This is a genomic window from Ornithinibacillus halotolerans, from assembly GCF_014637405.1.
GTDB classification, from domain to species: Bacteria; Bacillota; Bacilli; order Bacillales; family Amphibacillaceae; genus Ornithinibacillus; species Ornithinibacillus halotolerans.
Genome location: NZ_BMEY01000011.1, coordinates 57,672 through 115,342 on the forward strand (window position 1 = coordinate 57,672; position 57,671 = coordinate 115,342).

50 protein-coding genes (2 of these 50 cut by a window edge) are annotated in these 57,671 nt (G+C 37.7%); 4 read left to right on the plus strand and 46 right to left on the minus strand.

Going from position 1 to position 57,671, the window contains the following annotated elements; translation table 11 throughout:
* The 18 genes from IEV35_RS11835 to IEV35_RS11920 form a co-directional block, all read right to left on the minus strand.
* Positions 1-323, minus strand: the 5' end (the start) of a protein-coding gene (locus tag IEV35_RS11835; protein WP_188384863.1) for a MurR/RpiR family transcriptional regulator. Its footprint begins 508 nt before the window's first position; 323 of the gene's 831 nt are visible here — the first part of the coding sequence; its start codon is at positions 321-323; the stop codon falls past the left edge of the window.
* A gap of 159 nt (positions 324-482) precedes the next feature.
* Positions 483-2,162, minus strand: a complete 1,680-nt coding sequence (locus tag IEV35_RS11840) for an alpha amylase family protein (RefSeq protein WP_188384864.1) — start codon at positions 2,160-2,162, stop codon at positions 483-485.
* Positions 2,163-2,673: 511 nt separating this feature from the next.
* Positions 2,674-3,384, minus strand: coding sequence for an N-acetylmannosamine-6-phosphate 2-epimerase (locus tag IEV35_RS11845; RefSeq protein ID WP_229740733.1), 711 nt, complete (start codon positions 3,382-3,384; stop codon positions 2,674-2,676).
* Between the two features lie 25 nt (positions 3,385-3,409).
* Positions 3,410-4,045 (minus strand): YesL family protein, encoded by a 636-nt coding sequence (locus IEV35_RS11850; RefSeq protein ID WP_188384865.1) that lies wholly within the window; start codon positions 4,043-4,045, stop codon positions 3,410-3,412.
* Between the two features lie 23 nt (positions 4,046-4,068).
* The gene (locus tag IEV35_RS11855; protein ID WP_188384866.1) at positions 4,069-4,938 is read right to left on the minus strand and encodes a carbohydrate ABC transporter permease; all 870 of its coding nucleotides are present in this window, start codon (positions 4,936-4,938) and stop codon (positions 4,069-4,071) included.
* 18 nt (positions 4,939-4,956) lie between these two features.
* Positions 4,957-5,808, minus strand: coding sequence for a carbohydrate ABC transporter permease (locus tag IEV35_RS11860; protein WP_188384867.1), 852 nt, complete (start codon positions 5,806-5,808; stop codon positions 4,957-4,959).
* Between the two features lie 126 nt (positions 5,809-5,934).
* Positions 5,935-7,239, minus strand: coding sequence for an ABC transporter substrate-binding protein (locus IEV35_RS11865; RefSeq protein WP_229740734.1), 1,305 nt, complete (start codon positions 7,237-7,239; stop codon positions 5,935-5,937).
* Between the two features lie 197 nt (positions 7,240-7,436).
* Positions 7,437-8,999, minus strand: a complete 1,563-nt coding sequence (locus IEV35_RS11870) for an FAD-dependent oxidoreductase (protein WP_188384868.1) — start codon at positions 8,997-8,999, stop codon at positions 7,437-7,439.
* Between the two features lie 3 nt (positions 9,000-9,002).
* Positions 9,003-10,502 (minus strand): DUF4127 family protein, encoded by a 1,500-nt coding sequence (locus IEV35_RS11875; protein ID WP_188384869.1) that lies wholly within the window; start codon positions 10,500-10,502, stop codon positions 9,003-9,005.
* Between the two features lie 9 nt (positions 10,503-10,511).
* On the minus strand, positions 10,512-11,702 hold the full coding sequence (locus tag IEV35_RS11880; RefSeq protein WP_188384870.1) for an alpha amylase family protein: 1,191 nt from the start codon (positions 11,700-11,702) through the stop codon (positions 10,512-10,514).
* A 15-nt stretch (positions 11,703-11,717) separates the two neighbouring features.
* The gene (locus IEV35_RS11885) at positions 11,718-12,623 is read right to left on the minus strand and encodes an ROK family protein (RefSeq protein ID WP_188384871.1); all 906 of its coding nucleotides are present in this window, start codon (positions 12,621-12,623) and stop codon (positions 11,718-11,720) included.
* A gap of 105 nt (positions 12,624-12,728) precedes the next feature.
* A complete protein-coding gene (locus IEV35_RS11890) occupies positions 12,729-13,421 on the minus strand; it encodes an alpha/beta hydrolase (protein ID WP_188384872.1) in 693 nt (230 codons plus the stop codon).
* Positions 13,418-14,170 (minus strand): glycerophosphodiester phosphodiesterase, encoded by a 753-nt coding sequence (locus IEV35_RS11895; protein WP_188384873.1) that lies wholly within the window; start codon positions 14,168-14,170, stop codon positions 13,418-13,420. The genes IEV35_RS11890 and IEV35_RS11895 overlap by 4 nt, the downstream gene beginning before the upstream one ends.
* 34 nt (positions 14,171-14,204) lie before the next feature.
* Positions 14,205-15,185, minus strand: coding sequence for a Gfo/Idh/MocA family protein (locus IEV35_RS11900; protein WP_188384874.1), 981 nt, complete (start codon positions 15,183-15,185; stop codon positions 14,205-14,207).
* Positions 15,182-15,817 carry a hypothetical protein gene (locus tag IEV35_RS11905; protein WP_188384875.1) on the minus strand — a complete coding sequence of 212 codons (636 nt, stop codon included), beginning with the start codon at positions 15,815-15,817 and terminating at the stop codon, positions 15,182-15,184. The genes IEV35_RS11900 and IEV35_RS11905 overlap by 4 nt, the downstream gene beginning before the upstream one ends.
* A gap of 10 nt (positions 15,818-15,827) precedes the next feature.
* Positions 15,828-16,661 (minus strand): sugar phosphate isomerase/epimerase family protein, encoded by an 834-nt coding sequence (locus IEV35_RS11910; RefSeq protein WP_188384876.1) that lies wholly within the window; start codon positions 16,659-16,661, stop codon positions 15,828-15,830.
* 11 nt (positions 16,662-16,672) lie between these two features.
* Positions 16,673-17,725, minus strand: coding sequence for a Gfo/Idh/MocA family protein (locus IEV35_RS11915; RefSeq protein ID WP_188384877.1), 1,053 nt, complete (start codon positions 17,723-17,725; stop codon positions 16,673-16,675).
* Positions 17,726-17,749: 24 nt separating this feature from the next.
* Positions 17,750-18,814: a Gfo/Idh/MocA family protein gene (locus tag IEV35_RS11920; protein ID WP_188384878.1), complete on the minus strand. Its 1,065-nt coding sequence runs from the start codon at positions 18,812-18,814 to the stop codon at positions 17,750-17,752.
* Positions 18,815-19,137: 323 nt separating this feature from the next.
* On the opposite strand from IEV35_RS11920, the gene IEV35_RS11925 reads away from it, so the two are divergent.
* From IEV35_RS11925 to IEV35_RS11935, 3 genes are all read left to right on the plus strand, one after another.
* Positions 19,138-19,548: a ribosomal maturation YjgA family protein gene (locus IEV35_RS11925; protein WP_229740735.1), complete on the plus strand. Its 411-nt coding sequence runs from the start codon at positions 19,138-19,140 to the stop codon at positions 19,546-19,548.
* A gap of 112 nt (positions 19,549-19,660) precedes the next feature.
* Positions 19,661-20,491, plus strand: a complete 831-nt coding sequence (locus IEV35_RS11930; protein ID WP_188384880.1) for a polysaccharide deacetylase family protein — start codon at positions 19,661-19,663, stop codon at positions 20,489-20,491.
* 104 nt (positions 20,492-20,595) lie between these two features.
* A complete protein-coding gene (locus tag IEV35_RS11935) occupies positions 20,596-21,045 on the plus strand; it encodes a DUF421 domain-containing protein (protein WP_188384881.1) in 450 nt (149 codons plus the stop codon).
* A 68-nt stretch (positions 21,046-21,113) separates the two neighbouring features.
* On the opposite strand, the gene IEV35_RS11940 is transcribed toward IEV35_RS11935, so the two are convergent.
* The 28 genes from IEV35_RS11940 to IEV35_RS12075 form a co-directional block, all read right to left on the minus strand.
* Positions 21,114-21,428, minus strand: a complete 315-nt coding sequence (locus tag IEV35_RS11940) for a hypothetical protein (RefSeq protein ID WP_188384882.1) — start codon at positions 21,426-21,428, stop codon at positions 21,114-21,116.
* A 250-nt stretch (positions 21,429-21,678) separates the two neighbouring features.
* A complete protein-coding gene (locus IEV35_RS11945; protein ID WP_188384883.1) occupies positions 21,679-23,730 on the minus strand; it encodes a S9 family peptidase in 2,052 nt (683 codons plus the stop codon).
* Between the two features lie 275 nt (positions 23,731-24,005).
* Complete coding sequence (locus IEV35_RS11950) at positions 24,006-24,278, minus strand: DUF1292 domain-containing protein (RefSeq protein WP_188384884.1); 273 nt, start codon at positions 24,276-24,278, stop codon at positions 24,006-24,008.
* Between the two features lie 240 nt (positions 24,279-24,518).
* A complete protein-coding gene (mbcS, locus tag IEV35_RS11955) occupies positions 24,519-26,099 on the minus strand; it encodes an acyl-CoA synthetase MbcS (RefSeq protein ID WP_188384885.1) in 1,581 nt (526 codons plus the stop codon).
* Between the two features lie 241 nt (positions 26,100-26,340).
* Positions 26,341-26,598, minus strand: a complete 258-nt coding sequence (locus IEV35_RS11960; RefSeq protein WP_188384886.1) for a hypothetical protein — start codon at positions 26,596-26,598, stop codon at positions 26,341-26,343.
* A 13-nt stretch (positions 26,599-26,611) separates the two neighbouring features.
* Positions 26,612-33,952 carry an InlB B-repeat-containing protein gene (locus IEV35_RS11965; RefSeq protein WP_188384887.1) on the minus strand — a complete coding sequence of 2,447 codons (7,341 nt, stop codon included), beginning with the start codon at positions 33,950-33,952 and terminating at the stop codon, positions 26,612-26,614.
* Positions 33,953-33,979: 27 nt separating this feature from the next.
* Entirely contained in the window at positions 33,980-34,669 is a 690-nt protein-coding gene (locus IEV35_RS11970) for a hypothetical protein (protein ID WP_188384888.1), read from the minus strand.
* 12 nt (positions 34,670-34,681) lie between these two features.
* Complete coding sequence (locus tag IEV35_RS11975; RefSeq protein ID WP_229740736.1) at positions 34,682-36,403, minus strand: serine/threonine protein kinase; 1,722 nt, start codon at positions 36,401-36,403, stop codon at positions 34,682-34,684.
* Positions 36,387-37,154: a PP2C family protein-serine/threonine phosphatase gene (locus tag IEV35_RS11980; RefSeq protein WP_188384889.1), complete on the minus strand. Its 768-nt coding sequence runs from the start codon at positions 37,152-37,154 to the stop codon at positions 36,387-36,389. Before IEV35_RS11980 ends, IEV35_RS11975 begins: the two co-directional genes overlap by 17 nt.
* Before the next feature lie 43 nt (positions 37,155-37,197).
* Complete coding sequence (locus tag IEV35_RS11985) at positions 37,198-38,202, minus strand: FHA domain-containing protein (RefSeq protein WP_188384890.1); 1,005 nt, start codon at positions 38,200-38,202, stop codon at positions 37,198-37,200.
* 389 nt (positions 38,203-38,591) lie between these two features.
* Positions 38,592-38,882 carry a WXG100 family type VII secretion target gene (locus IEV35_RS11990; RefSeq protein ID WP_188384891.1) on the minus strand — a complete coding sequence of 97 codons (291 nt, stop codon included), beginning with the start codon at positions 38,880-38,882 and terminating at the stop codon, positions 38,592-38,594.
* Positions 38,883-38,948: 66 nt separating this feature from the next.
* A complete protein-coding gene (locus IEV35_RS11995; RefSeq protein WP_188384892.1) occupies positions 38,949-39,269 on the minus strand; it encodes a WXG100 family type VII secretion target in 321 nt (106 codons plus the stop codon).
* A gap of 1 nt (position 39,270) precedes the next feature.
* On the minus strand, positions 39,271-40,602 hold the full coding sequence (locus tag IEV35_RS12000; protein WP_188384893.1) for a tetratricopeptide repeat protein: 1,332 nt from the start codon (positions 40,600-40,602) through the stop codon (positions 39,271-39,273).
* Between the two features lie 38 nt (positions 40,603-40,640).
* Complete coding sequence (locus tag IEV35_RS12005; protein WP_188384894.1) at positions 40,641-41,231, minus strand: hypothetical protein; 591 nt, start codon at positions 41,229-41,231, stop codon at positions 40,641-40,643.
* A 41-nt stretch (positions 41,232-41,272) separates the two neighbouring features.
* Positions 41,273-41,854 carry a hypothetical protein gene (locus IEV35_RS12010; RefSeq protein ID WP_188384895.1) on the minus strand — a complete coding sequence of 194 codons (582 nt, stop codon included), beginning with the start codon at positions 41,852-41,854 and terminating at the stop codon, positions 41,273-41,275.
* 41 nt (positions 41,855-41,895) lie between these two features.
* Entirely contained in the window at positions 41,896-42,486 is a 591-nt protein-coding gene (locus IEV35_RS12015) for a hypothetical protein (protein ID WP_188384896.1), read from the minus strand.
* 135 nt (positions 42,487-42,621) lie between these two features.
* Positions 42,622-43,203, minus strand: a complete 582-nt coding sequence (locus IEV35_RS12020) for a hypothetical protein (protein ID WP_188384897.1) — start codon at positions 43,201-43,203, stop codon at positions 42,622-42,624.
* 46 nt (positions 43,204-43,249) lie between these two features.
* Positions 43,250-44,623: a hypothetical protein gene (locus tag IEV35_RS12025; protein WP_188384898.1), complete on the minus strand. Its 1,374-nt coding sequence runs from the start codon at positions 44,621-44,623 to the stop codon at positions 43,250-43,252.
* A 2-nt stretch (positions 44,624-44,625) separates the two neighbouring features.
* Entirely contained in the window at positions 44,626-45,042 is a 417-nt protein-coding gene (locus IEV35_RS12030; RefSeq protein WP_188384899.1) for a hypothetical protein, read from the minus strand.
* Between the two features lie 16 nt (positions 45,043-45,058).
* Positions 45,059-45,367: a WXG100 family type VII secretion target gene (locus IEV35_RS12035; protein ID WP_188384900.1), complete on the minus strand. Its 309-nt coding sequence runs from the start codon at positions 45,365-45,367 to the stop codon at positions 45,059-45,061.
* A gap of 14 nt (positions 45,368-45,381) precedes the next feature.
* Complete coding sequence (essC, locus tag IEV35_RS12040; RefSeq protein ID WP_188384901.1) at positions 45,382-49,902, minus strand: type VII secretion protein EssC; 4,521 nt, start codon at positions 49,900-49,902, stop codon at positions 45,382-45,384.
* Between the two features lie 13 nt (positions 49,903-49,915).
* On the minus strand, positions 49,916-50,167 hold the full coding sequence (locus tag IEV35_RS12045; protein ID WP_188384902.1) for an EsaB/YukD family protein: 252 nt from the start codon (positions 50,165-50,167) through the stop codon (positions 49,916-49,918).
* Between the two features lie 10 nt (positions 50,168-50,177).
* Positions 50,178-51,227, minus strand: a complete 1,050-nt coding sequence (locus IEV35_RS12050; RefSeq protein WP_188384903.1) for an AAA family ATPase — start codon at positions 51,225-51,227, stop codon at positions 50,178-50,180.
* A gap of 7 nt (positions 51,228-51,234) precedes the next feature.
* Positions 51,235-52,146, minus strand: a complete 912-nt coding sequence (locus IEV35_RS12055) for an FHA domain-containing protein (protein WP_188384904.1) — start codon at positions 52,144-52,146, stop codon at positions 51,235-51,237.
* Positions 52,147-53,252: 1,106 nt separating this feature from the next.
* Positions 53,253-54,485 (minus strand): hypothetical protein, encoded by a 1,233-nt coding sequence (locus IEV35_RS12060; protein ID WP_188384905.1) that lies wholly within the window; start codon positions 54,483-54,485, stop codon positions 53,253-53,255.
* 42 nt (positions 54,486-54,527) lie between these two features.
* Positions 54,528-54,899 (minus strand): zinc-ribbon domain-containing protein, encoded by a 372-nt coding sequence (locus IEV35_RS12065; protein WP_188384906.1) that lies wholly within the window; start codon positions 54,897-54,899, stop codon positions 54,528-54,530.
* Between the two features lie 245 nt (positions 54,900-55,144).
* Positions 55,145-56,299 (minus strand): glycerate kinase, encoded by a 1,155-nt coding sequence (locus IEV35_RS12070; protein ID WP_188384907.1) that lies wholly within the window; start codon positions 56,297-56,299, stop codon positions 55,145-55,147.
* 287 nt (positions 56,300-56,586) lie between these two features.
* On the minus strand, positions 56,587-57,126 hold the full coding sequence (locus IEV35_RS12075) for a helix-turn-helix domain-containing protein (protein ID WP_188384908.1): 540 nt from the start codon (positions 57,124-57,126) through the stop codon (positions 56,587-56,589).
* A 228-nt stretch (positions 57,127-57,354) separates the two neighbouring features.
* On the opposite strand from IEV35_RS12075, the gene IEV35_RS12080 reads away from it, so the two are divergent.
* Positions 57,355-57,671 carry the 5' end (the start) of an MFS transporter gene (locus IEV35_RS12080; protein ID WP_188384909.1) on the plus strand. 994 nt of this gene lie beyond the right edge of the window, so 317 of the gene's 1,311 nt are visible here — the first part of the coding sequence; it begins with the start codon at positions 57,355-57,357; the stop codon falls past the right edge of the window.

Below are 57,671 nucleotides of genomic sequence, written 5' to 3' on the forward strand. Positions count from 1 at the left end.
TTTGCCGTATTTTCAATTGCTTCCACTGAATTTAGCTGTACCGATTGAATAAGGTTATTTGATTCGGAACCATTTTGCTCTTTCTTTCCTTCAGAAAGGTTTTGAGCCAAAGTAAGTTTAAATTCTTGATACCCTTTCAAGCCAATTTTTCGGCAAAATCGTAAAACGGTCGTTTCTCCAACTCCCGCTTCATCCGCTAGATCGGTGACCGAATAGTAAATGACTTGATCAAGATTATTTAAAACAAAAGTTGCAACCTTTTGTTCTGAATTTGTTAATGATGGATAATAACTATTAATAATTTCCGTAATGGGCTTACTCATTCTTTATACCGCCTTTATTTCAATTCCAATTTCTACATATTAGTCTTACTGAATAGAAGGAAGGCGAACAAAGCGCCTTCCCAATGAGTAGTTAATCCGATTTCCTAAAGCTCTTGCAAATGAACTTTTTAAAGGATTAGGCAGATGCTGAACTTCTATTTACGAACGTAACTGTTTAATAAATCCTGGTACAGAATGTGGGCTCTTTGTTTTCTTCGTAAAGACTTCTTCAATTTCATCCCACCAGTCATACATTTCAATATAGACTAAATCAAATAGCATAACTCCGTGCATTTTCTCTTCAATAAGACGTAGTGCACGTTTAAAGTCCTCAGGACGATCCTGATACTGGATTAAATACAAACTTCCATAAACAAATGTATCATATTGGGTTGCTTCCATACTAATGTCAGCTGCACCTTCGACACTATACCAGTATGGTTTTTCACCATTTAAATCTTCTATCATAATGTCACCATAGTACAAACCTGTCATAAGGAAGTCGAGATGGTCTGCATATCCTGTTTCATTATAATTATCTGCCGCCCAATCATATTCTGGGTTGTATTTTTTACTACCCCAGTTAACACCTTCACTATAATACAATGGATGCCAAGATCCAACATATGTGTTAAATAAAATATCTTCATCTAGTTCACGAAGGAAAAGCTTAGTTGCTTCAAAATAATCATGGATATTTTGCGCACGCCACTTAATCCATTCTTGGTAATAAGGACCTGGATTAATGACTTTTTCATTTCCTTCAAATGTTACCGTAAAAATATCTTCAGGCCAATTTGTAATCTGTTCGCCGATACTTTCCTCAAATTTCTCTCGACTTAAATCACTAAAATCTGTGTACACATTATTATAACGTGCACGATCAAGTGTAATTCCATCGATGTCATAATTATTGACTAACTCTTCAATGACATTCCACGTATATGCTTGAACATCAGGATTGATTGGATTCATGAAAGCAGCCGGAGCAGCCGTTTCACCAATCGGCTTCAAATCTGCCTCAACACTAGCAATATCAACAGTTTCCCCAATCGATAAGTTATCTAATACCCATTGTCTTGCTTTTCCATGTCCAGATAAAACATAGCCATCCTCTGGGACAGGGACAACTTGTTTACCAACGGTTACTTGGTCAACGATATCGACAACGACATCTCTTTCAACGACAACATCAATACCCCATTGATTAGCTGGTGATTCAGCATTTTTTTCTGGTGTGTAAACGATTAGCTCATCAGTAAGGCGAACTTTATCAAAACCATGAATAGCATAGGTACTTCCTTTACTATCAGTTACAATTCGATTTACTTCGTATACAACCGTTTGCCAGTCTGGATTGTCAATAGAAGGTCCTTCTTGATAACTAACATCTCCAGCAGAAAAAGTGTTGATATTCAGATGTACTTCAATATCATATTTCTTTGCTTCCCTTAATACATTCTCAATTAAATCGTAGTCCTCTGGGTAAGAACTATATGTTGGGTTTTTCGACTCACTTAAATGAGGAGAAAATTCACTCGGATAAGGAACAAACCCACTGCGATTTTTTACATCTAATACAATCGCATTAATATTCGCTTCTGCTGTTTTCGCAACAATTTCCGCTACTTCTTCTGGTGTATCTAATCTATCTAAATTAGCACTCAAATCATACCAAAGGATTCGAGATTTCATATTTTTATTTTTAATGATGTTTTCTACCATCTTACTTGGATTTTCATTACCTTTTGCTTCTGTTTGAAATGGCATGGATGTAAGTAAAAGTGTCATGGTGATTACAACTACAGAAAACAATTTCATCAATTTCTTCTTCGACATAAAAACACCACTTCCTTAACTTTATTAATCAGCTCTCTTAGTTTCATAGTTTACTAACGAGAACCTATATATTTACTCCATGGTTCACTTACTAAGAGATTGGGATAATATATACGTGATAACACTACACAAGCCCCGGAAATATACGGAGACTCCTTGAAAAAGGAGAACGCTTTTTCTGCGTGCGATGTTTCGCTGACGAAGCGTTCCTTGTCCTGCAGGAGGAAAGGCATCGGTAAGACCCCGCAAGAGCGTTAGCTCTGAGGAGGCTTACCAGCCGCCTGCGGAAAGCGAAGTATATTTCCGGGGCGGGTTAGATGCAATTATTTTAATATAAATTTAACTATGTTAGAAAATTTCACCCAACCTCCATAAAGCAACTTTCTTAGTTGAACTCATACAGATAAAAAGTGTACATCCTTCTTACCTGTATAAGTTAAAATCCATGAGATGTTTATTGCTTGTTATGATGCCGTCCCTCCTTCCACCCCAAATTGGAGTATTTACTAAATTAATTATTTAGTTCATCCGCAAATAGTTTCGTTATATATTGCGGTCTAGTAATGATGGATCCGACAACAACAGAAAAAGCACCTTTATTGATTACTTCTTTTGCCTGTTGTGGTGTTTGGATTCTTCCTTCCGCTAACACCGGTACATCCGTTGCTTTTACTAATTGCTCCACTAAAGTAATATCCGGTCCATTACTATTACTGTTCGTATAGTTCGTATAACCAGACAATGTCGTGGAAATAAAATCTGCCCCTAAGCGTACTGCTTCTAATCCTTCATCTAATGTGGATACATCTGCTAGTACAAGTTGATTATTTTCTTTCATATACTTCATCAAATCGGCTAATGACTCATTGTTCGGTCTTGGTCGGTTTGTCATATCGATCGCAACAACATCGACATTCACCGTTAATAATTCATCAATTTCTTTTTTAGTCGGAGTAATATATACTTCACTATCGTCATAGACTCGTTTCACTAACCCAATAATTGGTAAGTTTGTTACCTTTTGAATAGCTGCAATATCCTCTTTACCATTTGCCCGTATAGCAACTGCTCCACCAGTTTCGGCAGCTATCGCCATTTTAGCCATCACATCTGATCCATGTAAAGGCTCATCTTCAAGTGCCTGGCATGAAACAATCAGTTTCCCTTTGATTTGATCTAGAAATTCCGTTTTGTCCATTTTTCTCACCACAGTTTTCGTCATACCGTTCACCACGATTTTTATAGTATTAGTTCATGATTTCTTTCATTTCAGCTATTTTCTGTTCTAATTTATTTCGAACAATTTGATTCATACATGCGATCCATAGAATGGCACTACTAAATGTTAAGAAAAATACTGTACCTGGAAAACGATAACCAATGAAAAGGATTGCTACAACCCCTATTAAGTTAATCGCTGTCCAATGTGGAAAGGCAATTGATGTGAAGAAGGAGCTTTTGATTAATTCCTTCAAACTACCTTTCATGGTATATATATTTGAAAATATATATAATGCTGTCATGACCAATGCTGCTACAAGGAATATTAAGACAATCATAGCTGGTACTTTGACAGCAGCAATTTCGAATTGATTAAAGAACTTAAAATCGATATAAAGAATAAAGGAAGCAGCACAGAATAGATAACCAACTACCATGGAGCGCGCATAGTTTTCCTTAAAATTCTCCCAAAAAACTTTTCTTATCGGTAGATCGGCTTCTCCCTTAATCCATGCTTTAGCAACTGCAAACGTTGCAACAATGGAAGGGAAGAAACTAAATATAAACAAACCACCAATACATCCTAACAGGAATACTATATTTAATCTTACTAAACGCATAAACCACTCAAATGCTCCAAAGATTCTTGTGGCAATATTCATGTACTTCATCTCCCTTTTTTCTCTTACCCTTTTACAGAACTAGAATACGCCGCTTCAATAAAGTAGCGTTGGAACATAACGAACACAATGATGACTGGTAATAAAGCTATTAAAGCTCCAGCAGCTATTAATCTCGTATTCGCTGAGAATGCTCCTTGTAATTGGTATAATCCTAACGTAATTGGATACATATTCGGATCATCTAAAATAAGTAATGGCCATAAGAAATTATTCCATGACGAGATAAAACATAGAATGGCTAGTACACCAAGCATTGGTTTAACCATTGGGAACATTAACTTCCAGAAAATTTGCCATACATTGGCCCCGTCAATAACGGCCGACTCTTCAATTTCTTTCGGTATCTCTTGGAATCCTTGTCTCATTAAGAAGATTCCTAGAGGGGTAATTGCACTAGTGATAATAATCCCTGTATACGTACCCATTAATCCAAGTTTATCAATAACAAGATATACCGGAATCATCGTTACTTCCCCAGGAATCATCATTGTTGCAATAATTAATAGGAAAATTATATTCATCCCTTTAAACTTCATCCGAGCTAATGGATAAGCTGCAAAGGAACATAAAATTAATGGTAATACAACACCAAAGAAAGTTAAAATCACGGTATTTAATAAGTACCTTGGAATCGGTAATGTATTCCAAACGGTAATAAAGTTATCTAATGTAAATGTGTTCGGAATGAATTGTGGAGGGATCGAAAAGATGACATCGTTTTGCCCCTTTAATGAAATCGATACCGTCCACAAAAATGGAACAATCGTGACACAAGTTAATAGAAGTAGAAAGAAATAAGAAATTAACTTATTAAAGACTTTTCTTCTTTTATTTCCATCCTTCGATGGATTAGCTGCAATGGAATGTGACAATGGTTTTCCCTCCCTTTCCTAATCACGCTTATCCAATAATCGCTGGTTAATTAATGTAATAATTAAGATAACGGCAAATAGTATAAAGGAAATCGCACTAGCGTATCCCATATCTAAGTTTTGGAATGCTTCCTGGAATACTAGTAGAACTACTGTTGTTGAAGCATTTAATGGTCCGCCATCTGTCATTGTTAACATTAATGTAAATTCTTTGAACGCTCCCATTGTTGAGATAACAGCAACAAAGAATATCATTGGTTTGATCATTGGAATCGTAATATGTAGATGTTTTTTCCAAAAGTTTGCACCATCTAGTTCTGCTGCTTCATATAAATCTTTCGGAACACCTTGGAGAGCTGCTAGGTAAAATAGCATATAATATCCAAAACCTTGCCAAATCGTTACAAAAGCTAATGCTGGCATAACGGTTGCCGTATCTAATAGCCAGCCAAATGGTTCTACACCGAAAAAGCTTAGGATATAGTTAACAATACCTTCTTTAGCAAACATCCATTTCCATAAAATTGCTGTAATAACGACAGACACTAGAACTGGGAAATAGTAAATTAAGCGAAATACTTTAATCCCTCTTAATTTTTGGTTTACCAAGATTGCTACAAAAATAGGAAGAACAACGAGTGCAGGAGTTACTAGAATCCAATAATAGAACGTGTTTACGATGGCCTTCTGAAAACTTTTATCTTGGAATGCTTTAATATAGTTTTCCAACCCTAAAAATTCGATTGGTGTAAATACGTTATAGTTTGTAAAGCTCAACACAAAAGCTGCAACAGCTGGAATGAATGTAAATAATGATAGTAGTATAAGTGGAATGGCGAGAAATCCCCATGCATGTCTAGCTTTATACATCTTTCTTACCTCCTTATCAAGAGAAGACCATATGAAAAAACAAATCTTATAAACTAAAAAGAAGGACCCATCCCCTCATACGGAGGTAGTAAAATTCTCCATTAGGGGATTGGCCCTAGAAATCAATTAATCTAATACACTATTAACTTGTTCCTCTGCCATATCAAGCGCATCCTGAACATCCATATCATTTAAGAGAACTTCTTGGAATGCTTCTTGGATTGCCTTAATAATTTGAGATACGTTTTCATGAGGAGGACTCATATTTACAGCATCTTCTAAAGCTTGTGCTGCAAAGTAACGTCCACGCTCAGCAGGATCATCCGAATCTAATCCTTGGTCAAAGAACTCATCATTTGCAGCTTCAACAACTGGAGGTAGTACGTTAGCCTCTTTACCAAATGCTAATTGGTTTTCAGCATTCGTTACGAATTTAGCAAATGCAATTGCAGCATCTAAAGAATCACTTTTCGCAGAAACTGCAATGTTCATTGGGTTCGCATGTTGTAATCCAGCTTTCCCTTCTAATTGAGCACCACCAACAGATTTTTCATAAACTTCTGGTGATAAGTCATTTACTTGACGGAATAACTGTGGTCCAGTTGCCCACCAAGCTACTTTTTCTGTTGCATATAATTCAGCCATTGAGACTTGATTTAACATAACATCTAGTTCATATAGACCTTCATCATAGTACTCTTTTAAGTTTGTCCAAAGTTCAACTGCTTCTGGTGTGTTGAAAGCTGCTGCAGTAGAATCTTCGTTCAAGATTTGGATACCGTTTTTAGGGAATAGTAAGTGCATATCCCCTTGTACAATTTCCCCATAAGCGCCCGTTTTCTCTTTAATTACTTTTGACATTTCCCAAGCTTCTTCAAAAGTAGTTGGTGGTTCGCTAAAACCAGCTGCTTCTAGAATTTCAGGGTTGTAAATTAAACCACTTGTAGTTGTATACCAAGGTAATGCATATACACCGTCATTTACTTTTGCAGTATTCCATAAACCTTCAAAGAATGTATCTTTGACATCAGCTGCTTCTTTTTCCATGTCAACTAGTGCACCTAAAGCACCAATTTTCTTAACAAATTCTGTATTCAAGTTCATTACATCTGGTAAATCTCCACTTGATGCAGATGTTAAGATAATTTGTTCTACTTGATCATAAGGAACATCATTGATGGTAACGGTTACATTTGGATGCTGACTTTCGAACTCTTCCTTAAGATTATTCAAGTATTCTTCAAACGTTGGTAATAAAGAAATTGTCATGAATTCAACTTCACCTGATAACTCCCCATTGTCGTTAGAGTTACCGTCATTATTTTTACCACTATTCGCATTTTCGTTAGCATTATCATCGCCTGAACATGCTGCAAGTAGTAATACCATTAGACCTAAGAGTGCTACATATAATAACTTGCTCTTTTTCACTCTTCTTCCCCTCCATAATATGTAATTTTATTTTTGGTGGAAATTGTCTTCCTTTTTTATATTCTCTCAGGAGGAAATCTCCACCATTATTATAATCTTTGAAGAATTGTTTTGTCAATTGAATTTTAGAAAAGAATGTAAAATAATAATAATTTTTAAACTTTTATAGAAATATAGTACTTAAGTCTGTATTTCTATTAAAAAGCATATACTTCTGGCCAATGAAGTTGTACACCAAGATCCTCTAACACATCTTGAAAGGCCTTCGTTAATGTTTGATCCTCATACACATCTACTGGTTTCACCCCATGCTTTAAACTAAATGCAGCAAGGGCACCTGCCGATTCCCCAATATTCCATTCTGCAGGATGTACACGGAAGCAACCATTCGTTAGCTGGGTTGTTCCTATATTTTTACAGGCTGGTAGTAAGTTTTTAACCTTGATTGGAATTAAACTTCCTAAAGGTATTTCAAACGGATAACTCTTTGCATAAAATAAGCGGTTATGTACGGTAGTTGGGTGTAAGTCAATTCGATAAGCACCAACCCCAACGGAATCTTCATGTGTACGTACCCCATTGTCACCACGTAAATCCGCATTAATATCGTGCTCGGTTACCGTATATCTTGCCTTAATACGACGGGACTCCCGAATATATGGATGCATGGCTAAGCCGTCTTTTGTCCCGACAACGTCTGGTCGCAAACGAAATCCAGGATAGCCCTTCCCACTCCCATCATCACGCGGAGCCTCGGTTTGTAACCAATATAGTAGCGAGAGACTTAATTGCCTTGCTTCCTCAAGACGTTTTTGTTTTTCTGCTTCACTGACATCAATAATGGAACCAAGCCAGTAATCATTCTGTGGCCAATTAATTAACGATACATCTCCTGCAAAAAAACCATCCTTGTACTGCTTCTTATCGATAATTCGTCGATATTCCCACATGCCAAGTGAGCCATTTTCACCGGAGAAGAATGGCATTTTTTTCGACTTTCCAGTATGGGCATCTGGAATAAATTCACTAAGTTGCATATGGTCTAAAAATGGTGCCTTATAGTTACGCCAAAAATCGTACATAGCTGGTTTATCAATTGTAAAGTCTTCCCCATCCACATATTCTAGTGCCATCACATGGGTAATCGACTGAACATCTAATGGATTGGGTTCTAATGGAGCATTCGGTTCACCAGTGTCCTCCCTAGACTCCGCCCCAACTACATAATCGACATTAGCTAAAGGCAATACGTCACCAAGTTCTGTCGCATCGAGGAAAACACTCGCTTCCAATACACGTTCTTGTCCCGCATCATCTACAACAACAACTTGTTGAACGACATCATCGATAACTTCAGCACGCACTGGCTTATGGTTGAGAAGTAATTCAATACGGCCGTTCGAAATATATGGTTGTAATAAATCGTATAATAGTGCTAAGGAAACCCGTGGCTCGTGCGCGATCCGGCTTACCCAGCCATTTCCAGGATTGAGCCTTTCGTTTTCTCGTGCTTCTTCTGTCACAGGGTACTTCCGTTTGTAATAGTCCCGTACGTCATTGCGAAAATTTCGGTAAGTTTTTGTACTACCAAATGTTTCGATCCATGGATGTTCATCTGGTGGAACAGCCTGACTCGTTAATTGTCCACCAATCCAAGCTGTCTCTTCCGTTAGAACAACATGTTGCCCTAACTTAGCTGCAGTATATGCTGCTAGAACACCACCAATACTTCCGCCAATAATTGCTATATCCTTTTTCATCCGTTATCCCTCCAACTCGACGCCTATTTCAAATGTTCGATTCCAAGGTAGATATACGTTTGTAATTTCCCCAGGGATACCTTGCTTCTTCATTGCCTCTTCCGCTTCTTTTAAGAATACTTTAGTCACTTCCGCTAACAGACCGTCATATTCTTCTTCATTACCAATTTCTTCACGGATCTTTTTCCTTACGATAGATTGATAGATATAATCATCCAAGTAGCGAATACCAAATTGACGAATTTTCTCTTTTTGAACATCTAAACCTTTTTTCTCGGCCAAAAATAGTAACGCTGCCTGGGCAACGACTGTTCCAAGCGTATTTCCAGCTGTATTCCATGCTGCAAAGCCATCCAGTTCTTGTAGATCAAATTCACCTAGTAAATGAGCAATCATGACCGGATCGGCGCCATTGGCATAGGCAACATCCGCAATGGCAATTCGTTTTTCTTTTTTATGATAGTAGCGTAATTTCCGTGTCCATTCTCCAATGTTACGGTCATTCGTATTTACACCATCAAGATATAGTTGTAGTGCCATATCTCCTTGCTTTTGTCCAGGTACATTGACTCCAAGGATGATATCCGCTTCCCCAGGAGTTTCTACGGTATGACTGCCAAACGCATAAATTTGTCCTTTTACAGACTCTTGTATCGTGCGGTCTTCATACATCGCCGTTGACAGCGCACCTTTTAACCCACTAAAGACTGGATAAAAGGTTGGTACTTCTTCAGCTTCCAAGGCAAAAATCATTCGGGCAACGAGCATACTACTTACTTCATCTGCCCCTGGATAGACATAAATCGAATCTAGTAATCCTCGCTCCGTCGTTTGAGCGACTAACTCTTCCTGTTCTTTAATATTCAATCCGTATTCACTCGTATCATCTTGTGGGAAAATTAATAAATCTACTAACCCCTGTTCCACTTCATTGATTAAGGATAGATTAATCGAAAAGTTCTTCTTCCGAGTTGCTAGATAATCTTCTAAAATGGCACTTGGAATAGCCTTTTTCATTTTCTCGATAATTGCTTGATCTGCTTGTTCACCATGTTTTTCAAAACGATGAGCATGATACGAATACTGCCAAATCTCTTTCCCGTACTGATCCCAGTAATCCTTCTCTTCTTGATTGACATAGCTATTCGATAGACGCATCGTTGAACTAAATGCCATAATCTTTACGTCTGGATATAGTTTTTTAACTTCCCGTAATTTTTCAAGACGAGCGTGAAGTATTTTTTCCTCATCGGTATTGACACGAGATGGGACCAATCCGCCATACAGCAACATATCAACCGATACAACGAATCCTTCTACCTCTGGTAAAACTTCGTCTATCCAACGATTTAATTTTTCAAGATCTGCTGGTTCCTTTAAAAATCCTAAATCTGCTTTTGGTGGTAGTAACACTTCCCAACCAGCAAATTTGGCAAGGTCTTTTGGCAAATCATATGTAACCGGTCTTGCGTCAACCGGAATCAGTGCAATTCTTTTTGTCATGTTTATCCCCTACTTATTTAGTTCTTCCTTTAATATGTTCCACCAACCATATTCCTCTACGTAAACCGTATCAAATAACATCACACCGGCTGATTTTTCTTTACACATTTGAATAGCCCGGCGGAATTGTTCTGGGTCATCTTTATACTGTTTCAAAAATAGACTCGCAACAAATGGCGTTGCCCCGTTGATTGCCTCTAAACTAATATCGGCTGCTCCTTCCACACTATACCAATAAGCTGGTTTGCCAGTTTCTTTTGCTTCGTCTCTTGTTACATCATAGTAATAACAACCAGTCATTAAGAAATCTAACTGCTCTGCCATTCCAGATACATGATACGTATCTCCAGTCCACTCTAAATCTGGATGATATGTTTCACTTCCCCAGTTTACGCCTTCACTGTAGTACAGTGGGTACCATGAACCAACATAATCAGCAAATAACGGGAAATGCTCCTTCACAATGGCACGCGCTTGTTTGACAAATGTTTTAATATTATTCGCTCTAAATTCAGCCCATTTCGGGAAAAGTTCGCCAAACTTAATCGATTTATCGTCATTAATCGTAAAAATATCTTCAGGGAAGTTTTCTACTTTTCTATCAATATAGGTTTCAAATGCTTGCCTGCTAAGCTCGCTAAAATCTCCATATATATTCGGATAACGACAACGGTCAATAACGACACCGTCTAACTCATATGTACACACTTCTTTTATAATATTTAACTCATGTTCTACGACTTCTGGATGGATTGGATTAACGAAAATCGTATCCGCATCCGTATACTCGGCAGCATTTGATTCGTTCGCAACTGCGTCATTATAGAACGTTACTTGCCAATCTTGTTTATCATACGCTAGACCATCTCTTGTTTCGGTTGTTCCTTCTGAAAAGACGTCTACATTTGCTAATACTTTTAGATCATAGTTTTTTGCTTTTGAGACAAGTTCTTGTAAAAAATCACGGTCTTTCCACATAGCAAAACGACCATCCGACCAACTGCTTACATGATAACCATATTTACTAGGGTATGTTGTTTGCCCAAATGGTACTTTTGCATCGATAACAAGATGGGTAATCCCGACTTGAACTGCATTCTCTAATAATTTCACCTGTTCCTGTTCATTTGCTAAACGTACGCCATTCGCTAAAAAATCTACCCATAAGATGTTAGCGTTTTCATCAAAAGTAAAACTCATTCGTATTTATCCTCCTTAGTTTGTATACCATGCTAGACTTGCTGCTCCGATAACACCGGCATGTTCTCCAAGATTAGAAACCATGATCTTTACAGGTTTAACAAGGGAATCCATCCCTTTCTGTGGAACGCTTTTCCGCACCTTTTCGGCTAGCCATTTTTGGCGCTGTAATAAGCCACCACCGAGGACAATTACCGTTGGGTTAAACGTATGAATAAGACTAATCATGCCATAGGTGAGTGCCTCAATGGCTTCATCGATCACTTCCATCGCCAACCCATTTCCTGCTTCATACAGAGCAAACACTTCTTTACTCGACATCTCTTTATTGCTTCTATCCTTCATTCGATTGGCAATACCAGTTCCAGAAGCATATACTTCCAGGCAACCTTTTGACCCACAGTTACAAGTAGGACCATGCATATTTACTGTAATATGCCCTAATTCACCGGCAGCCCCCCACTGGCCATGGAGTAACTTACCACCACTAACGACTCCACCACCAACACCGGTTCCTAGTGTTAGCCCAATCAAATCTTTCGTTCCTCTTGCCTCACCAAATATATATTCCGCAACAGCAAATGCATTGGCATCATTATCGAGCCAAATAGGAAGATCGGTTACTTTCTTTAATTCATCAACGATATGTATGTTGTTCCAATCCTTTAGATTATCGGTTGCAGAAAGTATTTGTCCTTTTTCATGTAGTACTTGTCCTGCAGAACCAATGCCTATTCCGACAACGGTATGTTCTACATCTGTAAACTGAGAGACTATTTGCTTTAAAACTAGTAAAATCGATTCACTAGATTCAGATGGTGTCGGGAACGTTTGATGTTCTAATAGTTTTCCATCTCTCGTAACAAGTCCTGCAGCAATTTTCGTCCCACCAATATCAATACCGAGACTAACTTCGGACATTTACACCCCTCCTCACATCGCGGATATATTTTTCAAATAGTAAAAATAAAGTGGAAATATCCTCCTTTTAAAAGTATAGTCTATTCAAAATAAACCGTCAACGAACTAATCAATGAGAGTTTTTAGTGCATTCGGAAGGATTCTTTTCCAGTAAACCCAAAGATGGGACTCCTCTTCTTCATCAAAACGTAAATGGACTCCCTTTTCTTGGAGTACTTGTTGTAATTGTATATTTCTTGTATAGATAAATAGTTGTTCCTTTGTAATTGGTGAAATAAATTCATCTTCATACATGCCAACCGTTTGATGAACATGCCAATTGACAGGTCCTTCCATTGCTGCTACTGCTGTAATATCTTCTTCTGAAATTGCGGCCGATTGTAATAGAAGATGATTCCACATAGCTGGTTTTTTACTAGCAATGTTTACACTAATATTAGCAGCAAGGGAATCCCCTAGTGCTGCCCGCTTCATAACGATGAGATTCTTTTCCACCTTCGGAATCAGTTCCTCATACATAAATGATATGTAATGATGAAAAGAATCCCCTCTATGATGGTAGGAATGCCAACGTTCTTCTGATGTTCCTGGGTGGATGAGGACAACCATCCAATTGTCTAATGATGAATGTTGATTTACTAGCGTTTCAAACGTCTCCTGAAATGCCCCTAATTCTAAATAGTCATTTCCATCTTGAACATATAACATGTTGACCGATTTACGGTTGGAAGCAGGAGGAATAATTCGATACGCTATCTCCCTGTTTAAGTACTTACTTGCTATAACTTCTTGTTTCATACGTAATTACTCCTCTCCTCTTCCCATCGACTTCGAATGGTAATCGCACGTTCTGGATAATCGGTAATGATCGCTTCACAGCCTAATTGGAAAAAGTATTCCATCAGTTTCTCATCATTAACTGTATAAGGACGAACTGGGATATGATGAGCCTCGGAATAACGGATCATCTCCTCTGTCATGCTGTACAAATGCGGATGTAGGCTTGTTGCTCCAACTGTCTCGGCATAATTCCAAGGCTCGATTAGTTTTGCCGAATACAGAATCGCAATATCAATTTCCGAATCGAGTGCTCGCATATGTCGCATACTTAGATGGTTGAAGGAAGAGATGATTGTTTGCTTTTTCAGATTGAATCTTTCCACTTCCTTCAGAACCATTTCTTCTAAGTGTGGATATTCTAGATAAAACACATTTTTCAGTTCTATGTTAATAAGAATATTTGCTTCTTTCACTAAAGCAAGCACTTCTTTTAGTTCAGGGATTTTCGCTCCTTTAAATTCTTCGGACAGATGATTTCCAGCGTCTAGCTTTTTCAATTCATCCATCGTAAAATCTTTCACATGCCCCCTACCATCCGTGACACGATCAACGGTCTCATCATGAAAAACAGCAATTTTACCATCCTTCGTTAAATGAACATCAATCTCTAAACCATCTGCCCCAACTCGTATCGCTTCTTGATATGCTTCCATCGTATTTTCTGGATGTGTCCCCGCACTCCCACGGTGACCAAAAATCTTTGTCATGAAGAAATCCCCCTGTTTTACTAATCCTGGGCAATTAGTTTTTTAATGAAACTGGTGCCTCGCGCTTGCTTGATTCGTATGCAGCGAGTGCAACTTCCATTGCTTTTAACCCATCATAACCGGTAATCGATGGTTCTCTCCCTTGTTCCACACATTGGACAAAATCCTGGATGAGCCCAAAATCCATGTTATTGCCAAAGAACTCATGTGTAATTGCATTTTCTTTATCCGAGTAAAGGCGGAGATGCTCTTGATTCGCATCTACTTTAACCGTTTGCTTTGTTCCAACGACTTCAATCGTTACATCCCCCCATGTTGGAGAAGTGGAAAAACGGGACCAACTTGCATCATGAGACGCGATGACACCATTTTCAAATTCTAATGTGAGAATTCCTGCATCGTCGATATCGATGTTATGAAAATACGAATCTACGATGGCATATACTTCGGATACTTCTTTACCTAAATACCAACGCATAATGTCTACCATATGAACCGTATGGTCTAACACGGCACCACCACCAGATTGGTCTGGATCAATAAACCATCCTCCTGGGTTTTGTCCTCGATTTGTTGTTCGGAATGCTACAATCTCTCCAAGTTCTCCGTTCGCAATGAATTCCTTTAAACGTTGAATTGGACGGCTAAAACGAACTGGAAACGCGATTTGTAAAATAACACCATTCTCTTCACACACTTTAATCATTTCTTCTGCATCTCGCACATTCGTTGCAATTGGTTTTTCACATAAAATATGTTTCTTCGCTTTTGCTGCGGCAAGAACCATTTCCTTATGACGATTATTTTCACTACAAATAATGACAGCATCCATCTCTGCTCGTAAAAATTCAGCCTGGTCTCTGTAATACGTCGTTCCATAAGTTGTTGCTGCTTCCTCTCCACGAGTAGCATCATCATCAAAAATACCAACGAGTTCCACATTGGATAATTGGCGTAAACAATCGGCATAACTATAGGCATGCATATGCGCAAAACTCATGATACCAATTTTCATGATCTACCACCTCCTGTTAGACGCTTATACAAAGCCTCCAGTTGTAAAAGAAGCTCTGGTTTAATTGGATGAGCATTTTTCATTAAAATTTCTGCATCGTAGACAAGTGGTGCATTAGTCAATTGTTTCGGATAGAAAGGATTCATATCATCGGTGTTAAATTCAATGATATGCCCATTTCCACTCCATTCGAGCTCTATATACTCTCGATCAGCAGTTGTATAATCGAGATGGGCCATACATCCATTTCCGAAATTGATCGTTACGATCAGATGACTCACATCTCCGTTAGCTTCTTTCACAAAAATATCCTTCGCTTCTCCAAGAAGTTTCGTTAATACAAAAACATCGGTCGTGACCGAATATTTCTCTACATTCTTTTGGAGTCTGCGCATACGGAAGACCCCTTTTGGCGTAGAGGCGGTTTGAATAATTTCTTTTACTTTTTCGAAAAAAGCATAGCTTTCTAAGTCAAAATAAACATAACAATCTTGCCGTTGTGCTCCGGCCGCTTCTAATGAGGAAATTGGAATGTATAGTTGCTGATTGCCTTCTACCATCGATGGTGTCAGCGCGTTTGCAATAGACATATTTCCTTCCACTTTCCTATCGTTTGTGACTACAATCATCATGGAATTCCTCCTATCTTAATAGTTCGCGTAATCGTCTAACCGATTCAATCGTTGCTGCTTTCGGTTCCTCAATTCCTTCATACTCCACCGATAACCAGCCATCATAGCCAACTTCTTTTAACCCATCAACAATAAACTTCAAGTCGACTTGGCCATCTCCAGGAATCGTACCAATTAATTCTTCCCCTTCTATGGAGCGAAAACCGATAACATCGTCTTCCTGTTGTTTCTTGCGGAAGTCTTTAAAATGAACATGGACAATTTCTTCTTTTAAAGTAGTAAATGAGTTCGTTGGCTCTTGATGGACAAGTAAGAAATTTCCCGTATCAAAGGTCGACTTTACATAAGGGCTATTCACTTTACTAATAATGTCTAATACTTGTTCACTGCGACCAGCAAGCAGGCCATGATTTTCGATAGCTAGATATACTTTTTCTTGTTCGGCTAATTTCGCTGCTTCCTGTAGTCCTTTCACAATCCATTGTTGTCCTTGCTCATACGTCAAATCTCCATGTAAATCCCCACAAAAGACACGGACAACATTTGTTCCTAAACGTTTGGCAGTATGAATGCCATCGGTTACTTTTTCTAATGCAGTTTTGCGTTCTTCTTCAGAGGACGATACGAAATTATTCGTGACATCATAGGCAGAAACTTTCATATCGTTTGCTGCAAGTGCTTCATTGATGGCGTTAATTTCAGCATCTTTATCCTTCCAATAAATATCAAGTAATTCAACACCATCTAACTGAATCTCATTCGCATATTGAATAAAATCCATGACACCCCAGTTTTCTTTATTCACTACTTTATGTAAACTGTACATACTCACACTAACTTTCATCACAGTTCCTCCTATAAATAGATTTCTTTCTTTAATTTGGCAGATTCATAGATTCCATTCAGCATTCTCATAACTGTCACCCCATCTTCAACCGGAGCGATATTCTCACTTCCATGCAGACAACAAGAAACGAAATGATTAATTTCATTCGTAAAGGCATTATTAAAGTCAAATCCAAGCGTATCAATTTGTGGTGTTACATTTAAAATCGTGTCATGTTTTTCAGAAACAATTGCTAATTCAGGCTCGATTTCAGCTCCACCTTTATCCCCATAAAGTTTCACAGATATTTCATCTTTCTTCGCTTGAAGGGTAAAACTAACATCCACCATAAGGGATGCACCATTTTCAAAGCGAATGAGGGCATTTGTTAAATCCTCGACATCGTTTAATGTTGGATCATAATCGGCCGCTTGATAGAAGGAAAGATTTTTAATATGACTGCGATTACCAAGTTTCTTATACGTGTTTCCAGAAACAGAGATTGGGCGAGGTTTCCCCATTAAATACCAACAAATATCAACCATATGTACTCCTAAATCAATAAGAGGGCCACCACCAGATTTCGTCATGTCACTAAACCAACCACCTGGATTACCAAGTCGTCGTAAGCATGATGCTTTGGCATAATAAAGTTCACCTAAGTCCCCATGATCGATAAATTGTTTCAGCAGTTGGGCATTGTCTCCATGTCTCCGAACAAATCCAACTTGCAACACGTTTCCAGTTCGTTTAGCAGCTTCTTCCACCGCTTCCGCTTCTTCTACTGTCATACTAAGAGGCTTTTCTACTAACACATGTTTTCCCGCCTCCAATGCTGCAATCGCAATTTCCGCGTGGGAATTATTCCATGTACAAATACTAACAGCATCAATGGAAGGATTAGATAATAATTCACGGTAATCCGTGTACAGATTAGTAACTCCGTATTTTTCACCTTTCTCAGTAAGACGCTTTTCATTTAAATCACAAAAAGCAACAAGCTCCACTTCTTCATTTTTCCTATATGGTTGGATGTGCATATCTGATATAGATCCAACACCGATAACGGCAACTTTTAACATTGTTTTCTCTCCTTTTTGGTAGATTTATAGTTCATCATTCATGACGATTTCTCTGTTCTTCTCAGAAGATTCATAGATTGCTTGTAGCATTGCAAGAACACCGTAACCATCATACCCTGTTACACTAGGTGTTTCGTTGTTCCGTATAGATTGAATAAAATGGTCCATTTCAACTGGGAACGGATCTTTCGCTTGGAAAGATGGAGTCATTTCTGTAAAGATTCCATCCTCTTCTTTATAAATGGTTAACGGATGTAACTTTGCTCCACCTTCCGTACCAAGAATATCAATTTGAATACCGTCATCCTGTTCACCATTTACTGCCCATGTTGTTTCAATCGAAAGTACGGCACCATTTTTGAATCGTATCCATGCAGAAGCGAAATCATCTACATCAAACACATTGTTCTTATTTATATGTTTGTTTTTCGATTCCCATGTCGACACGTGTTTTGTGTCATAGGCTCCCAGTGCAGTCTTCACCTTTCCTGTTACAGTCATTGGTTCTGGTTGCCCCATTAACCACCAAGCTAAGTCTAGGACGTGAACACCGATATCCATTAAAGCTCCACCACCAGATAAGGCTTTATTTGTAAACCAGCCCTTCGGTGTGCCCCGTCTCCGGAAAAGTTTCGCCTTCACATAGTAAATATCGCCAAATGTATTTTTAGTTGCATAGTTCTTTAATATCTCGGTGTCGGTACGGAATCGATGGGTCATGCCTACCATCGTTAGGACGTTATTTTCTTTTGCTATTTCTAAAAATTCTTCTACCTCTTGTAATGAAGTACCAATCGGTTTTTCTAAAAATACAGCTATTCCATTTGCTGCCGCAATTTTGGCAATCGGGATATGTGTCACATTCGGTGTACAAATAAGAACAGCATCAACATGAGTATTGGCGATTAATTCTTCGATCGTATTAAAGTAGGAGGGTATCCCATATTGTTTCGCAACTTCTTCCGCTCTTCCCGGCTGGACATCAATGACCGCTGTCACTTCTGCATCAGGATGTTCCAATAAAAATTTCAAATGTGTTGCTTCTGCTATTGCGCCAATACCGATGATCGCTATTTTCACACGTGTCATAAGCTCATCTCCCATTTCATTAAATGTATAAAGGAATTAATATTCAAAATAAAAACAAAAGAAGAATTATTTCTCCTATTGTAATCGGTTTCATTATAACACAAAATAATTTGATTAAGAGAATAAAATATATCTTTTGAATTTACATAGGAATGTAGTAATGAATATTGGATGAGAAGTAAAGGAGTTTTTGCCTATTTTGCTTGTCATGATATATGATAAAGCTATCAATCAATTGGTGGGTATTTCGAATGAATTGATTTTCGGTAAGAATTAGAACTTCTTATAATTAGGTAGAAAGAGAGATTCCGATGAACAACTCTATGATTCTAAAAAATTTACGATTTTCGTATCTTTTTGCCATTTTGGTAGCTATTTTTCTTGGCCTCGCCTCGCGAAAATGGGGGCATGTACTCCCTTCATTTCTAGCAGAAAATGCCGGTGATGCCTTGTGGGCAATGATGGTTTATTTTGGATTTCGTTTCTTAATGACAGGAAGAAGTCTGTTTCTGGCTATTTTTCTAGCATTCCTTACTAGTTTTAGTATTGAATTTAGTCAACTTTATCAGGCAGAATGGATCAATCATATTCGTCATACAACTTTGGGTGGATTAGTTCTCGGTAAAGGGTTTCTTTTTGTGGATCTTGTTCGTTATTCTATCGGAATTATAGTAGGCGGGTTACTAGACCGGTATGGGATAATGAGATTCCGGCAAACGGAAAAGGCGGAGTAACAGCGGGCTTTTCTATTAATCTACTGTTAATCGACAATGTTCGAGCTTTTTCGGGAGGTGTCAGGCACCTTCAAACGCACTTTTCATAATTATTTGTATAGGAGACTTATAGATGAGACGAGTGTATTTGTTTCTTGTTATTGTTTTATTAGTTGGTTGTCATGAGCCAGTTGCGATGGATGGTAGTACTGTTTCAGCTAAAGAGCAACGACTTTTGTTGAAGGACGTTCCTAAAGTACAATCGGTAGAAATTAACATGGAGATGTTTCGTGGGACACCGAAAGAATGGGGAGAAAATGTAACTGGGGTGAAGCAACGCTTTGTAACCGAGCGAGATGAGATTGCATTGACATTTGATGCTTGTGGTGGACCATATGGAAATGGGGTTGATGAAGATCTCATTACCTTTTTACGTGCCGAGCAAATTCCTGCGACCCTATTTGTGAATGAACGATGGATTCTTGAGAATGAAAAGATGTTTCTATCCCTTGCAAATGATCCACTCTTCCAAATTGAAAATCACGGTACCGCCCATTCCCCGTTATCGGTAAATGGTGGAGAGGCTTGGGGAATTCCAGCAACTACTTCCCCAGAAGAGGCATACGAGGAAATTATGCGTAATCACCGCACTGTCATGGATTTAACTGGTCACAGCATGACCTTATTCCGTTCTGGTACGGCATTTTACGATGAAATTGCTGTCCAACTCGCCAATTCACTCGGCTATGAAGTCGTTAATTTTGATGTGTTAGGCGATGCAGGGGCAACTTTTTCAGCATCTCAAGTGGAACAGGCATTATTATCGGCTCGTCCTGGATCGATTATACTTTTACATATGAATCAACCAACTAGTGGGACAGCTGACGGAGTGAAAGCTGCAATCCCACAATTACTTGCCGATGGATTTGAGTTTGTGTTGTTGGATGGGAAGGAATTGGAGTGACAGTGTTTCGTTAGATTTGATGTCACTCCCTCTTTTTTACATTCACAGTAGCCCAAAGAAAACAATATACTTTACTATCAAATACATCAAGCAGGTGGGTTCCTTTGGAATTTTATATCCTTACAACAGTAAAGTTAATTGTCGGTCTTGTTGTCGTGTTGCTTATCCTTCGGTTATTAGGAAGAAAAGAACTTGCTCAAATTACCCCAATGGATATGGTGTTTGTTGTCATGCTAGCTTCGATCTATGCAGGTATGGCAACGGATAATAGTGTACATGTCGGGAGACTGGTCATTACCCTACTAATTTGGGGTGTACTCATCTTAATATTAGAACGAATTAAAAGTAGAAAGAAAATACACAAGATATTAGAAGGAGAACCAAAAATCATAGTGAGTAATGGAAAAGTGAATCGGGATTTATTAGAACGGGAAAATATGACGGAAAAAGAATTGAAAATGCAACTACGATCAGAAGGGATCTTTCATATCGAAGAAGTAGAACTCGCGATATTGGAGATCAGTGGGTATATCAGTGTGAAAAGGAAAGAATAAACAGGTTGGATTAAGTTCGACATATTTCGAGCTTTTTCGGGAGGTGTCAGGCACCATATAATACTCCTTCACATGGTGGTTTTGTTTCGTTCGTTGACGATATTTCTTTCTAATTTTCTTTGTTCGGTATTGTAGTTCATTATGAGATTTTGCGCTTTTCCAACGTCCTTTTCTAGTACGGATATCGTAATCGTAATGGGACTGTTATGGAAAGTCATCGTTGATATCCAGTCAATCGGAGCGGAATATTTTGGGTTAAGATGATTGTTTTTTAACAACCAGAACATCTGTTGAGAAGTCGTAATATCCTCTTCGCCTGCTTCGTATACTACAACGTATTTATTTTGTTTCTGAACGTAGTAAATAATCATGCCTGTTACCATTAGGAAAAAATAATCATCCAATCACCAACCTATTGTTCTCTACATTCCTCACATTCTTAACCACTTTTGACTTTGATATACCTTACTAGCTTGAACAGATGATATAGATTTGTTGGCTTTCATTCGATTCTTGAAGCTTATACTAAAGAATAGGAAGATTCCATCCCTTTATAAAAAAGCTGCTTGCTTTAGACTTATCTAAAACAGGCAGCTTTTTTGTTCGACAATATTCGAGCTATTTCGGGAGGTGTCAGACACCTTTTGAATGACAAACGCTTAGCACAAATGCGTATAATTCGGCGACTTCTTTTAAATAATTAAAGCGACCGGATGCGCCAAAGTGTCCTGCGCCCATATTCGTTTTAAGCACTAGTAGATTGTTATCTGTTTTTAGAGCGCGCAGTCGTGCAACCCACTTGGCTGGTTCCCAGTATGCAACACGTGGGTCATTCAAGCCAGTAGTGATATACATATGTGGATATTCTTTTTCCTCTACTTGATCGTAAGGGCTATAGGATTTCATATAAAAATAGTCTTCGCGTTTTTCTGGGTTCCCCCACTCGTCATACTCCAATGTAGTTAGTGGGATAGAAGTATCAAGCATGGTTGTCACCACATCAACAAATGGAACTTGTGGAACGATTACTTGAAATAACTCTCCTGCCATATTGGCAACCGCTCCTACAAGTAGGCCACCAGCACTTGCTCCACGGGCAGCCATTTGGCTTGGTGTTGTGTACCCTTCGTGAATTAGATGTTTTGCTGCAGCAATAAAATCTGTAAATGTATTTCGTTTTTGCTGCATTTTCCCGTCTTCATACCAATGCCTTCCCATCTCAGAACCACCACGAACTTGTGCAGTGACAAATACAACACCTTTATCTAAGACTGGAAGACGATATGGATCGAATCGAGGATCACTATTTGCACCGTATGAACCATACCCATATAAAATTAGTGGAGCTGGCCCGTCATCCAGCGCACCTTCTCGATAGACCATATTTAACGGTACTTTTACTCCATCCTCGGCTACTGCCCATAGTTGTTTTTGACGATAATCTGATGCATTGTATCCTCCACTAACTGGTGTTACTTGTAGCTGTTCAAGTTTTTCAGTGTGGAGATTCAGTCCATACGTTGTTTTTGGTGTCAGTAATGATTCATATTGGATTAACACTTCATCAGCGTCATAGCTCTGATTGGATACAACGGAAACAGTGTACAGAGGCTCTTCCCATGTGATTTGATCCAATTGACCATTCTTTAATACCCCAAGCTGTGTTAACCCATTTTCTCTACCTACAAGTAGGACAGCATCTCGGAATGGATACATCCCTTGCAAATAGCGCGCCTCACTATGGGCAACGAGTTTTTCCCGTTTTGTAAAATCATCGAGCGGGCAACGGTGCAATTCAAAATTTAGTGCACCTTCATTCGTTAAAATAAGTAAATCATTTTCCCAATCCTCGACATCATATTCAATCCCTTCACGTCTTTCATCTACTAGCTGTAATTGGGATAATGGTGCATCGGCATCAAGTAAGCGAATCTCACTAGTTATTTTCGATCTGGAATGGACAAAAATGAATCTTCCACTTTGCGATTTTGTAATGTATAACGTAAATGTCGTATCTTTTTCTTCAAAAATTAGTTCATCACTCTCTACATTCGTACCTAAGCGATGTCGCCATAATTGATATGGACGCTGATGTTCATCAACTGTGATGTAAAAAAGATAATCCCCACATTTACTCCATTCCAAACTAGCGTATAAATAGACATTTGGAATCTCATCAGGCAGTCGTTCACCTGTTTTCATATCTTTTACATAGGCCGTATATCGATCGGAACCATCTCGATTTTCTAAGTAGGCAAGGCGAGTATGATCGGAACTCATGCGGCGAAGCGTCACACTTAAGTAGTCTTTATCTGCTGCTAATTCGTTTAAGTCGAGTACAACTTCCTCTTGTGCCTCTGTTAAGGCTGGGCGATTCGCAGCCTTCTTTCGTGCATGAATTGGATATTGCTTCGTTTTATCCATCCGTGAGTAATAGAAATATTCACCGTGTTGAACAGGAACATTCACTTCTGATTCTGGAACACGCTCTACCATAGATTGATAGATTTCCTCTGTCAGCTCATTCAAGGGCTGCATTACTTCGTCATAATATCGATTTTCTTCTTCTAAGTATTCGATAACTTCAGGATTATTGCGGTCCCTCAGCCAGTAATAATCATCCTCCCGCATATCTCCATGCAATGTATGAACATGTGGTATTCGTTTGGCAATAGGTGGTTTCATCTGAATCTCCCCTTTCGTTGTATATGTATATATTCGAGAAAGAGGCAGAAATATCCTTTTTTCGAGGGGGAGTTAATGGGAGAATGGTGTCTAGAATGGTGTCTGACACCACCCGAAGTTTGTCGAATGAGGTCGAATCGAGAATCTCATATCATTGTCAGTAAATGAAAAAAGCTATTTGTCATTGCGCTAACATAGCCGCAAAACAAATAGCTTTCTTTCGACAAAAAACACCATTTTTCGGGAGGTGTCAGACACCTAAAGAGAAGTGGTTTTTATTCTTCGTCGTCTTCCATGATTGCTTCGAATGCTTCGGATACTTTATCGAATTCTTCATCGGTTTCGATGGCTGATAGTTCACCATCTTCATCTATTTTCAAGAAAAATATGTCAATATCTTCTTCTGTTTCTTCCTGAAGCTCTTCGACAAAGCCTACTGCCACATAATCTGTTCCTTGTAATGTTACTTTAGCGATAACCTCAACTAAACTATCTTCATTATTCTCATCACTAATTGTAAACACTTCTCCTACTTCAATTGGATCCATTTATACTCCTCCTCATCATAACTATCCTTTGTTCCTAAGCTATGATTTCCAATGATATAGATAAATATACTAGACGTAAAGCCTGAGCTCGATAAAAAAGCTATTTGTTATACAATCCTATAATGGACGTTAACAAATAGCTTTTATGTTTCGACAATATTCGAGTTTTTTCGGGAGGTGTCAGACACCTACTATACACCTACTATTGAGTGGACACCTATAAAAGTAAAGACACCTTATTTATATAGTGTGTTGTTTTTCTCTTTGTCTTAGTTCGACGCGGCGAATTTTTCCGGATGTTGTTTTTGGAAGTTCGTCGATAAACTCTATCTTTCTCGGATATTTGTATGGAGCGGTCATTTGTTTCACATGGTCTTGCAGTTCTTTGATTAGCGCTTCTCCAGCGTCTACAACATGATCTTGTAAGACAACACATGCTTTTACGACACTTCCACGAATCTCATCCGGACTTGCAATTACTGCACATTCTTTTACCGCTGGATGTTTCACGAGGGCATCTTCTACTTCGAATGGCCCGATCGTGTATCCAGAACTAATAATAATATCGTCATTCCGACCTTCAAACCAGAAATAGCCTTCTTCATCCATTTTGGCTTGGTCCCCAGTAATATAAAATGTTCCGCGATGGGTTTTCCGTGTACGTTCCTCATCTTTGTAATACCCTTTAAATAATGCTGGTGTATCTAGTGGGATGGCTATATCACCTACGACACCAACTCCTACCGGGTCTCCATCTTCATCGATTAATTGAACATCATTACCTGGGATAGGTTTACCCATTGCGCCAGGTTTTACCTTCACACCCTTTAAAAATCCTAATAACAATGTATTTTCAGTCTGACCATAACCATCACGAACCGTAATATTAAAATACTTTTCAAACTGGTCAATAACTTCACGGTTTAATGGCTCTCCTGCCGAGACGGCACTATGAACTGCTGATAAATCATAGTCTTGTAGATTATCCAGTTTTGCCATGAGACGATATTCTGTCGGCGTACAGCAAAAGACATTGATTTTATTATCCTGGATTAAGGATAGATATTTCTTCGGCTCAAACTTCCCACTATAAACAAATCCAGTCGCACCTGTTCCTAGTACAGATAAAAATGGACTCCATACCCATTTCTGCCATCCTGGTGCTGCTGTTGCCCAAACGATATCTCCTTCTTTTATTCCTAGCCAATGGGTTGGCGCAGAACTCATGTGAGCAAAGCCCCATGCATGAGTATGCATCACCGCTTTCGGATTACTCGTTGTTCCAGAAGTATATGGTAACATTGCAATATCATCACGAGACGTAGCAAGGAATTCTAATTCGTCAGAAGATGAATCTTTTAAACTATCTAAATGATTCCATCCATCGACCGCTTCACCAACCGTAAACTTTGTCAGCTCGTCGTATTCTTTAACCCCAGTAAATTCTCCGATAAAATCAGAATAACTAACTACACCACTTATCTCACCATGTGTAATACGATATTGTAGATCCTTCGTGCGGAACATTTCCGAGCTAGGGATAATAATAATACCCGTTTTTAATGCTGCAATATAAACCTCATATGTCTCTATTAATCGGGGCATCATCACTAGAATTTTATCCCCTTTTTTAAGACCTTGTTCTAAAAAGATATTACCAATCTTATTCGCATTCTTTATTAAGTTTTCATAGGTAATTTCTCGTCGGTCACCTTGTTCATTTTCCCAAATAACAGCCAGTCGATTAGGATCCTCGGCATATTTTTCAAATTCCATCACAATATTATAATTCTCCGGTGCGATTAAATCTTCTCTTTTCACTAGAAACCACCTCACCTTTCATTTTTAGTACTAGATACTAATTTCTAATCATTATATCAGATAATAAATTAGATGCATATAGTACAAATGGACAAATTTATATTTCAAAAATTAGCAATGAATTATCCAAAATGGAAAAGTCCTTATTAAAATAAATAAAAAAGCTATCTGCTTTAGAACATGAAGTCCTAAAACAAATAGCTTTTATTGCTACTTGGGACAAAAATTGCCCCAAGTTTTTCTACGCCCCTCTTGCCGTCTTACAATTTGGGCATGCTTTACTAGTAGATTCATATTGTTGCCCACAATTTCGGCAGAACACGACGCCTACTTCTATACCTGATTTTTGTGTAAACGTAGTATTCACTTTCTCTGTAGGTACGCCTGTATTCTGGCTACCTGCTGACTTACCCTTACTAATCATTACGATGATTGTAATGTTTAAAATAATGCTAATGATAATGAGTATGTTTGTCAGAGATGTTAATTCTTCTAACATAGCTCCTTCCCCCTTAACCTACTTTATCTTCTAGAATATCTTCTTCTGTTACTTTATCTTTTCTTCTGTATACAAAGTAGGCAGCAGTGGCCAATGCAAGGACACCAATTCCACCAAGAGATCCGATAAATACAGGCTTATTATTGTACCAACGAACAAGTAGATTAGTAGTTACAAGAACTTCTTTCACATCCGTTGTCATTTCATTTCCTGCTGCATCTGTTGCTGTAATGGTAATGTCCTGAGTAGAGTTAGAGTTATTAATATCAAAGATATAATTATCTCCCTCTACTGTATATTCTACCTCTTCGTCATTGACTTGAATTTTAACGTCAGCTAGAACTAAGTTGTCTTTTACAGAAACGGTTGCTGTTTTTACATCAACTGCATACTGTTTTCCTTCTTCAATGTCAATTGGAACGATAACTGGGCTGGTTTTATCGATACCGAAGGAAATTTCTGCTTGTTTCGCTTCATCAATATTTTCATTAATATTTCCTGCTTTATCTTCGGAATAGATAGCAATCGTATATCTTCCATCCCCTGCAAATAGTTCCTTATGAATCGTATACGTATACTGACTCCAAGAGCCTTCACCACTTGTTTCGGTAACCGTATAGTCTTCTCCTTCGACTAAATCAGAAGGCGAACCGTTATGTGTCATCTTAATCGTAATTGATCCATCGATTAAACTGTCTACGTTTGTCTCAGTTATGATAATATCTCTTTCCTCTTGGATGAATTTATCGACAATCTCCTCTAACGATTCGTCAAACACATATACAGATCCAAATCGGTTAACAGAGAAACGAATTTCTTCGCTAATCTCATTTCCTGCTAAATCGACAACAGTAGCTGTTAATGTATAGAGATCATCGTATTCTTTTAATTTCTTGAAATTATCAAATGTAAATTCTTGCCCGTTCGTTATGTTAGAGAAACTTCCCTCTAACTCAACGGAACCTCGGTTAGCTGCTTCTAATTCAATCGTTACACCATTCGCATCAAAGTTCGTATCGGAATACGTAATAACTGGTGCTACTTTTCCATTATTCGCAGACATATCTTCCACACCTGTAATCGACAATTCTGGCTCGGTTAAATCAACATAGAACTCTTGAGCTTCGAAATCATCTGCTACATTACCAGCCATATCTGTATAGTCGATGTCAAAGCTATATAATGCATCCCTTTGATAGGATATGGTTGCAGTATGAACATCACCATTCGATGACCAGCCACTAATAGCTGGGAAATCTACTGCATTTCCACCATCTGTTGCGGAACCATCAATAACAATTCTACTTGGATCAAAATTATGCTCTGTCACTGAAATGGTTGCTGTTCTCGTTGTATTGAAGTAGTTTCCATTCACTGGATTGTTATTATCATAACTAACTTGGATGACTGGTTTTGTCTTATCAATCGTAAAGGAATCCTGGTCATATGGTGCAGCTTTATTCTGTGCCATATCTTTAAACGCAATATCAAATGTATAATCCCCATCAGCTGTATAACTGATTGTTGCAGTATGCGTAGATAAATCAGGATTGTTACGATTAATCTGAGACGTCCAACCATTTAGCGTTGGGATCGTACCATCTGTATTCGTAATTAAATGTTCTACATCTTTTGGATCGAAGTTTCTTTCCGTAATCGTAATCGTTGCTGTTCTGTCAGCGTTATAATAATCCGCGTTTTCTGGATCTGGCGAATTATTATCATAGACAACATTAATGGTCGGTGCTGTCTTATCAATACTAAAGGTAATTTCTTCTTCCGACGTATTACCAGAACGGTCCGTCATTTTCACTTTGACGACAATATCATTACTATCATTCGTCACGGTAATAGTTTTCTTCATTTCGGTAACTAAGTTTTTATCGGTTTTTGTCTGTTTCCACCCTTGTGTCTGACTACCTTCTGCATACGTACGATCATTGTTAAGCTTTAGACTGCCACGTTGATTATTATCTGTATCATATGGGGAAACGACAGACCATTCAATTTCACTAATGCCCGAGTACGTATCGGTTACCGTTAAATCAACATTAACATTACTAGGATACAGATCCATCCCATTATTATCTTTAAATGGTGCTTCTAATCGGTCAAATTCAATATGTGTTTCTTTCGCATGCTGTTGTGGACTTTCTACAATTGTTCCATCTGGTGTATAGAAATCACTTGTATTTTCCACAAAATCCGTTGCTTGTGCAAAAATTTGCCCTTTAAAGGAACGTGGAACAGTAAAGACGACATGATCTTTCGTTTCAATTGGTGTGATCGTACCAATATTAGATTTTTTAATCTCTTTAACTGATCCATCTTTTAGTACAGCATAATACTTACCATTTTCATAGTCTTGTAAATACACTGTAATAGACTTCAAGTCACTCTTAAATTGATTTACAACTTTTGGATCTTCCGCACTAACGCGGACTTGCATTCTTTCTTTAAAGTAATAACCATATTCCTTTAACTCTATGGAAGAACTTAATTTATCCGCTTCATCAACTGGTTTAAATCCTTTGCCGGATAGAGCGAATTCAAAGTTTGTAATTTCTGGTTCTGTTTCATCAATAAAGATTTCATGGGTGATTGTTTCTTTATTACCGGCGTTATCATACACTTCGACCGAAACATCGTATGAACCATCAGAGTTTATATCGACATCTTTCGTATTAATATTATAGACTTTATTCGTCGTCATTTCTGCTAGTTCCGTATAATCATAGTTATCTGTATGGTCATTTACTTCATTCTTAACTGTTGCAACACCTGATTGCATGTCTGTCGCATGAATTTCAAATGTCACATCGCCATTGTACCAATTTTTGTAAGATGACACATCATCATCATGTTTAACATTAATTTCTAGTTCTGGCTTCTCTTTCTCCACGACAATGTTATGATTTGTTTCCGAAACGATATTCGAGTTTTCATGAGTTACATCATACGTCGCCTCGTTGTGGGCTAAATCTTTCAGAGTAACTTGGAAGGAATCATCAAAGCTATCTACATCCAGTGTATATTCTGCACTTGCTGTTAAATTAGCCTCATCCACAGGAAACTCTACGCGTTCGTTAACTTCTCCTCCACTAGAGACAAATTCAATGGACTCAATCCCGGAAGTATCATCTTTCGCATCTACCGTAATTTCCACTTTTTTATTGAAGAACGTACCAAATGTAACACGGTTCATTAATTTCGCAAAAAACCCGTCATTTTTTTGTTCGAAAGTGATCGCATATTCATTATCATCATCGCCATCTTTTAAATATGCTGCTGTTTTGTCGATATAGAATTGTTGTAATTCAAAGGCACCATCTTCCAATTCGTTTCCAGCCTTATCCGACACTTCGATATCGTACTCATAATAATCATCTTCGGTAAAGGCAATCGTTGCTTGATGAATACCTGGTTCCACTTCGACCCACTCACTTAAAGCAGGGAAGTTTTTCTTAGCTGGTATCGTATCAATGATTCGGAAACGGTTCTCATCAAAGTTAATCTCGCGAACTTCGATGGTAGCTATTCGTACCTCTTTATAATAATAACCATTCGCTGCATCGTTATTATCATATTCGACAATTACTTCAGGTGCTGTTCCATCAATAATAAATTGATCTGGATCTACAGGTGGTGCTTCATTTCCTGCATTATCCGTGTAGCTGATCGAGAATGTATAATCCCCATCTTTTTCAAAATTGATAGTTGCGACATGGGTCGTTTCGTCCGGATTGACTCCTTCTTCCGGAAGGTTCGTTACCCATTCACTAACTGCAGGAACTTCTCCACCATATGCATTCGTAATTTCCACTAAGACATCTTCCGGATTGAAATTACGTTCTGTGATCGTAATGGTAGCTACTCTGGCCTCTGGATAAATATGACCATTTTCCTCATCGGAATCATAGTTGTCGAACTCTATATCAATTACTGGCTTTGTTTTATCAATACTAAACGTCAATTCCTCGATGGATTCATTCCCCGCACGGTCAGTCATTTTGACATAGATCACAATATCATTACTATTATGTTTTACAGTGAATGTTTTCTTCATTTCTGTAACTAGATTATGATCGGTTACGGTCTTTTCCCATCCTCTTGTATCACTATTTTTTCGATATGAACCATCATTATTAATCGTAAGTGACCCGTTCTCATTATGCTCGGTGCTAAATGGAGCTTCAACATACCACTCAATTGATTTAATACCAGAGTACGTATCGGTCACGGTTAACTCGACTTCAACATCTCCGTTGTACAAGTCTTTCCCATTGATGTCGACTCCAGTTGGTTCACTATCTCGGACCAATTCAATATGTTCTTCCAACTCATGTTGGCTAGGACTTTCAATAATGGTCCCTCGAATACTTTCAAATTCCCCGATATTTTCTACGTTATCAATTGCTTTAGCGATGATCTGTCCTTTAAAGGATTCAGGTGTTAGGAACTGAAACTCGCCATCGGTAACAATTGGAGTAATTTGATCAATTTCCGATTCCTCAATCTCCGCTAGCTTTCCATCTTGATCAACCGCATAATATTTATTATCAGCGTGATCTTTCAGATAGATGACCATAGACTTCACACCACTAATAGAATCATTATCCCCTTGCTCATCAGCAGCCACTACGGTTACTCGTAATTGTTCTTTAAAGTAATAGCCGTATTCAGTAAGCTCTACGAATTGCTCCAGCGCTTCCTCTGTATCAATTGGAGTACCATCATCAGCTGTTTCTAATAATATTCCATTAATTACTGGACTCATTTTATCCACATAAACGATTTCATTCATAGTGGATATATTCCCAGCATTATCTGTAACAACGACTTCAACATCATACTCCCCATCATCACTTGACAGGTCGGATGTGTTCAACGTATAAAAAGCATCGGTTGTTTTCTCAGCATTGTCTTTAAACGATTGTTTAATTTCTTCTCGATCATTTACATTCACAACTACTTCGAATAAACCTGAATCCACATCACCAACGGAAATATTATAGTCGACATCCTGATGGAAATACTTTTTGCCCGTATCTTTTTCCACATAAGTAGGACTTTGGGATAAAGTAATTGTTCCTTCCGGCCGTACTTCTTCAATCATAATAACTCCACTATTATTTGCTTTAATATTAGAGTTATCGATCGTTACTAAGTATGTTTCGGTATGATTCGTGTTATCGGTAACTTTAACGGAAAAAGAACCGTTGTAGCTTGATGTTTTTATCGTAAAGGTTTGTTCTGCTTTCTTACCTTTTTTCTTTATTTCTCCTTCTTCAATCGTTGGAGATTTATCCCCGTTAGGAATAAGTTCAATGGATTTTATTCCTGAACCGGTATCCTCTACTTCAACCGTAGCTTTTATTGCCTCTTTAGCGAATGTACCGAACGTGAGGAAGTTAATAAATCCATTTAAACCACCATCATTTACCTTCTCAAATTTGACTGCCTGACCGTCAATTAATGATGGATTCGTTTGGTCGACATTCACTTCTACATATTGCAAATTATAATTTCCTGCTTCATCGACTGCCCATACGGTATACTCCCCTTCATAATGTTCATCAGGAACAGGAAATGAAAAAGTATTACCATCTCTAGTAGCAGTTTGTGCTTTTGCAATTGGGCTATTAAACTTTCCTTTTACATAATAAACAGCTTCAATATCTGTTGCATACGACGTTCCTTTATAATTTTGGTTAGGGTTGTCAATATCACCTGTAACCGTAACTCCGCCGCTATACCACTTCTTACCGTCTCTTTCATATTCATTCTCACCTTGTAGTTGTACATTTTTCATTTCAGGTGCTTTTGTATCAAAAATAATGTGCAAATCTTTATCTAAATGAGCTACTACACCAGAGTTCAACTTAGGTCCTCTAAGGATTAGGTAGTCAAAATCGGTATTTCCATATACATTTCTCTTTTTTTCCCATCCATAATGCCAAATTCTAGTGTATGGATCTACAGGAGTTAATGTAACGGTCGTATCTTTACCGAACACATACACATTTTTAGCATCAGTGGATAAATCTAATAGCCTATCTTCCGTATTAATGGAGACGAAACTTTCCCATGGTTCTGGTTCACTATTACTAGGAATCTCTTGAAATTCAGCACGAATACGAATATCACTTGTAATGAGTAACACTTGATATGTGTAATGGCCTTCATCATGAACTTCAATATTCTCGAGTGGAATCTCGTTCTCACCGACGATTAATGATTTTAGTTCATATGCTTCATCTGGTGTTAACGTGATGAGGACAGGCCCACCATGTTCTACTTCTGTCTTTGAAACTTGAACCTCACCATGCTCCGTTGGGTCAACAGTAATTTTGTACGTGTTTTTCGCGAAAGTGATTTCAACGTGAATATCTTTTTGAACTTGCTCCAGCTGATGGGTATAGCTATCCCCTCGTGAAAGCTCGGATAAATCTAATTTGTTTTCGTCAACTTTAATTTCAGCGATATGATAACCAGTATTTGGTGTTGCTGTAAAACTCGTGGATTCATTATGTTCAACCGTTATCGATCCTTCTTCTCCACTTACTTCGTTCCCATCTTCATCTGTAATCTTACCGTTTCCATTACTAGAAAACGTAATGGTGTAATACTTTAAAAACTCAACTTCTATGACTGTATCGTTTGTAATCGTAATCTCACCCGAATATTCGTTACCCGTAACATCTTGATTAGCGCCATTAATTTTAATGGAGTTAATCTTTGTATTTTCTCCTGCTGTCACGTCAATGGTTACTGTTTCATCTTCTAACACATCTACTGGGTTTTCATATACATTCCCATTTAGCTTAATCGTTCCAGTACCTGAACTAGTTTCAGAGGAGATAACAGATACTTGATAGTAAACTGGTTCTGGTTCAGGTTCCGGCTCTGGTTCTTCTTCACCAGGATCAGTTACCGGATCAACAAATCCACCTTCTTCCGTGGAAACATCATACTTGTACGTCGTTGATATTCCTTGAGACCGATCAAGTGTAAAACTTTGTTCCACTATCTCTTCTTCCGTTTCTATTTCTACCGTAAATGTAATGACATTATTTCCTTGTAACACCTCTTGTGTAATCTCAGGAAATACCACTTCCCCGTTCACATCGGTTTGACGCGGTTCACCAATTGGATTTTCATCTAGATTCCCTTTTACCGTCATCCCTTCAACCGCAGTTCCATCATTTACAATTTGCAATGTAAACTCATCTGTTTCCTCTTCACCTTGTGCAATGACAATTGGTAGTCCAAATTGCATTTGATAGGTGAGCATGACAAAGGCGAGAACGATTGCTACAGCACGATTCACTCTTACTTTATTTTTTTCAATCATTGATTTCTCTCCCTATCTCCGATTTCCTTAAAGTATCTCTTCTGTATGTGTTATTTTTACATCTTTCATAATTTTGAAATCAATATCTTGTTTAATAGAAGGATGCTCCTCATCCGTTAAATCCTCGGTAATCTCTAATACTGTTGTACTACTTGCCTCACGATAGGATTGTTCATGATGTAGAACTTGGGTTCCTTCTGACAATGGTATATCACTGTCCATTGCTAATACTTGGGTACCTTCATGCAGTACCTCTGTATCATCGGTTAAAACTTGTGTTCCATGGGGTAAAACTTCTGTTCCGTTATTCAATACGTCTGTTCCATCTGCTAACACTTGTGTACCGTCTGCCATACTCTCCCCGCTATCTACTAAGACTTGCGTGTTATCTGGTAGTTTCTCAGTAAAATCTTCTGTCTTATGACGACGGCCAAATCTCCATGTATTAGCTGATTTCTTTAGCTTTTTCGATTTGGTAATCGGTTCAGTTAACTCTCCTCTCTCTATATTAAAAGCACTTGGTCCGTAACGCTTTTGACCAGTTTTACTGTTTTCTTCGCGAATTCTTTCAATTTGTTTCGCTGCGGTTCTTCCTGTCAGATCACCAATAATTGCCCATATATCTAACTTAAAAAACATAATAATGGCTACTAAAAATAATATACCTGCTAGGGAATATCCGACGATGGAAATAATTTGCCAAACGCTTGCATCCATACGTTTCCCTCCCTATTGTCGATACGCATTATCAATAGCTTTTTCTGCTGTTGAAATACGTCCCATAATATCATTTTTCATTTCTTCTGTTTTATCTGTAGTAACTGGAAGTTGTTCTGTACTATTCTTTACCTCTTCAAAGACAGCACGTATATCGGATTCTTCTACCCCATCTGATTTAAACTTTCTAGCATATGTCTCAATCGAAAACATCGTTAATTTATATAATTCTAGATTAACAATTTCATTTTCCTCTTGATTAGTAGAAACCAAGTTTATGAGACCTTTCAAATCATCCCAATACGGCATATACATTCCTTTATCCGAAGCTTCTTGGACATGGATGTTAATTTCTTCATTGAACTGGCCAATACTTTGATAAATGGCTGCCATTTCATAATAATCTTCATCTACAGAACTATGTTGAAGAACATCATCAAACCATTGTACAGAGCTTTTCATCCTCGTTACTTGATTATCACTTAACTCATTTTTCCCATATCCATAGTAGTACCAGTAGATTTTTCCTATTTCAAAAGCAAGGTCTGCATAATCCTCATTTTCTCTTAAACTACTAAGATGTGGATTTATCTTTTTCATTAATATTTGTTCTTCTTCGATCGAGAAATTCAAGTCATCTCTAAAGGTTTTAATTAAACCCATGTATGCTTCATTCGCCGTTGGTTTAATATCAATTGCGTTTACATAATAATCAATTTTTCCTTCTTCAGAAGTTGCTCTTTCTGCCAGTTGAATGTACCGATTATAGTCTGTATTATCTGTTCGCACCTTCATCCCTTGACCGAAAACACCAGCAAATAAACAAATGAATGCGGCACCAGTAACTAGACCAAACTTACGAAGCTTTGATTTTTGTTTCTCTCGGTATACGTCATCCACTTCTTCATAGTGGTCCAATGCGTATAATAACTCGGCACAAGATTGATACCGGTCTTCTGGATTAAGTTGGGTACACTTTAGAATGATTTTTTCTAATCCACCAGATAGATTTGGGTTCCAATTTCGAATCGGATATAACTCATACGGAGGCTCACTTGGATTATGACCAGTAACTAGGTGATACAGTGTTACTCCTAAACAATACACGTCTGTTCGTGGATCGGTTTGACCTTTTCCACCAAATTGTTCTGGGGCTGCATACCCTTTGGTACCTAGACTGACCGTATCCGCTAAATTCTGTTCTTTAAATTCTCTCGCGATTCCAAAGTCGATTAACTTTAAATTACCATCTGGCTTTAACATGACATTGGCAGGTTTCATATCACGATAAATAATCGATGGTTGACGTGTATGTAAGTAATCGAGCACTTCACATAATTGCTTCGCCCACTCAATTACTAATTCTTGTGGTTGTGCACCATACTCATCAATAATCTTATCTAATGGCTCCCCTTCGATATAATCCATAATGACGAATATTACATCTTCTCGGTCGATAATATCTACGATTCGGGGTAAGGCTGGATGATCCAGCTTTTTTATTAAGTTTGCTTCAGCAATGGCACTTTGAATAACCACTTCATTACTACTCTTTTCACGGCTAGTTTTTTCGATTTCCTTAACTGCCCATTGCTTATTCAATCGCTTATCCATCGCAAGATATACTTTGGACATTCCACCCCGACCAATAAGCTTTAAGATTTCATATTTACCATCTATAATCGAACCAATTACAGCCAAAACAACTTCCCCATCCTTATTGAATTTTGACAATGACAACTGAAATATTATCCGTTTCTTGCCTTTCCTTCACTAGTTCTACCATACGAACTGCTCTCGTTTCCATCTCATCTTCCGTAGATAAGTTTGCTGGAGCAAATGTACTATATATCTCTTCTTCCGAAATTTTATGACGAAAACCGTCTGAACAAAGGAGGTACACTTCCCCTGCACTTGCCCTTCCTTCAAAGAACTCTGGTCGAACCTGGTTGGAAGCACCTATACATTGGAGGAGGACATTTCTTCTTGGGTCTGTTTTTGCTTGTTCTGGAGTAATTCTCCCTTGTTTAATATCCCTCGCTACAACGGTTTGGTCTTCGGTTAGTTGACGTAACTCAGAATCAAGGCGATACACCCGTGAATCCCCGACATGACCTACAAGCATAAACTTAGAGTCAATCAGTAACATCGCAGTTAATGTCGTACCGAGATTACTTCGAATGGCTCTTCCATGGGCACCAATTCGCTCATTCTGTTCTTGAATAATTTGCTCCCACCTGTTTTGAATAGTACTCCATTGATCTTTTGCAAGCTGGGTAGGTAGTTCTTGATCAAACCATTTGGAAAATGCATGGATTACCGTTGCACTTGCCACTTCCCCTTTAGAAAGACCTCCCATGCCATCACAAATAACCGCTAATACTACTTTTCCAACAGATGTTTCTGCCATTTTGATACAAAGACTATCCTGATTCGTAGACTTTTGAATCCCAATATCGGTGTGGGCAGCTGTTAAAATTTCCATATCCAATCACCCTCGCCTGGAAAAGGGTTCTCCCTTTTTCCTTCTATAGATAAAAAATAAATTCTTCGTTCGCTAGTTTTATTTTCGTGCCGGAGAATATCTCAACTTCTTCTCTCACTGGAATCGCACGATCATCTACATATGTTTTATTTGTGGAATTATTATCGATGATGAAATACCGATTATCTTTTGTAAGTATATCTGCATGACTTCGACTAATGGCAGTATTATCAGATATGAATAAATCGCAATACCTTTTTTCTTTTCCAATCCGGAAAGATGGTTTATTCACACTGACCTTTTCTTGGGTACTTTCTCGTATTAAATATGGATAGGAAGGCTCTTCATACACTTCACTTAAAACTGTTGTGCCTTCTGTATCTTCTACCCCCAGTACAGTCGTTTCTCCTGCATCTTCTACACCTAAAACGGTAGTTTCACTGAAGCTTTGCTCTCTCGCTGAAGATTGTTGCTCCATATATAGTTTTGTTTCTAGTGTCCCCATTAGTTCATAGATGACTTTTTCAAAACTATGAATGGAAAAAGAAGGGGTATGATTAAAATAGTGTAGATACGTAGATATATACTCATGATCTTCCTCTTTAGAGAAAACAATACGATATGGTAAATCCTTAAAAAACCCAGCGACGGAAATAGGACGCTGACTATTTAAAATCGGCCAAAAGATACAATGTATCTTTCTTGATATTGGATCAATAAAAATACTGTCTACGTGAAGGATTAAATTTTGTGTATTTAGGATGTTCTTCTCACAATCTTTCACAATAGCCAGCAGCTGATCAACCACTTCAAGAAACCGCTGTTTCGTAACCGTTCCGCTAAAGTACTCTCGTAAAGACATGAATCCCTCTACTGTTGCTGTTAATGTAACTCTTTTTTTCCTTTGTTTGATTTGAACAGGAATCAAGCTCGGTAGTAAGCCAGTTGTAATTACTTTCAGTTCACGGTCATTCACCATTTCTGGATGGACTAACTTATTGACCACAACCGTTTTAGTTTTGCTTTTTTCCACTACTGTTTTCCCCATATATATCTCCCACTATCAAAATGAAATCTTTTAAACTAGTATGTTTAAATCTCTAGAACTAATATGTAAATTATGTAGATTAATACTTAGTAAATAAATTAGTCATATGTTTATAAGAAAAAGAGACTGGGACATAGATAAAAAAACATGCAGTACATGCGAACGACCACTACATCAGCCCCGGAAATATACGGAGACTCCTGTGGGAGGAAAGGCATCGGTGAGACCCCGCAAGAGCGACAGCTCTGAGGAGGCTCACCAGCCGCCCACGGAAAGCGAAGTATATTTCCGGGGCGGGTTAGATGCTCAAACCTTAATGTTCGAATTTACCTTTGTTTGAATTAGTTTTTGTCCCAGTCCTTTAACTGCTAGTTCTCTTGAAAGACCTATTATCCTCTAAAGTTAGTTTGTAATGTTTCATCTACATTACTGAACGCATCTGCAGCAGAGACAGTAGCTTGACCTAGGTTGTCAACTAGTACTGGGAATTGGTCTAAACTTTGTTTTAGGTTTTCATACATTTCTAAGTATGCTCCTTCAGCTAAACCATCCCATCCATCATTGATTTCTTGAACTTTGTTGTCGATTAAACCTAGAATGTCTTGAAGCTCCGTTGCGAATGTTTGTAGATCTTTCCCCTGTCCTGATAGTACCTCTGGTGTTACTCTAATATTTGCCATTTTTTCCTCTTCCTTCCTTTATTTAAAATTTTTATATTTGCAAACAGCTCGAGGGCTGTTTATGCACTATTTTACTTTCGTTTGTTCAATATGATTTTCAACGAGATTATCGTACTCAGAAGCAGCTGATATTAATACATCTTGTAGAGTTTCTAGTAAATCGGCATACTTTTCGATATTCTCACCCCAGTTTGTATCTGCCATCTGGTGAAAAAGTTCACCAGCAGGTGTGGTCCAGCCGGAGTTCTTTAGTTCTGTTAGTAGATTATCAAGTTTCTTTGACATTGATTTCAGTTCTCCAGCGATTTTTCCATACTGTTTTCCATATTGACGTAATGCATCGGTATCGAATGCTAAATCAGTATTACCTTCATAAGATAATGCCAAATTAACCACCTACTCCTTCATACATCTCTTCTAGTTCCGGTTTTAATTGGAAAGCTCTATTTAGTTCTTCTTTCATAAGAGCTGCCTTCCCTTGTGAACGATATATATCTGCGCGAAGAGTATGTACCTCTGCAATTTCCTGATTAATGCCAGAAATAAAATCTAGTAAATCTAATGCTTTGTCATATTCCTCACTATCTTTTAAGCACATGACACGATATAAATAAATATCGACAGCAGCTGGATCTTGAAGGGTAGCTAAGCGGTAAATAGAATTTGCTTCTTTATACAGCTTATTTGCCTCTTCTTGCTTCCCAATCTGCTTCAAGCAAAACGGTCGATAATATAATGCGGCATAATAATAAGAATCTTTCCCTTTATTATTAATTAGTGCAGTAGCAACTTCTAACGCCTCATTATATTCTTCCTTAGCAAGATACATATTCATTAACATAAAGCGTGCTTCCCCTTCGAAAGAGTCTTCGTCTTCCAAGGAAATACATTCTTTACAACTTGCAATCGCCTGGTCCACGTCTTGTTTTTCTGCTGCAATTTGTGCTTCTAACAATACGAAACCTCGTTTGGCTTCATCATAATACTTCATCTGTTTGGCTGTATGAATTAATTGATAAGCTAAATCAAATTGTCCGTTAAGAGCAACAGATTTCACATAATCATGCATTAACTCCGGATCTTCTGGGAAACGGTCCGATGCAGCCTTGGAGAATGCAACCGCTTCTTCAATCTTTCCTTTATGAATGAGTAATTGTGTTTTCAAATGGTACCCATCGAATAATTCTGGTGAACTCTTTAACAGTTCATCTACACTTTCTTCCGCACTATCAATCATGTCTAAACGGACTAAGACAGATATTTTTTTCACTAAATAATCTGGTCTTGCTGGGTTTTTAAGATGGGCTTTTTGAAAATATCGAAGTGCCATTTGGTCATCATTTAAATGCTCATAAGCCATCCCCACGAAGAACAATGCTTCGTCATTATCGTATCCATTTGAAAGTGCTAGATTATAATTCTCTAACCCTTCATGAACATTATCGTTCATGAAACAAGCATTTCCATACAGAAAGTAAAGCTCTCCACTCTTTTCAATCAAAAGTGCTTTTTTGTATTGATTCTTTGCTTCTTTGAAATTATTAGAGGCCATATAGAGATCCCCGTAGTTCTTGTAGTTATCTACTAACATAGGATCCAACTCTATTGCTCTATCTAACTTCTTTTGAGCCGCTGGGAAATTACCAGCCTGGATTAGAAGCACACTTTGTTGGTTTAAATCTTTTGCCTCAAGTCTTTGTTCATTCACATTAACTTCCATAGCAACCTCCTTGCGATTATTTAAATCCATCTTTCCTATCATTTTTCTGCCACAACAACCTTTATTGGAGAGTGTTTTTCTATTTCGGCAACAAAATCAACATCTGGATCTGCTGAAGTATAGAAGTAACAAATTGTTCTATTGACATTTCTATGATAAGTTGGCTTCTCAGGTACTGTTCCATCTTTGTTATAGTCGTACCAAATTGCTTCTACATCTCCATATATTGCAATTCGCATCTTTACCGTTCCGAATTCTATTTTTTCTATTTCGTTGTAATAAAACTTCCAATATTCTTTTCTCTGAACCTTCCTACTGTAGTAATATTTTTCTCTATACAATATTAGGTAATCATCATAAAACCAAATCTCAAAAGGAGAAGGAACTCTATGGCTGCCGTCTGCGAATGTTAATCCAACCGCAAGCACAACAAGCATTACTTGTGATGACCAACTCAGTTCCTTAAACATATTTTCTTGGAAGATCAAAGAGCTTAGAATAACGAATGCAACAATAATCCAAACTCCTTTTTTAATTCTACCCAACCATGGATTCGGATTTTTAGGCACTAACATTGCTTCTTTCGCTTTGAGTACATAATTTGGTTTTTCTTCTCTAATTGTTTCCATTGCTCAACTCCTTGGGTCAAGGAGGCCCTCACCCAGCCACATTAACTCTCATTTAGTGAAACTTTTATAGGAGAGTTTTTTTCAATTTCGGCAACAAAATCTACTTCGGGAGCTTCGGATGTATAAAACCAAGTAATACCACTCCCTTTTTTGTGGAAAGATGGTTTTTCGGGTAGTGTTCCATCTTGGTTATAGTTATACCAAGTAAATTCACCGACTCCGATTATGTTCATTTTTTTTGAAACTGTTCGGTATTTGAATTCTTTAATATCCTTATAACAGAATTTGTTGTATTCTTTCTTGAAATGTTTTTTACTATAATAATGCTTCTCCCGATAGACAATAAGATAATCATCATAAAATTGTATTTCGAATGGAGAAGGTACCATTTTATTTCCTCCAGCAAAACTTACACCTATCGCTAACACAATGAGCATTATTCTTGCAGACCATGTAAGTTCGCTGAATATATTTTCTTGGAAAATAAAGGATCCAATTATAACTAAACCTACTATAATCCAGACAACTTTTTTGAGCTTACTAAAATTATCATTTTTTGGGACTATTACACCTTCATTGGCTTTTAGTATATAATTTGGTTTTTCTTCTCTGGGTATCTTCACTGTTTAACTCCTTTGTAAGAGCGAAAATTCCATTGTTCTTACTATTTATCTTCAATAGCAACCTTAATTGGAGAGTGTTCTTCTATTTCGGCAACAAAATCAACATCTGGATCTGCTGAAGTATAGAAGTAACAAATTGTTCTTTTAACATTTCTATGATAAGTTGGCTTCTCAGGTACTGTTCCATCTTTGTTGTAGTCGTACCAAATTGCTTCTACATCTCCATATATTGCAATTCGCTTCTTTATCGTTCCGAGTTCTATTTTTTCTATTTCGTTGTAATAAAACTTCCAATATTCTTTTCTCTGAACCTTCCTACTGTAGTAATATTTTTCTCTATACAATATTAGATGATCATCATAAAACCGAATCTCAAAGGGAGAAGGAACTCTATGGCTGCCGTCTGCAAATGTTAATCCAACCGCAAGTACAACAAGCATTACTTGTGATGACCAACTTAGTTCCTTAAACATATTTTCTTGATAGATCAAAGAGCTTAGAATAATGAAAGCAACAATAATCCAAACTCCTTTTTTCATTCTCCCCAACCATGGATTCGGATTTTTATGAACCGTCATTGCTTCTTTCGCTTTTAGTACATAATTTGGTGTTTCTTTTTTTACAGTTTCCATTGCTCAACTCCTTGGGTCAAGGAGGCCCTCACCCAGTCACATTAACTCTCAAAATGTAATTTTTATAGGAGAGTATTTTACTATAATTATGTCTTTCTCGATTAGACAATAAAATACAAGGTTGTAGTTCTAGATCTAACTATTTTCCACAACAACTTTTATCGGTGAATGCTTTTCGATTTCTGCAACAAAGTCAACTTCCTTGTCTGTTGATGTGTCAAAATAACAAAATCCGCCTTTAGTAGTTTTGTGATAGGTTGGCTTATCTGGTAGGGTCCCATCTTTTTTATAGTCGTACCATATCCCCTCAATTGTCCCGTAGATACTGATGCGCTCCGTAGTTGTTCTATGGACTATTTTTTCAATTTCATCGTAATAGAATTTATTAAATTCTTTTCGAGGGAGCTTACCATAATACCGTTTCTCACGAAAAACAACCAAATAATCATTATAAAAACGAATTTCAAAAGGTGATGGAACTCTCATGCTATTTTTGGTAAATGTTAATACAAGAGCCAGCACAATAAGCATTACTTGTGATGACCAGCTTAGCTCACTAAACATATTTTCTTGGAAAATAATCGAGAGTAAGATAACTAAACCGACAATAATCCAAATTGCTTTTTTCAACATACTTAGCCATGGGTTTTTGGGAGTTAGTACCCCCTCTATAGCTTTTAATACATAATTTGGTTTTTCTTCTCTTATTGTTTCCATTGTATTACTCCTAAACTATAGTACTTTTCAGTACTGTTATATTTCATTAACGTATACCAACTGCAGTGTTATTTGGACTTGTTAGTTTTTCCATGACACCTTGATCAATGTGATATGGATTTAATAATTTTTTAATACCTTCAGACCCCTTAGAAATACCATCAAATATTGACGTAACGTCTCCACCTTTTATTCTGTCATCTCCTGGCAAACTAGTTATAGGTATTAACGGAACAGCAATACCTCCGATAGTATTCTTATTTGCCCCATTATTAAGTAGCGAATTAATGGAAGACAGTATATTTTTGCTTGATTTCACTCCATCTTTCCCGGTAGTAAAATTCATAAAGTCCTTCTCAAAGTTTTTAGCAAAGCCTGCAGCAAATTCTTTACCATATTCAGCAAAGAATTTCCAGTTCCCCATCGTTAAAGCCCTCTTAGCATCTGTTATACCATTTACAACATCGGTTTTAAGTTTAGTGCTAAATAGACTCCAATTCTGTTTGTTTGCAATATCAAAAATCTTAATGTTATTTATATTAGATGGATCTCCAGTGGCCCATTTATATCCTTTCTTAGCAAGGTTTCCAATTCCACCAACCGCTGTAATAATGGTAGTAACAGTAGCTGCTCCATCAAGGATACTTGCAAATCGATGTAATCCCTTGTCATCCTCCATCCGCATCATATCGGATAACGTATTAACGTCCCTTAACCGCTGCCCCATCACAGGGTTATCGGCTCGTGTTTCTTTATATCCTTTAATCTCATTGGCAAAATTGGCAAAACTATTTAATAACATAATAAATCCACCAATAACACCAGCAATGATGACAAGTAGAGCTCCACCAGATATAATTGCAACGGCTATTGTTGCAACGGCTAATGCCAGTTCTATTACGAAGACCCCAATACTCTTAAGAAGTTCTTTTCCACCTTCAAAGTGAAACCAGTTTTTAATACTTTGTTTAAAGTCATCTAATCCAGCTAAGAACTGGTCTCTTACATCCCCTAACCATCTGCCGATAGCCGTATTATTTTCAAATTTAGTAAGTAAGGAGGTAATCGTGCTAATGACTTTATTATCTTTTATCCCATGTCTTTGTTTAAAGCTAGCTGTCAAAGATGAAACTTTCGACTTCACGCTTCGATCTGTCGTTTCACATTGCGCTCTTAAATCGGTTAAATCATCCGCGTATTTGCTGTAGTTTGTTGCGCGGTCTCTTAATGTAGACATTTTACTACTTGCGTTACTTTTCGCTGTAGAAAGGTTGGAAGACCATGGTCCATTGTAACTGTTTAATTTACTGTAAACTCTTTTATCAATGGCATCTGCATAGTTATCTAACCGCTTTGCTACTGATTTTGCCTCACTCGCTGCATTCTTTAGACTCCTGTATGATATGGAAGCAATACTCATTTTCAACCACCTCCAAATAACTTTCTTGCTAATTCTGCTCGTTCTTCTGCTTTTTTCGCTTTGTATTTAGAATAATAATAATCTCGGCTTGATATAGCTTGGTTTAATAATTGATTCAACCGGGAAATTTCATCTTCCAGACCGTCTTGTGTTCTACTTAAATTTCTATCCTGTGACACACTTTTTTCTTTTTTATTTAAATGGGTGTTTGCTTGGGAGGTGAAAATCGAATTATGCCTTACCCCTTTATTTAAATCATGTGTCAAATCTTCATATTCAAAATTTACGTCCCAAATTTCTCCTTGCATATCGCCGAGACGGTTTAAAATCCTCTCTAAGTCCCTTATATTATCCTCATAATCATCTACTTCTCGTTTCTTCTTTAGATAAAGATTATAATAATAAGAACTACTGGCCACCTTCCCTCACCCTTTCTTAACCTTCCATCGCCATATCAAACTGTTGACGTATTTGATCATCGGCTGTTGCATATTGTGCTTCCGCTTCAACGAGCATGTCGTAAACATCTCTTAAAGCATCACCAAAGTCATCAATTTTAGAAATCAACAGTTTATATTGGGTTTCAAATTCATCTCGACCTTCACCAACCCAGTTCTCTTTTACGTTTTGCGTAATTCTAGCAACTTCTTGATTTGTTTCTTGATAAGCATCTACAATTTCCTTGATTTGGACATGGGTCTGATTGATTCTTTCCTGTTCAATCGTACCTTTAACTATGGACACAACTCCCACCTCACTTATTCAAAGATTTTAATTTTTGTATATCCAGAGCTGTCGAAACGATACCCATTCGATTTTTCAAAGGTTGTTTCTGCTCGGAGTCTTGCTGGAACATCAAATACTTTACTCTCTAATATTGGTGCAAATAGAATTGCTTTTTTCTCTTCTTTAATTGTTTTTAATACTTCAGATGCATTAAAGCCAACTGTTTCATTTTCCATCGTTGTAATTAGTACGAAGGATAATGCTTCATTTGCATCTTTAATGACTCCAGCAAATGATTTACTTTCGTTTCTGTCACTACTAATCCGCTTAAATACTTCGGTATTATTTAAGATTAATAGTTTATAGGACAGGTCTTCTAACTCATCTAAGTCTTTCCTTCTTGTGATTTCTTCATGGAAGTCATTCACATAGAGGAGACCTTCTGCTGGATCATTTGTATACTTTTGGACAAATCCTAATGCAGAAAATTCCTGTAACGATTTAGATTTATCATCAATAATGATTGCTTCGATATTGTGATAAATAATCGTTTGACTGAGCAATTGAAGCAGATTAACTGTGAATCGCTCTTTACTCTCTCTATCTCCCATTAGTGTCATGGAACCACTACGATTGAAGTCCAACGTAGAATACTCTACTTTGTCATAGTCCATTCCGATCGGTAAGATACCTTTCTTCTTAAATGCTTCCGCATCTGTTTGTAATGCTTCTTGAAGAATCAGTTTCTCTGGAACCATCGGGATTGTGCGAGCTGTTGCCTGACATTCTGTATTACGTTTTTCAATGAATTGCTTCAATTCAGCACTTCGCTCTGCTTCTTTTGAGCTATTACCAAAGATTGCAACTTGATATTCCAAAATACGTTTATCTAGCATTAATAGCCCTCGACCAGCAGTATCCTTCGGTGTTTGCTTATTATGACCGAAAGCAGCACTATATTCGGACTTATCATTACAATTAAGAACAAGCTTCCTACCGAAGTTCCCTTGTGTTCGGTAATTAAGAGCATTCGATGTTGCGGATGTAATAATGAATGAAATTCCAACCCCTTGTGCTTCACGGCTAAGACTATTCAATTCATCTGCTTGATTCGGGAAATATTCCTTAAAGGCAGCCATATTATCAATCACTACAACAACCATCGGAATATCTGTAAATCCAGCGTCTAAATAAGCTGAAAAGCTTCCTACACCTTTGCTGGAAAGAATTGTTTTTCTTTCCGCTACCATCGTGTTTAATAGCTTAAAGAGGTTTTTACACTTTTCTTCTTCATTTGATAGTACGACCCCACCAACATGTTTGGCGTTTTCGAATGTTTTTAGTACCATGCTACCGCAGTCAATTAAATATAGATTCACTTGAGAAGGATCATATTTATTAATTAACCCGTATGTTAACGTTTGTAGCATTGTTGTTTTACCTGTTTGTGCAGAACCAACTAAGTATACATTTTCCTTCGATGGCTCAATCACAACCTGGCCTTGACGTTGTTGTTCTGGATCATCATACATTCCAATTGGTACGGAAATATTCAGTTCATTATTCGTGCTGTAATCAAGCGAATTCGTGTTAATGACATCTGGTAGGGAAGGTAAGCAAATACCTGGAAGTTGTTCGATTCCCTTTACTGCGCAGAAGTCATGCACATATTCCACAATTGCTTCTAATTGGGTCTTTGTTTCCACTGCTGTTTTAGCCTTTTTATTTGAATAGACTAAACGCTTCTTTCCCCAAATATTTCGTTCATACAGTTCAAAAATTCGCTCGTTCATGTCATTACCAGTTGGAACGTGACCACCACTATATGCAGATTGGAATAAGTCAAATATTTCATTGTTCCCTACTTGGAAGTATGCTCGACCAGGTTCCACAATTTCAGCTGCAAGTGGTGTTTTAATAACTTCGGTACTATCTTCTCTCGTTTGTACTTTCAAACATAATTTGAACTTAGAGTTACTCCAGATTTGGTTATCCACCACACCAGCTGGTTTCTGAGTTGCAAGGATTAGATGGATTCCTAATGTTCGCCCGATACGAGCGGCTGAAATAATTTCTTTCATAAAGTCAGGATGTTCTGCTTTTAGTTCGGCGAATTCATCGACAACCATGATCAAATGCGGTAACGGTTTATCAACTTTCTTCGCCTTAAATAGCTTGATGTAATCATTAATATGGTTGACTCCTGCATCGGAGAACATTTCTTGTCGTTTGACTAACTCTGCTTTAATCGATAATAAGGATCGATTAATTTCTCTACCATCAATGTTCGTAATCGTTCCAATAAGATGCGGTAAATTTTTAAACTGGTTAGCCATTCCTCCACCTTTGAAGTCGATAATGACAAACCCAACTTCATATGGATGGTACAAAGTTGCCATCGATAAAATGTAGCTCTGGATAATTTCACTTTTCCCTGAGCCTGTCGTACCAGCAACTAATCCATGTGGGCCATGTGCTCCAGCTTTGTCACTGATATCGAGAAAAACAACTTCATTTTTCCGCTTTACACCAAGCGGTGCTGCCATACTGTTATACACTTGGGCGGTTTCCCAACGATCGTTTAAGTTCAGATCTTCGACTGACATAATTCCTAACAGTTCAAACATCGAAATGTTTTTTGTCAGTTCCCCTTCTAATGACACTTCGTCGACTGTTACTGCTCCAAGTCTTAAGGCAATATCTAGTGCAATTTGATTTGGTATCTCAGGGTATTCGAACTGTAGTACATGATCTCCTCGTTTCGTATGCAACACATTTCCATGCCTTGATTCCATACGAATAATTTCTGTACAACCTTGTGGCAACATTTCTTCATACTCTTCAAAGAATACAAACGTAAAACCATATTCATGACAATTTTTTATATATTTTGAAACAGGATGCGTACGAATGACGGAGGCATCTGTTACAAAAACAACATAATATTCATCCCATTCTTTCGAGTCTTTTCCGCGTTTTGTCTGTTCTCGGGAAGTTAAAATAACGTAAAGATTTTCCAGTAACACATTCATGCTTTCTTCATCGTAAATAATATTTCTAACATCTAGATCATCATTTTCTACGTTATGTAGCCATCTAACCCAACTCATTTCCTCTACATTTAATTCATTAAGTAGATAAACAAATTTCACATCTCCATAGTAATGACGGATGGCCAAATCTAACGTAATATTTTTGATGATTCTTCCTAGATCTGACTTTTTCCCAACGACCCCAATTCCATTTGACGCGTGGAAGTCAGAAATAATTGGCGCATCTTCGATATATCGAAACTGGTCGGATACTTGTTCTGGAAGCCGAGCTAACGGGTCTTCCAAATCAATAATTTCTTCTTTATTAATTCTCACTTGGTTGCTTGATTCAATGCGACCTTTCCCTAAGTACACTTGTAAAAAGTCGACATCATCTGTCGATTTTTCAAATAGCCTTCTACCAAAGTCATGAACTTCTTGGATGCTATTTTCAATAGATTCATAGATTAGGTTACGAATTTCTAGCTCTTTTTCACGAGCCTTTTCGATTTCCTCTTGTTTTTCAACAATATATTGTTGGTATCTTTCTATTCTTTCAGCAGTTTCTTCTTTATATTTTTTCTTCTCTGTTATATAAGTAGCAACAGACATAAATGCACCCATGGACATGGCAATGGCACTGTAAATAATAAATACACTTCCACCACCCATTAGTCCTCTCAGGATGATAACTGCCGCTAACATAACGAGAGCAGGGATTAATGAAATGAGTAAATTTCTTCTTGGCTTCGTTGGTTTGTTTTCAGGGTTTTGAATTTCTAGCTCTATCTCTGGAATTTCATATTGAATTCGAGTATTTCGATTAAATTTTGGATATTCTAAATGACTCTTTTGTTCTAATTTATCTTCATAACTAAAGTGTTGAATGGTAACGCGATCACTCGCTGAAGTATAGAGCTTTCCTTTTTTAAAATAGAAGCTGTAGCCAACGACAGCAAAGAAATCATAGTCATGAAGCTCTTTCTTTTTATCGATACGCCAACCATTGACGAAAACACCATATTTCGTGTTGTTATCCGTAACAAACCATTTTCCATTTTCCATTGATAGTGTCATGGAATCTGTTCCTAAATAGTCGTCGCGAATAGAAATATCACAAGAAGCATCGCCACCGATACGAATTTCTTTCACATCTGCTATATCAATTACGCGATTATATGCTTTCTTTTCATAATCAAAGTCAATCATAAAGGATAGAGTAAAGACTTCATTCCCTGATTCTTGATATTTTAAGACGAGTTCGTCCCCGTGATGAAGCTCTTTATTCATCAGCTTACGAACATCACCAAGTGACAAATATAAATTATCAGAGACTAATAGATTCCAATTATCTTTATGTTTCGTAAGTGTTAATTCAACTTGACCAAAGAACAATTCTTTGCGAAGCCTTACGTCACAATCCAGTCCTGTCCCTATTCTTAATTCCTCTGTGTCAGAGGCGATTTCAACTTCTTTATATAAGTTTCTATTTGATATAATCAGTTTGTATCTGCTCAGCATATGCTTCTCCTACTTATATAATGTTTATTACTGTTCCATTTCTTACTCCAAAGTCGGATAGTAATTTATTACCTTTTAATAATGCGATTGGGTTTTCCGTTCGCAAATAGCAGTTCTTCACATTGGATACATCTATCCCTAAATCATAAGCGGTGTTAAGAGCAATCACTAACTCATTTGCGGATATGTTTAACGGTACTTCCAAATCGACCGTGTATTTTCTTTTATGAATGTTTAGGATTACAATTACTTTCTCTTCACCCATGTTTATCCCCTTATACGACTAAATATGAAATTCGCTGGACACCACTATCTTTAGCGAAGTCTTCACACGTCATTTGCTCGTAATGGTCAAAGTGACTAATATAGTCATTTACCGTAAATTGAATGTTTGGTGTAACTAACGAATTTTCTAGATCCTTTTTAAAATCATTACAAATGTAAATATATTTCTCAGAATCTATTCCATCGATATGACTTACTAATAAATTAGTCGCAAATGCCGATGTACGATCTTGTTTCGTTACGACAATGACTTTATCAGCAATATTCATTAGTTTTGCCTTTTCTTCATCAAATGTTGAATCTGCATCAACGATGATGTAGTCATATTCTTTTGATGCTTTTGCAGATTGGATAATCGTTTCAAAGATAGAATATGGTAAACCAAGTGACATCAATGGACCTTTGAATGGTGGAAGATAGTTAAATACTTCCCTTCTAATGACATGCTCGATTTGCTCATAAATATGTTCATCGGCAATCGCCAATTTGGAATAGACATCAGATGCTGTAATGGCACTTTTGTTTTCCAATAACTGCTGGAAATATTGTAATCTCGCAGCATTTATGTATAAGACTCGTTTATAACTTTTCGTTAAACATTGACTCATCCCGAGTGCCAGTGTCGTTTTTCCGACGCCACCAGACGCCGAGTATACTAAAACAGTTTTACACTCTTCTAGTTTTTCAGAGTTTCTCAGAACTTCTGAACTTCTTCCTACAATCTCATTAAAGATTACTTTAATACTTGTATATTTGAAAATACGAACGACAGCTAAATCTTCGGTTGTACCATGCTCATTATGTTCGGTCATCATGAAAATATGATTAATATTATGTCGATGTAGTGTTTCACTATAAAACTCTTCACTAATGACGAGAATATCTACTTTTTGCGGAGTGGTGAACAACTCCTCAAAATACTGTACATCCGTAATAATCTCCAAATTCACTTTATTAAAGTACTCTTCTACAAACTTCAGTTGCAAAGGAGTAATATATTTCTCGTCGGTATCTGCAATGATTATTCTTGGTTTATTCATGTAATTCTCACCTGTCCATCAAACGAACTTGAAAATCCGTATTTGCTATTCGAATAATATCTCCGTTTCTAAGACCTACTGGATGGAATGCATGTAGACGTACTTTATTTAAATACGTACCATTTGTACTTTGTAGGTCTTCTAGCATATAACCGCTACTAGTTTGAGAGATTTTACAATGGGTGCGACTAACTGCACTATTAAAAGAAATCACCCCATCTGCTTCTATAGAACTTTTTCCAATAATATATTGTTCTTTATCTACCGTTAGCTCGAGGTGTTCTGGAGTATTTAATGCTTCGAGTACTAGTAGGGTCGAGCTGTTATATCCTTCTTTGGTAATAGTAGAATTACTCCCCATCATTTTACTCACTAACGCTTCGAGTGGAAGAGTACCATTAGAAAGGCCGGTGTAAAAATCACTTGTTCGTTGTGAACTAAGTGTCGGTACTGTATTGATTAACTTTACTAAACTAGTTCGTAATTCTGTTTCGAAGGTTGAAAAGTCTTTTAGTTCCCGAATATGGATTGGGACATAAATTAACCCTACGGAAAAATTACTCGGGTTAACGAAAATATGATCAAATGAAATATCAATCTTTTGATACGATAAGAACCCATTATTCTTCACTTCGATAATGGCATTTAAAAGATTCACCATGATCGTCTTAAAGCTATTCCCATCTAATGTTGGAAGCATCGATGACAATGTACGGTATTCTGATGTTAAATAGTACAGTTCAATCTTGCCGTTATACAACATTTGCATACATTCAATAAATCCAGAATTGTACTGACTTTGTAGTACTTTGTATTCAGTTAGTGAAAAATCCTTATTATCATTTAAAATGTATGCAATATTAGCATTGGAGCCACTTGTTATATTACGAATTCTTCCATAATCTTGTAGTACGCCCATGACACATACCCCCATGTAATATTGGACTGTTTTGGATTTTTTTTATGAAGGACTATTGAATTATTACTATGACAAAAAGGGGTCAATTTCCTTAATAAAATCTTAGCTAAAAATTTAGTTATGTATTTATTAGATTGTGAAATTGTATAGTATATCTGAGGAGAAAATCTTATGAGTGTAATAGATTAGCGAATCTTTGTTGTGCGTTGAAGACTACTAAACAATTGTTGTGTTCACAAAAAATTCATTACTATCTTACCATAGGGGAAAATATGTAACATGAGGAGTCCTGACTAGTAGAATAGTAGGAGTATTATGCTATTTATGGAGAATATGCGGGGATTTTGTCCCATGTTTGCTAGTTTGTTAGTGGGTATCACGCAGCTACTAGGTAAAACTGTAGGGAAATGGAGTGTTCCTTATCATTTATTTCATTTAATGAATGGGAAAAATAGGGGGAAAGTCCTATATGTGGTGAGATGTTTTGCATTAAGTTTTTGTAAATTTACGGGATGTAGGGGGATTGGGGGACAAAAGTTTCTTTAACTTAGTAAAAACTAACATTAAAGTTAGTGCATCTACCCCCGCCCCGGAAATATACTGCGCTTTCACTTTCGAGTACAGGGGCGACATCCGCTCAGATCAGAACCATCGCGGTGTCTACCTTGCCGCGGGCGGCTGGTGAGCCAGGCTACTACTTGGATTAACTTCCTTGCTGCCTTGCACCGAGGAAATTTACTTCGTAGCATTACTTGCAGACGCAGGTGCATCAGTGGGGTCTCACCTATGCCTTTCCTCCCGCAGGACAAGGAACGCTTCGTCAGCGAAACATCTTCGTGAGAAAAAGCGTTTTCCTTTTTCGAGGAGTCTCCGTATATTTCCGGGGCTAGTCTAGAGCGTGTTCGTCGTTTATCATCCATGATAGGGTAACTCCCCCTTTTTTCCTACGATTACTCTATTCTTTAGGAATAATCAATCTTTTCTCCAATATATTTCCTATATAATAGGGAGAAAAAGGTTTTACATGAATTAGTATGATCCTCCTCCATCCTTTCAAACAAAAAGGTTTTGACTCAAAAATGAGTTCAAAACCTTTAACATTGTATTTATTCTTCTACTAACCACATGGATGATGTTGGGCCGTTTTCTTCTTCGGAATAGAAGAAAATTTTATAGCCGTTTTTATAGAACGTAAGAACATATTGCCCGGTTGAAATATCATCAAAATATGGCTCCACCGAATCTCCATATATACTATTAATCTCTTCCCCAGTCATTCCTATGGTCGCTCCAAAAACAGAAATCGTCGGTACGGAAAAGAAATAGCCTCTAACCGTTTCTTCTAATTCATCAATAAAATATCCTTCCTTATTAAAGACAACTAACCATCCACCATTATAATAATCATTGTAGGTCGGCTCCCCATAATGTTCAAACAGTTCGTCTAATGGAGTACCCATTGCAAATGGTGCAATGATTTCCGTTGAAGAGGCAACATCTTCTTCTTCGCTTTCCTCAGGCTTTACCCCATCGCCGACATGGACGAGAATTGTATAAGGTGGTGTGCTACTATTTTCCGTGTAATAATCGAGAAGGAACCCATACGTACCTTCCTCCGTAAACGTAAATTCGTTTCCTACATAAACTAGATAAGCATTTGCAGTAGGAATTGAACCATTTTCCATGTTTCCTAAATAAACGGAAATATCTCCTTCATCAAAGAGGGATTTGGTTGTTTCGTCCGCTGGTATTAGCGTAATAGGCTGGTCTTTTTTCACATAGATTTCCTCATCCCCAGTAGGTATAACAACTCCATCTTGATTGAGAGTGAATTCTACCTGGAGTGCATCTTGTGACCCTAGTTCACTACGCGGTATTTCTGTTGTTTTTACTTCGTTATCTTCGATGGAGAGCTGGACACTTCCATGTACCATGATTTCGATGTAATCCTCTTTTTTCTCTATATAACTTGCACTTCCTGCCCAAGCCACTTCCCCTTGACCGGATTCATCAATCTGAATAGCGTACGTTTCATACATCCTTAATGTGCCACTATGCATTACATTAAACACAACTAAAGCAACGGATGTATCATCTGGATTAAGGACATAATATTCTCCTATATACGATTCCATATCAATGATTGGATCGGCATAATATTCTTCCGATTCCCAAACAGTGCTCCACTTATTCTCTTCTCCTTTACTATCGTAATCAATGATAGCTATTTTAACCTTTTCTTCAAACTCTACCGCATTTTGGGCAATGGCTATAACGGTATAATATGTATCATTAATTTGGACGATATCCTGCTCAATCATTTGCCAATCAGGGAACAAGGTGGATATCTCCTCTTGACTAACATTAGGCGGTTGAATCGATTATTTCTCTAATTCTGGTTCGGATTTTTCGGTTGTTTCTTTTTGGGTTTGAGCTGCTGTTCCAGCAACTTTTTCGTCTCCTCCATTATTCAAGCCCATCGCTAGGACAGTTCCTGTAATAATAAGGATAATGGCAACTGCTGCTCCGATGATCCACTTTGTTATTCTCGTCGACTTCTTAACAACTTTTACGCTTCTTTTTGCTGGGGTGACATCCTCTGTTTGTTTTGTGTGATTACGAATTTCATTTTCCTCATTTGGAATGGGGGTTGCCCCATTTTCTTGACCACTACGTGTAACGGCAGTACCACAATTTGTACAGAACTTGTTCGTTGCTGAGAGTTGATTCCCACACTCAATACAAAATTTCATATAAAAAGCCCCCTGATTTTTTTATGTAATAATATGGTCGATAACTGAACCATTGTGAGAAAGTTCTATGGAGATGTTTCAAATTCCCTTGAAACATATATATTTTTAATTCGATGGGAAATGACTAAAGTCCTGCTTCTTAAACCGAATTGATTGGGGCAAAAGAAAAAAAGCTATTTGTATAAGAAAATAAGTTAACAAATAGCTTTTTCTGTTCGACAATCTTCGAGCATTTTCGGGAGGTGTCAGGCACCTGAAGAGGCATCTGGAGTGGAGATACCTGTAAGGCGGTGGGTGAGGTGGATGATTTGTTTTGTTTGGTTATATAGTAGTTCTTCTGCTCGTACTAGGCATTCTTCGATTCGTAATGGTTCGTTAATGATAGAGAAGCAGCCATCGAATCTTTCTAATAGTGGATCTACATTACCTTTTAGACTACCAGAAATGAGAATGACAGGGACATGATGTTTATTAGCTAGTTCAGCAATATAGCCGGGAGCTTTCCCGTATAATGTTTGTTCATCACTTTGCCCTTCTCCAGTAATCACGAGATCTGCTTGTTGGATTGCTTCTTCCACTCGTGTAATTTCACCTACTAGTTGTGCACCGGAAACGAGCGTTGCACCAAGGGCGAGAAATGCAAATCCTAATCCTCCTGCAGCACCGGCACCTGGCGTTAGACTAAGCACTGTTTTATCTGGGTCGACTAGCCGAGAAAAGCGTTCCATTGCTTGATCAAACATAGCGACCTGTTCGGCTGAAGCGCCTTTTTGCGGGCCATAAACTGTGCTAGCACCATTTTCACCTGTCAAAGGATTCTCCACATCACACGCTACCTGAATCTGGATATTTTTTAACCTTTCGTCTAGATGATCAATATCGACACGGTCTACGCGAAGAAGGTCCCGGCCATAGATGCCAACCTCTTCTCCTTTCTCGTCATATGCCTTCATGCCAAGTGCAGACAACATACCTAGACCACAATCATTTGTCGCACTACCACCAAGTCCGATGATCACTTTCGTACAACTACGGTCAAGTGCATCCTTTATTGCTTCTCCTAGACCATATGTTGTCGTATGGAGAGGATTACGCATTCCTTTATCAACTTGGGTAAGTCCAGCAATGTTAGCAATCTCGATGACTGCTGTTGTATGGTTGATTACCGCATAATACGTATTCATTTCATTCCCAAGTGGTCCTTTACAAGTGAAAGGCACTTTTTTCCCACCTGAAGCAGAAAGAATTGCATCGACGGTTCCTTCCCCACCATCTGCCATCGGTTTTTCGATAATCTGATCACCCTTACCAAGTGATTCTATTGCACGCTTCATCGTGTTGGTTGCTTCTAACGCAGTTAGACTACCTTTAAATGAATCTGGTGCAAGGACAATATTCATTACGTTTCCCCTCCTACCGTTTATTACTTTATTAATAGTGAATGAGATAAGTAAATGGAGTTAAAGACACGAAGAAAATTAACTCCTTCACAATGGGTGTTTTTGATTACTGACCTTCATTATTTCCCGGGAACGGTTCGCTAAAGGTTAAGAGCTAGTTATATACGTATTCAGGTTCTTTTACAAAGTTACTTTATTCGACAAAATTTGAGCAATTTCGGGAGGTGTCAGGCACCAGTCAGAAGACACCAGTCAAAGACGCCAATCAAAGAAGACTGTATTCAATTTTATAATGCACCGGCTGATATGCATAGAAACTTTACTGGTTTTTCTGTTTTGTTTAGCCAATAGTGTAGTTGGGTTGAGTCAAAGAAGATGCTTTCATTTGGCTTGAGTTGTAACTCTTCATTATTAATGATGACGGTTAGAGTTCCTTCTAGTACATAGAGGAATTCTTGTCCTTTATGGCTGAGTGGATTCCCCTTCGTTTCCCCTGCATTAATAACGACTAAGATCGGGGTAAATAACGGATCTGCCATATTTCTCGTTAAATCATGATAGACAAATCCTCCCTTTTTCAACATAGACATATCTAAATTCCCCTGTATACTAGCAATTTTTTCTTCCCCATCATTGAAAAAATAACTAGGATTTACTCCGAGTGTTTCTGATATTTTTTTTAGTGATTCCAATGTTGCTGATGATTTTCCATTTTCTAATTGGGAAAGAAAACTAATAGAAAGATTTGTCTCTTCGGCAATTTTTTTAAGCGTTAACTTTTTCTGTTTACGTAGTTGCTTGACCTTTAGCCCTAATTTCTCCTCCATGAGCGACCACCTCTACATTTCAATTCTACCGACCATTTTACCACTGTTCCTCATTCTCTGCTCACCCAATCTGATTAGTTAGAATTATTGACAAATTAAAAACACTTCCTATATAATCAAAGAGAAATTTAAGTGTCACTTAAATTTTAAGGAGCAGCTATCAAAATTTTGCTAAAGATTTATGCTGCAACGAGAGAAAAAACACATAAACAAAACAGGGGTGACAAAATGGAAAACAACAAAAAAATGAGAAGAGTCCTTATCGCAAGTATAGTTGGTAGTGCAATTGAGTGGTTTGACTACTTTTTATATGGAACGGTTGCTGCTCTAGTCTTTAATCAATTGTTCTTTGTTACAGAAGATCCTGCATTCGGAACTTTGTATGCGTTTGCAACGTTTGCACTTGCCTTTCTAATTCGTCCATTTGGTGGAATTATCTTTAGTCATATTGGGGACAAGATTGGTCGAAAGAAAACGCTTGTATTAACACTTAGTTTAATGGGATTGTCTACATTCTTAATGGGGGTACTTCCTACATATCAAGC

What these genes read in the sequence shown, in the direction of transcription:
- IEV35_RS12070 (WP_188384907.1), bottom strand. Translation starts at nt 56,299, where the DNA reads ATGAATATTGTCCTTGCACCAGATTCATTTAAAGGTAGTCTAACTGCG.
- IEV35_RS11990 (WP_188384891.1), bottom strand. Translation starts at nt 38,882, where the DNA reads ATGGCAAATATTAGAGTAACACCAGAGGTACTATCAGGACAGGGGAAA.
- IEV35_RS11970 (WP_188384888.1), bottom strand. Translation starts at nt 34,669, where the DNA reads ATGGATGCAAGCGTTTGGCAAATTATTTCCATCGTCGGATATTCCCTA.
- IEV35_RS11930 (WP_188384880.1), top strand. Translation starts at nt 19,661, where the DNA reads ATGAGACGAGTGTATTTGTTTCTTGTTATTGTTTTATTAGTTGGTTGT.
- IEV35_RS12020 (WP_188384897.1), bottom strand. Translation starts at nt 43,203, where the DNA reads ATGGAAACAATAAGAGAAGAAAAACCAAATTATGTATTAAAAGCTATA.
- IEV35_RS11885 (WP_188384871.1), bottom strand. Translation starts at nt 12,623, where the DNA reads ATGTCCGAAGTTAGTCTCGGTATTGATATTGGTGGGACGAAAATTGCT.
- IEV35_RS12015 (WP_188384896.1), bottom strand. Translation starts at nt 42,486, where the DNA reads ATGGAAACTGTAAAAAAAGAAACACCAAATTATGTACTAAAAGCGAAA.
- IEV35_RS11945 (WP_188384883.1), bottom strand. Translation starts at nt 23,730, where the DNA reads ATGAAACCACCTATTGCCAAACGAATACCACATGTTCATACATTGCAT.
- IEV35_RS11985 (WP_188384890.1), bottom strand. Translation starts at nt 38,202, where the DNA reads ATGGGGAAAACAGTAGTGGAAAAAAGCAAAACTAAAACGGTTGTGGTC.
- IEV35_RS11925 (WP_229740735.1), top strand. Translation starts at nt 19,138, where the DNA reads ATGATTCTAAAAAATTTACGATTTTCGTATCTTTTTGCCATTTTGGTA.
- IEV35_RS11850 (WP_188384865.1), bottom strand. Translation starts at nt 4,045, where the DNA reads ATGAATATTGCCACAAGAATCTTTGGAGCATTTGAGTGGTTTATGCGT.
- IEV35_RS11980 (WP_188384889.1), bottom strand. Translation starts at nt 37,154, where the DNA reads ATGGAAATTTTAACAGCTGCCCACACCGATATTGGGATTCAAAAGTCT.
- IEV35_RS11905 (WP_188384875.1), bottom strand. Translation starts at nt 15,817, where the DNA reads ATGATGATTGTAGTCACAAACGATAGGAAAGTGGAAGGAAATATGTCT.
- IEV35_RS12050 (WP_188384903.1), bottom strand. Translation starts at nt 51,227, where the DNA reads ATGAATAAACCAAGAATAATCATTGCAGATACCGACGAGAAATATATT.
- IEV35_RS12000 (WP_188384893.1), bottom strand. Translation starts at nt 40,602, where the DNA reads ATGGAAGTTAATGTGAATGAACAAAGACTTGAGGCAAAAGATTTAAAC.
- IEV35_RS11895 (WP_188384873.1), bottom strand. Translation starts at nt 14,170, where the DNA reads ATGACAAAGATTTTTGGTCACCGTGGGAGTGCGGGGACACATCCAGAA.
- IEV35_RS12045 (WP_188384902.1), bottom strand. Translation starts at nt 50,167, where the DNA reads ATGGGTGAAGAGAAAGTAATTGTAATCCTAAACATTCATAAAAGAAAA.
- IEV35_RS12055 (WP_188384904.1), bottom strand. Translation starts at nt 52,146, where the DNA reads ATGGGCGTACTACAAGATTATGGAAGAATTCGTAATATAACAAGTGGC.
- IEV35_RS12025 (WP_188384898.1), bottom strand. Translation starts at nt 44,623, where the DNA reads ATGAGTATTGCTTCCATATCATACAGGAGTCTAAAGAATGCAGCGAGT.
- IEV35_RS11910 (WP_188384876.1), bottom strand. Translation starts at nt 16,661, where the DNA reads ATGAAAGTTAGTGTGAGTATGTACAGTTTACATAAAGTAGTGAATAAA.
- IEV35_RS12065 (WP_188384906.1), bottom strand. Translation starts at nt 54,899, where the DNA reads ATGAAATTTTGTATTGAGTGTGGGAATCAACTCTCAGCAACGAACAAG.
- IEV35_RS11915 (WP_188384877.1), bottom strand. Translation starts at nt 17,725, where the DNA reads ATGTTAAAAGTTGCCGTTATCGGTGTTGGATCTATATCAGATATGCAC.
- IEV35_RS11860 (WP_188384867.1), bottom strand. Translation starts at nt 5,808, where the DNA reads ATGTATAAAGCTAGACATGCATGGGGATTTCTCGCCATTCCACTTATA.
- IEV35_RS11870 (WP_188384868.1), bottom strand. Translation starts at nt 8,999, where the DNA reads ATGAAAAAGGATATAGCAATTATTGGCGGAAGTATTGGTGGTGTTCTA.
- essC (WP_188384901.1), bottom strand. Translation starts at nt 49,902, where the DNA reads ATGCTGAGCAGATACAAACTGATTATATCAAATAGAAACTTATATAAA.
- IEV35_RS11950 (WP_188384884.1), bottom strand. Translation starts at nt 24,278, where the DNA reads ATGGATCCAATTGAAGTAGGAGAAGTGTTTACAATTAGTGATGAGAAT.
- IEV35_RS11840 (WP_188384864.1), bottom strand. Translation starts at nt 2,162, where the DNA reads ATGTCGAAGAAGAAATTGATGAAATTGTTTTCTGTAGTTGTAATCACC.
- IEV35_RS11965 (WP_188384887.1), bottom strand. Translation starts at nt 33,952, where the DNA reads ATGATTGAAAAAAATAAAGTAAGAGTGAATCGTGCTGTAGCAATCGTT.
- IEV35_RS11920 (WP_188384878.1), bottom strand. Translation starts at nt 18,814, where the DNA reads ATGACACGTGTGAAAATAGCGATCATCGGTATTGGCGCAATAGCAGAA.
- IEV35_RS11890 (WP_188384872.1), bottom strand. Translation starts at nt 13,421, where the DNA reads ATGAAACAAGAAGTTATAGCAAGTAAGTACTTAAACAGGGAGATAGCG.
- IEV35_RS12075 (WP_188384908.1), bottom strand. Translation starts at nt 57,126, where the DNA reads ATGGAGGAGAAATTAGGGCTAAAGGTCAAGCAACTACGTAAACAGAAA.
- IEV35_RS11880 (WP_188384870.1), bottom strand. Translation starts at nt 11,702, where the DNA reads ATGAGTTTTACTTTTGATGAAAACGCTAACATCTTATGGGTAGATTTT.
- IEV35_RS11845 (WP_229740733.1), bottom strand. Translation starts at nt 3,384, where the DNA reads ATGACGAAAACTGTGGTGAGAAAAATGGACAAAACGGAATTTCTAGAT.
- IEV35_RS11875 (WP_188384869.1), bottom strand. Translation starts at nt 10,502, where the DNA reads ATGACAAAAAGAATTGCACTGATTCCGGTTGACGCAAGACCGGTTACA.
- IEV35_RS12005 (WP_188384894.1), bottom strand. Translation starts at nt 41,231, where the DNA reads ATGGAAACAATTAGAGAAGAAAAACCAAATTATGTACTCAAAGCGAAA.
- IEV35_RS11900 (WP_188384874.1), bottom strand. Translation starts at nt 15,185, where the DNA reads ATGAAAATTGGTATCATGAGTTTTGCGCATATGCATGCCTATAGTTAT.
- IEV35_RS11960 (WP_188384886.1), bottom strand. Translation starts at nt 26,598, where the DNA reads ATGTTAGAAGAATTAACATCTCTGACAAACATACTCATTATCATTAGC.
- IEV35_RS11940 (WP_188384882.1), bottom strand. Translation starts at nt 21,428, where the DNA reads ATGGTAACAGGCATGATTATTTACTACGTTCAGAAACAAAATAAATAC.